Consider the following 56,314-nt stretch of genomic DNA (forward strand, 5'->3'; position numbering starts at 1 on the left):
CCCCGCACCCCGAGGGCTAGCCCTCCCCGCGAGATACCACTTGTGCACGCCTTTCCCGGCGTGTCGCGTGCACAAGTGGCATCTCGCGGCGGGGATCAGGACGCGAAGTGGGCGCGGACCTCGGCCTGCCAGCGGGTGCGGTCCTCGTCGGAGATGAAGGCGGCGTCGAAGGAGTTGAGGGCGAGGCGCTCCAGTTGCGCGTCGTCCATCCCGAGCTCCTCGACCAGCGCGCGGTAGTTCGCGTCGACGTAGCCGCCGAAGTAGGGCGGGTCGTCGCTCGAGACGGTGACGATCAGCCCCGCGTCGAGCATCGCCGGCAGCGGGTGGTCCTTCATCGTGTCGACGGCGCGCAGCGCCACGTTCGAGAGCGGGCAGACCGTGATCGGCACGCCCTGCACGCGGAGCATCGCGACGACCGCCGGGTCCTCCATCGCGCGGATGCCGTGGTCGATCCGCTCCACCTTCAGCATCTCGAGGGTCTCGGCGACCGTCTCCGGACCGCCCTCCTCGCCCGCGTGCGCGACCAGGTGCAGGCCCTCCGCCGCGGCCCGCGCATAGACGTCGATGAAGAGCTCCGGCCCGAAGCCGACCTCGTTCGAGTCGAGCCCGACCCCGATGATGTGCTCGCGGTAGGGGAGGATCGCGGTCAGCATCTCGTCCGCCGCGTCGGCGCCGAGGTCGCGCAGGAAGCACATGATCAGGTCGGTCGAGATGCCGTGCGTCTCCTCGCTCCGCCCCAGCGCGCGGGTGAACCCGGCCATCACGACGTCGAGCGGCACGCCGTTGCCGAGGTGCGTCTGCGGATCGAAGAAGATCTCGGCGCGGCGGACGTTCGCGAGCTTCGCGCGATCGAGATAGCCGGTGGCCAGCTCGAAGAAGTCGCGCTCCGTCTTCAGGACCGTGAGGTTCGAGTAGTGCAGCTCGAGGAACGAGGCGAGGTCCTGGAAGGCATAGCGCGCGCGCAGGGCGTCGAGGTCCTCGGTCGGCAGTGCGATGCCGTTGCGGCGCGCCATCTCGACGATGTGCTCGGGCTCGATCGTCCCCTCGATGTGGATGTGCAGCTCGGCGCTCGGCGGCGCTCCGCGATCGAGGGCGGTGCCGGTGGCGGGAGGCGTGAGGGTCACGGTGGCGTTCCTGTTCCGGGCCGCGGTCGCGCCCCGCGGTCACCGTAGTCGGCGCGTGTTACGCGCCGATGACCGGCGGATGTGCGGCCCGCGACGACGCCCGCCCGCCCGGCTCCGCGGGTCACGCCACGGACCCGGATGCGAGGATGGCCCGGTGACCGCGCATCCCCGGCTCGACGAGCTCATCCGCACCGTCCACGTCCTCCGCGCCCCGGGCGGCTGCCCGTGGGACGCCGAGCAGACCCACGAGTCGCTCGTGCGCTACCTGATCGAGGAGTCGCACGAGCTGGTCGACGCGATCGAGGCCGGCGACCGGGCCGACCTGATCGAGGAGCTCGGCGACGTGCTCTACCAGGTGCTCTTCCACTCCGACCTGGCCGCCGACGGCCCGGAGCCGTTCACGATCGAGGACGTCGCGGCGCACATGAACGCGAAGATGATCGGCCGCCACCCGCACGTCTTCGGCGACGCGACCGCGGAGACCGCCGATGACGTCATCGCCGTCTGGGACGAGCTGAAGAAGACCGAGAAGCCGCACCGGACGAGCGTGCTCGACGGGATCCCGCAGGGCATGCCGGCTCTCGCGCTGGCCGACAAGGTGATCGGCAAGGCCACCACGCTCGGCATCGTCGACGCGGGGGAGGGGCCGCTGCCGATCGAGTCGGAGGAGGACCTCGGCCCGCTGCTGCTCGCGATCGTCGCGTCGGCCCGGGCGCAGGGGCTCGACGCCGAGCGCGCGCTGCGGACGGCGACGCGCGACCTGCAGGACGAGATCCGCGCGGTGGAGCGGGAGCGCCGGGAGGGGTAGCTGTCGCCTCGAGTGCTGATCACGGGGATCTCGATAGGCCCGCTCCGCGGGCTACTCGATCAGCAGAGGTGGTGGGCTCTGCGCAGTGCGGCGAGATCCATGCTGGTCGAGTAGCCGCGGAGCGGCGTATCGAGACCTCACGTCTCCAGAGCGGTGGATCTCGATACGCCCGCTGCGCGGGCTACTCGATCAGCATGGCTGGCCCGCTGCGCGGGCCGCTCGATCAGCAGGAAGGCCGACCGTCAGGCGACGCGGCGCCCGCGGGGCAGGCGTGCCGCCGGCGTCGCCGTGCGGCGGATCGCGCCGAGCAGCAGGCCGACCGCGAGCACCAGCTGCAGCGTCAGACCGACGAACCAGGACGGGACGGTCGCGTCGAAGACCTCCTCCGGAGTACTCGGCCGCGTCGAGCCGGTGTAGCCGGAGCAGGAGAGCTCGACGACCGGCTCCGGCGCGATCTGCGCCTGCCGCACCAGCAGCGAGAGCCCGGTGAACAGGTCCTCCGGCGAGCCGTACTCGTCGAGCTGCGGTGGGACGGCGTCGGCCAGCACCACGAACGGGTTCAGCGCGAGCAGCCCCCAGTAGTAGTCGGCCCGCGCCACCTGCGTCTCGTAGTCCGGTCCGCAGATCCCCTCGTCGTCGTCGACGAAGACGGTCTGCTGCTCCGTGGTCGTGACGGCCGTCAGCAGCCCGAACGCGATCAGCGACCCGACGCTCATCGCCGCGACCACCAGGTAGGTGGTGACGACCGACATCAGCGGCCGGTCGAGGATCCCGCTGAGACCCACTCCGATCGCCGCGACGACGCCCAGCTGCACCGCGAGCACGAGCACCGAGACCGACGCGGAGGCGAGCGACACCCCGCCGACCCCGACGGCGACGAGCAGGAACGGCACGGTGCTCGCGAGGAACGCCAGCGCGACCAGCCAGGCCGAGACGAACTTGCCGAGCACGAGCTGCGCCGTGGTCACGAGGGTGACCTGCGTCGTCGCGAGGGTCCCCGCGTCGCGGTCGCCGTTCACGGCCGTGCCGGAGAGCGCGGGCGTCACCAGGCTGCCCAGCAGCAGCACGAAGTAGACGAGGGTCGAGTAGAGGAAGCCGCCTACGACGGCGCCGCTGCCCGAGAAGACGCCGGTCGCGACGACCAGCAGTCCGGTGACCGCGCCGACCAGCAGGAAGAACAGCCCGAGCAGGACGAAGGACGAGGTCCCGCGCACCCGCTGGGCGAGCTCGAGGCGGAGGACGATGCCGACGCCCTGCAGGAACGGCAGCGGCCGGGCGGTGGTCTCGGTGATCATCGGGCCTCCTCCTCGTTCTCGGTGCTCGGTTCCGCGGGCCGGCCAGGCCCCGTGGCACTCCCCGGCTCCCCGGCCGAGCGGGTCAGGTCCGAGAAGGTGTGCTCCAGCTCGCCCACCGCCGGCGCGAAGCGGCTGACCGCGACCCCGGCCGACACCAGCCGCGAGAGCAGCTCGGCCGCCGCCGCATCGTCGACGACCGGCACGAGGGCCGCGTCGCGCTCCACTCGGACCGGCACGCCCGTCAGCCGCTCGACGACCTCGGCGAGCTCCGCCCCGCGCGGCCGCACCGCGTCGATCCGCCAGGCCCGCAGTGCCCGCGACGCGCGCGCGACCGCCTCCTGCGAGGCCGTCACCCCGCCGTCGAGGTAGACCGCCGCGGTCGCCATCTCGTCGAGCTCGGAGAGCACGTGACTCGAGACCATCACCGTGCGCCCCTCGCCGGCGAGCCGCAGCACGAGGTCGCGCAGCGCGATCCGCGCGCCGGGATCGAGCCCCGAGGCAGGCTCGTCGAGCACCAGCACCGACGGGTCGTGCACGAGCGCGCGCGCAAGGCTCAGCCGCTGCTTCTGCCCGCGCGAGAGCACACGGGTGGGCCGGTCGCCGAACTCGATCAGGTCGACGAGCCCGAGGAGCTCGTCGGCGCGGGCCTCGGCGTCCGGGCGCGGCAGCCCGTACAGCTGCCCGGTCGTCCGGAGGGTCTCCCGGCAGGTCAGGCTCGCCCAGGAGCCGAGGACGTCGGGCATCCAGCCGAGCGCGGCCCGCACCGCGGCGGGCTCCTCGACCGGGTCGTGCCCGGCGACGCGGAGCCGCCCCGCGTCGGGGCGCAGCAGCGTCGCGAGCAGCAGCATCAGCGTCGTCTTGCCCGCGCCGTTGGGACCGATCAGCGCGGTGACCTCCCCGGGCCGGGCCTCGAAGCTGGCGTCGCGCACGGCGTGCACCGGCCCGAACGCCCGCGACACCCCCTCCGCGACGATGCCGGCATCAGCGTGCGTGTCCATCGAGTCCCCCTCGTCGGTCCGCGGCGATCCCCCTGACCGCGCGAGCGCCGCGAGCCTAGCCGACACCCCCGACCGGCCGGACGCCGGCGGCGCGGAGGGCCGGAGAACACCGGTCGACGGTCTGGGAGAATCGCCGCATGGCTTCTGCGATCACCCCGCCCCGCGGCATGCGCGACTTCCTCCCGGCCGACAAGGCGAAGCGCGAGCACGCGCTCGGAGTGATCCGCCGGGTCTACGCGGCGCACGGCTTCGACGAGATCGAGACCCCGGTGGTCGAGGACTTCGAGCGCCTGCACTCCGGCCTCGGCGGCGACAACGAGAAGCTCGCCTTCAGCGTGCTGCGCCGCGGGCTCTCGCACGACGACCTCGCGGCGGCGGCCGCGGCGGACGACGCCTCGGGCCTCGCCGACCTCGGCCTCCGCTTCGACCTCACCGTGCCGCTCGCCCGCTTCTACGCCAGCCACCGCGCCGAGCTGCCGACCGTCTTCCGCTCGGTCCAGATCGCACCGGTCTGGCGCGCGGAGCGCCCGCAGAAGGGCCGCTACCGCCAGTTCGTCCAGTGCGACATCGACATCATCGGCGAGCCGGGGCAGCTGGCCGAGGTCGAGCTGATCACCGCGACGGCCGCCGCCCTCGACACGCTGGGCCTGCGCGACTGCACGATCCGGATCAACGACCGCCGGATCCTCACCGGCATCCTCGAGCACTGCGGCTTCGCCCCCGAGCGCTTCGGCCCCGCCCTGATCTCGATCGACAAGCTCGACAAGATCGGGGCGAGCGGAGTCGTCGCCGAGCTCGAGGCCGACGGTCCGGACGCCGCGGCCGTGCTCGGCGGCTACCTCGCCCGCATCGAGGCGGCCGTCGCGGCCGGGGGAGTGGCGCTCGAGCAGTCCGCGATCCTCGGCGTGCTGCCCGAGGGCATCGACCCGGAGGCGGTGCTCGCGCTCGAGACGCTCGCCCGGTCGCTGCGGTCGCTGCCGACCGGCGTCTCGCTCCGCTTCGACCCCACGCTCGTGCGCGGGATGGGCTACTACACCGGCACCATCTTCGAGATCGCGCACCCCTCCTCCGGCTCGTCCGTCGGCGGCGGCGGCCGCTACGACGGCATGATCGGGCGCTTCCTCGGCCAGGACGTGCCGGCCTGCGGCTTCTCCATCGGCTTCGAGCGGATCGTCGAGCTGATCGACGTGCCGCTGGACGAGCGGCCGGACGCGGTCGTCCTCGTGCACGAGCGCGACGCGGCCCCGGAGGTGCTGCTCGCGCTCAAGCAGGAGCTGATCGTCGGCGGCTCCCGCGTGCGGCTGGAGCGCCGCGCGAAGAACCTCACGCCGCTGCTCGACCGGGCCGCCGCCGCCGGATTCACGCGCTTCGCACTCGTGCCCCGCGACGCCGCAGCGGCCGCGGATCTCGCCTTCAAGCCGCTCGGCTGAGCTGAGAGGGGCCTCAGCCGATCCGCCGGGAGGGACGGGCGGAGCGGTCGGATCGTTGTCGGATCCGTGAGACCCTTAATACCCGCGAAATCTGCGGACACACCGGAGAAATCTCCCGAGGATAGCGTCGAGGCACCCCGATCGGCGCGGCTTGGCGCGCCCCGTGGGGCACCCGTCGCCAACCGCGCACCACAGCAGCTTCCACCGCCTTACCCGAGGAGTCCCCCTTGCCCCTGTCGCCCTTCCGCACCTCGCAGACCTTCGACCGCCGCAGCGTCCTGCGCATGGCCGGCGTCGCCGGTCTCGCCCTCGGCGGCGTCTCCGTCCTCGCCTCCTGCGCCTCCGACTCCTCCGGCGCCTCGGCCGAGGACGGCGGCGACCTCGGCACCCTGAAGGTCCAGCTCTCCTGGATCAAGAACGAGGAGTTCGCGGGCGAGTTCTTCGCCGACTCCAAGGGCTACTACACCGAGGCCGGCCTCTCCGGCGTCACGCTGACCGCGGGCCCCTCGACCGGCACCGCCGAGCTGCTGTCCGGCTCGGCCGACGTCGCGCTCAGCGACGCCGTCTCGGTCGGCACCGTCGTCGCCAATGAGAAGGCGCCGCTCAAGATCATCGGCGCGACCTACCAGAAGAACCCGTTCACGGTCCTCTCGATCGCGACCGCCGGCAACATCGCCACCCCCGCCGACCTCGCCGGCAAGAAGATCGGCGTCCAGGCGTCGAACACCTCGCTCTTCCAGGCGCTGCTGAAGGCGAACGGCCTCGCCGAGTCCGACGTCACCGTCGTCCCGGTCGAGTACGACCCCTCGGTCCTGATCAACGGCACCGTCGACGGCTTCATCGCCTACCTGACCAACGAGGCGATCACCGTCGCCGCCGAGGGCTACGAGGTCGTCAACCTGCCCTTCGCCGACAACGGCCTCCCGTTCGTCGCCGAGACCTTCACCGTCACCGACCAGGCCATCTCCGAGAAGCGCGAAGCGCTCAAGGCGTTCCTCGTCGCCGAGATCAAGGGCTGGACCGACGCGGTCAACGACCCGGAGGCCGGCGCGATGCTCGCCCTCGAGACCTACGGCAAGGACCTCGGCCTCGACGAGGAGTCCTCCAAGAAGGGCTCCACCATCCAGTCCGAGGAGCTCGTCGTCTCGGACGAGACCGTCGCGAACGGCCTCTTCACGATCTCGGACAGCCTCCAGGAGGAGACGCTCGCGTCGCTCTCGGGCGCCGGCATCGAGGTCGACGCCGCCGACCTCTTCGACATGAGCCTCCTCGCCGAGGTCTACGAGGAGAACCCCGACCTCGTCAAGTACGCCGCCTGACCGCGGCGACCGGAACAGCTCCACCACACATGCAGCACCACGGAGGGCACCACTCGTGACCGACACGACCGACGCCGGCACTCTGCGCGAGCAGGGTGCCGGCGGCACCGGCATCCAGATCCACGGCCTGTCGAAGACGTTCCGGATGGGCTCTCGCAGCGTCACCGCGCTGCAGGACACCGATCTGCACACCGACCAGGGCAGCTTCCTCGCGCTCCTCGGCCCCTCGGGCTGCGGCAAGTCCACCATCCTGCGGATCCTCGCGGGGCTGGAGGAGCCCACCTCGGGCTCCATCCGGGTGGACGGCCGCACGCCCAAGGAGCTGCGCCGCGACAACAAGCTCGGCATCGCCTTCCAGGACCACGCGCTCCTGCCCTGGCGCAGCGTGATGTCGAACATCCGCCTCCCGTTCGAGATCGCGGGCAAGTCGGTGGACCAGTCCTACATCGACGAGCTGATCGACCTCGTGGGCCTGCGCGGCTTCGAGAAGGCCAAGCCGGCGCAGCTCTCCGGCGGCATGCGCCAGCGCGTCTCGATCGCCCGCTGCCTCATCCTCAAGCCCGAGGTGCTGCTGCTGGACGAGCCGTTCGGTGCGCTCGACGACATGACGCGGCAGAAGCTCAACCTCGAGCTGCTGCGGATCTGGACCGAGAAGCCGGCCACGACCCTCCTCGTCACCCACGGCATCTCGGAGGCGATCTTCCTCTCGGACCAGGTCGCCGTGATGAGCCCGCGGCCCGGCCGGGTCAAGGAGATCATCGAGATCGACCTGCCCCGCCCGCGCACGCCGGAGATGCAGCGCACCCCCGAGTTCCACGCCTACGTCGACCAGGCGTCCGAGCTGCTGTTCGGCGACGGCGGCGCGGCCGCCGACGACCACTGAGGCGCCCCGTGGCCACCCTGCTCCCCGCCCCCGTCCCGCCGACCGAGCGCCGCTCGCGCTCCCTCCCACCCTGGGCCTCCGGGCTGATCGGCATCGTCGGCATCATCGCCGTCTGGTGGCTGATCGCCCTGGTCACCGCCCCCACCGGCGGCACGACCTACGCCCCGGTCCCCACGCCGATCCAGGTCGCGCAGACGATCGCCGAGGACGGGCCCGCGTTCTACTGGGCCAACTTCTCGGTGACGATCGGCGAGGCCGCGGTCGGCTACTTCTGGGGCAACCTCATCGCCCTGGTGCTCTCCGCGCTCGTCCTGATCGTGCCGTGGCTGGAGGGGATCGTCTCCCAGCTTGCGGTCGTCACCTACTGCGTGCCGATCGTCGCGATCGGGACGCTCGTGCTCCTCATCCTCGGCGGCTCCGACGCGCCGGGGCGGCCGAGCGACACCGCGATCTTCCTCGCCGGGCTCTCGGTCTTCTTCACCACCGTCGTCGGCAGCCTGCTCGGCCTCAAGGCGGCCGACAAGGCCTCGCTCGACGTCGTCACCGTCTACGGGGGCACGAAGTTCACCCAGCTCCGGAAGGTCCGCGCCATCGCGGCGCTGCCGAACATCCTCTCCGCGCTGCAGATCGCCGTTCCCGCGGCGTTCCTCGGCGCGATCCTGGGGGAGTACTTCGGCAAGATCGAGACCGGGGTCGGGCCGATCCTGGTCGCGGCGCAGGTCTCGCTGAACTCGCCGCGCGTCTGGGCGCTCTTCCTCCTCTGCGCGGCCGTGGCGCTGATCGGCTACGGCCTCGTCGGCCTGATCGGGCGCCTCGTCGCCCCGTGGTCCTCCGGAAAGCGGGCATGACATGACCTCCACGATCCCCGACCGCACCGAGCAGTCGAGCCCGACGCAGATCATCGCGGTCGACGAGCTCCGCCGTCAGCTGCGCAGCGCCGCCCTCGGCGCCACGCTGAAGAGCCTGCGCAAGAGCCTCCTGATCGCGCTGTCGACCGTCGCGATCGTCCTCGCGATCTGGATCGGCGTGATCCTCTTCAGCGGCGTCTCGCCGTACGTGATCAAGGGCCCGTGGGACGTCTGGGCGCACCTGGTCACCGACGAGTCGGCGGCCGAGAACCGCGCCGAGCTGGGCGGGCTCTTCGCCGTCACCATGGTCGACTCGTTCATCGGCTTCGCGGCCGGCCTGATCGTCGCGATCCTGGTCGCGATCCTCTTCCGGCTGTCCAAGGGCGTCGAGCACGCACTGATGCCGTTCGCGCTGCTGCTGCGCTCGGTCCCGCTGATCGCGATGACGCCGCTGATCATCCTGGTCTTCGGCCAGGGGACGGTCGCCTCGGTCGCCGTGGTCGGCGGCATCGTCGTGCTCTTCCCGGCGCTGGTCACGATCGCGTTCGGCCTCAACAACGCCTCGCCGCAGATGCTCGACGTCGTCTCGGTCTACGGCGGATCCACGCTCACGGCGATCCGCAAGGTCGCCATCCCCGGCGCGCTGCCCTCGCTCTTCGCGGCGATCCGCGTCTCCGTCCCCGGAGCGATCACCGGCGCGCTGCTGGCCGAGTGGCTCTCCACCGGCGACGGCATCGGCGGCGGCATCGCCGGCTGGACCGCGCAGGCCCGCTTCGACGACATCTGGTCGGCCGTCGTCCTCGTGACCGGCGTCTCGCTGATCCTCTACATGGTCGTCCAGGTCATCGAGACCTTCGTCCTGTCCCGGATGTCCCTCTCCCTCTCCTGACGCACGTCTGCTCCCCTCCGCGAGATGCCACTTGTGCACGCCCGACACGGCGTGTCGCGCGCACAAGTGGCATCTCGCGGGACGGGGAGGGACGGGTCAGACGGTCACGATCGCGTCGATGCGGCGCGGGGATAGCAGGTCGCGGCCGCCGAGGCCGTCGAGCTCCATCACGACGGCGATGCCCTCGAGGGACCAGCCTGCGCGCTCGATCAGGCGGCAGCTCGCGTCGAGGGTGCCGCCGGTGGCGAGCACGTCGTCGACGAGCAGCAGGCGCGCGCCCTTCGGCACCGCGTCCTCGTGCACTTCGAGCTGAGTGCTGCCGTACTCGAGCGTGGCCTGCTCGCTCAGCACGGTCCGCGGCAGCTTGCCGGGCTTGCGGATCGTCACGACTCCGAGGCCCGCGGAGTAGGCGGCGGCCGCGGCGAGGAGGAAGCCGCGCGCCTCGACCCCGGCGATCGCGTCGATCCGGCCGCGGTACGGCTCGATCAGCGCGTCGGCGACCGCGCGCAGCGCCTCGCCGTCGCCGAAGACCGGCGTGAGGTCGCGGAAGAGGATGCCGGGCTTCGGGAAGTCGGGGACGACCTCGGTGAGGCGCTCGACGAGGGCGGCGGCGGTGCTGGTCACGGGGTCCTCCGGTGGGGCGGGAGCGGATCGGCGGCCGTGAGGCGCGGCTGCCGTCAGGGCCCTGGGAGTCTACCGACGCCTCGCGGACGCCTCCCGTTCCGAGGCGGTCAGTAGACTCCTTCCCGACCGCTCCCGCCCTCCGGGAGCCCACCCGTCAAGAGGAGATAGTTGTGGCCCTTATCGAGGCAGTCGTCGCCCGAGAAATTCTGGACTCCCGTGGCAACCCCACGGTCGAGGTCGAGGTCCTGCTCGAGGACGGCGCGTCCTCGCGAGCGGCCGTCCCCTCCGGTGCCTCCACCGGCGCCTTCGAGGCCTACGAGCTGCGCGACGGCGACGCCGAGCGCTACCTCGGCAAGGGCGTGCAGAAGGCCGTCGACGCCGTCATCGACGAGATCGGCCCGGCCATCGAGGGCTTCGACGCCACCGACCAGCGCCTCGTCGACGCCGAGCTGATCGAGCTCGACGGCACCGAGAACAAGTCGCGCCTGGGCGCGAACGCGATCCTCGGCGTCAGCCTCGCGGTCGCCAAGGCCGCCGCGCAGTCGGCCGACCTCGACCTCTTCCGCTACGTCGGCGGCCCCAACGCGCACACCCTGCCCGTCCCGCTGATGAACATCATCAACGGCGGCGCGCACGCCGACACCGGCGTCGACATCCAGGAGTTCATGGCCGTCCCGCTGGGCGCCGAGTCCTTCTCCGAGGGCCTGCGCTGGGGCGTCGAGATCTACCACGCGCTCAAGGCGCAGCTGAAGAAGGCCGGCTTCGCCACGGGCCTGGGCGACGAGGGCGGCTTCGCCCCCGACCTGCCCACCAACCGCGAGGCGCTCGACTTCATCCTCAAGGCCGTCGAGGCCGCCGGCTTCACCCCCGGCAAGGACATCGGCCTCGCGCTCGACGTCGCCTCCTCCGAGTTCTACGAGGACGGCAAGTACACCTTCGAGGGCAAGAAGCTCTCGGCCGAGGAGCTCTCCGCGTACTACGCCGACCTCGTCGCCAACTACCCGCTGGTCTCCATCGAGGACCCGCTGGACGAGGACGACTGGGCCGGCTGGACCCACCTCACCGCCGAGATCGGCGACAAGGTGCAGCTCGTCGGCGACGACCTCTACGTCACCAACCCGGTGCGCCTGGCCCGCGGCATCGCCGAGAAGGCCGGCAACTCGATCCTGGTCAAGGTGAACCAGATCGGCACGCTCACCGAGACGCTCGACGCGGTGGCCCTCGCCCAGCGCAGCGGCATGACCGCGATCCTCTCGCACCGCTCCGGCGAGACCGAGGACACCACCATCGCCGACCTGGCGGTCGCGGTGGACGGCGGCCAGATCAAGACCGGCGCCCCGGCGCGCTCGGACCGCGTCGCGAAGTACAACCAGCTGCTGCGCATCGAGGAGATCCTGGGAGGCGCCGCGACGTACGCGGGTCGCTCCGCCTTCCCGCGCTTCACCGCGTAGTCTCTCCCCGCCGGAGCGGCCCCGGAGCCCAGCACCTCGGTGCGGGCACCGGGGCCGCTCCTGTTCCGCCCTCATCCGTTCCACCACTCGAGGAGGCACCCGCCCATGGCCCGACCGCCCCGCCGGCCCTCCGCACCCGGGAGCGCGCCCCGCCGCCCGGCCGCTGCCGAGACTCCGGACTCGCCCGCCTCGAAGCCCGCCGCCTCGAAGCCCGCCGCGTCGAAGCCCGCCGCCGCGACGCCGAGCGCCTCGAAGCGGGGCGCCTCGAAGCCGTCCGCCTCGAAGAAGCCGGCGTCCAAGCCCGCCGGCGCGACGTCCGCCGCGTCGAAGCGCCCCGGCGCGAAGCCCGCCGCGTCGGCCCCGAAGGCCTCGCGCACCCCGCGCGCGAAGCAGCCTCCTGTCACACCGTCCTCCGCCTGGGTCGCGGGCGTCCGCGGCTCCGGCTTCACGCTGCTCGTGATGGGCATAATGATCCTGGCCGTCGTCGTCCTCGCGCCCAGCGTGAAGAACTTCGTCGAGCAGCGCGCCGAGATCGCCGAGCTGCAGCGCTCCGTCGACGCGGCGAAGACCCAGTCGCAGAACCTCGACGAGCAGCGCGTGCGCTGGTCCGACCCCGCCTTCATCCGCGCCCAGGCCCGCGAGCGCCTGTACTTCGTGATGCCGGGGGAGGTCAGCTACCTCGTCCTCGACGACATCGCCGTCGCGCAGCAGGCCGCGCAGCCCGCGTCGAACTCGGTGCAGAAGACCCCGAGCGACTGGGCGGGCTCGCTGCTCTCCTCGATCGCGGTCTCCGGCCTCGGCGACCCGACGACGGCGGAGCTCACCCCCACTCCCTGACCCCGGCCCCTCGCCCGGCCGCCGCCTACACTGGAGAGTTCCCTCCGGTCCCCGCGCCCCCTGGAGTCCTCCGTGACCACGCCCCCGTTCGACCCGCCCACCGAGCACGACATCGCCGTCGTCTCCGCCCAGCTGGGCCGCCCCGCCCGCGACGTGGTCGGCATCAGCGCGCGCTGCGTCTGCGGCAACCCGACGGTGGTCTCCACCAGCCCGCGGCTGAGCGACGGGACGCCGTTCCCCACCTTCTACTACCTGACCCACCCCGCCGCGACCGCCGCGATCTCGCAGCTCGAGGCGACCCAGGTCATGGTCGAGTACAACGCGCTCCTGGCCGAGGACGAGGCGCTGCGCGACGCGCACGCGGCGGCCCACCGCGCCTTCCTCGCCGACCGCGAGAGCATCGCCGTCGTGCCCGAGATCGCCGGCATCTCCTCCGGCGGAATGCCGACCCGCGTGAAGTGCCTGCACGCCCTCGCCGGCCACGCGCTCGCCGCGGGTCCCGGAGTGAACCCGATCGGCGACCTCGCGCTCGCCCGCGCCGACTGGTCGCCCGAGCGCTGCGAGTGCCGGCCGCTCGAGGTCTGACAGACTCCGCGGACCGGCGGGTCGACGCGATTCGACGCGCGGTTCGCTAGGCTGATTCCCAGTCGGGGTCAGTGCTGCCACCCGCATCGAGAGCGGGCACTTCGCGAGTAGCAGGGTGTTCGCATTGTCCATCCCTCTGGAGTGTTCACCGTGCCCAAAATCCTGATCGTCGGAGGCGGCTACGCCGGCTTCTACACCGCGTGGAAGCTGGAGAAGTACCTCCGCGCCAACGAGGCCGAGGTCACGATCGTCGACCCGCTGCCCTACATGGCGTACCTGCCCTTCCTCCCCGAGGTCGCCGCGGGCTCCATCGAGCCGCGCCACGCGATCGTCTCGCTGCGCCGCCACCTCAAGAAGACCGCGATCCTCGCCGCGAAGGTCACCAAGATCGACCACGCGTCCAAGACCGCGACGATCACCCCCACGGTCGGCGAGCCCTACGAGTTCGTCTACGACCAGATCGTCGTCACCGCGGGCTCCGTCTCGCGCACCTTCCCGATCCCGGGCGTCGCCGACAACGCGATCGGCCTCAAGACGATCGAGGAGGCGACCGCGATCCGCGACCGCATCCTCACCAACTTCGACAAGGCCGCGACCCTGCCGGCCGGCCCCGAGCGCTCGCGCCTGCTGACGGTCACGGTCGTCGGCGGCGGCTTCGCCGGCATCGAGGTCTTCGCCGAGCTGCGCTCGTTCGCGAGCGCGCTGCTCAAGCGCTACCCCGAGATCGACTTCGAGGAGACCAAGTTCCACCTCGTCGAGGCGATGGGGCGGATCATGCCCGAGGTCGCGCTCGAGACGAGCCACTGGGTCCTCAAGAACCTCGACCAGCGCGGCGCCACCGTGCACCTCGACACGCAGCTGAAGTCCGCCGAGGGCGGCGTCATCGAGCTGTCGACGGGCGAGACCTTCGAGTCCGACCTGATCATCTGGACCGCGGGCGTCATGGCGAACCCGTCGATCAAGAACTCCGACCTCCCGATCGAGGAGCGCGGCCGTCTGCGCGTGCGCGCCGACCTCCGCGTGGGCCACGACGACGTCATCGTCGAGGGCGCCTGGGGCGCCGGCGACGTGTCGGCCGTCCCCGACCTCACCGGCGGCGGCGTCGGCGGCTTCTGCGTGCCGAACGCCCAGCACGCCGTCCGCCAGGGCAAGCTCATGGCGACCAACATCATCGCGGTCCTCCGCGGCGAGGCGCCCAAGGACTACTTCCACAAGAACGCGGGAGCGGTCGCCGGTCTCGGCATCGGCATCGGCGTCTTCCAGTCCGGCAAGATCGCGATCAAGGGCTTCCCGGCCTGGGTCATGCACCGCGGCTACCACGGGCTCGCCATGCCCTCGTGGGAGCGCAAGTTCCGCGTGGTCTGGGGCTGGTGGAACAACCTCTGGCTCGGCCGCGATATCGCCTCGATCGAGGCCCGCGAGTACCCGCGCGGCTCCTTCGAGACCTACGCGTCGCGCCCCCGTCCGGCCGCTCCGGCCGCCGAGTCGGCTCCGGCCGGCACCCCCGGCCCGGCCGGCGCGCCGGTGACCGTGGGCGGCGAGCCCGCCAAGGCCTGACAGCACCGTCGGGTGGTGCGCGAGAGCGCGCCGCCCGGTGGTCGCCCCCATAGCCCAATCGGCAGAGGCAGACGACTTAAAATCGTCTCAGTCTGGGTTCGAGTCCCAGTGGGGGCACTCGTTCGGCGCCAGCGCGCTGGTCTTCTTCGCAACCGGATGTAGCATCGAAGGACAACGGGCCGGCCGCCGGAACGTTGCCAGCCTGAAGCCCCGCTCTGCGGGGCTTCAGTCGTTTCGCGTGGAGATCTCGTCACGGCGTCCAGACTCGTGCGTGGGCGGTGGACCCGTCGATCAGCGCGCCCAGTCGCGCCACTGTCCTCGCTGACGCGGGATGCCGCTCGGTCACGGTGAATCTCCGTCGGTGCAGATACACCGCCAGGTCGACGGCTTGCAGCCCGGCCGTCACTCTCGACGACGCGAAGCGAATGGGCGCCGATATCCGATCCAGTCTGCTCGAGCGGTAGCCGGGCGTTCCGAGCAACTGGTAGCTCTCGAACTCCCGTCGGTGATCGTCCTGGGTCGCGATCTCATCGGCGACCACCCGGACCTTCTCCCAGTCGGAGCAGAGGGATCTGTGGCAGTACTCGTCGATCCGCTCGAGGAGATGCTGCAGCACGACGGGGTGAGGCTTCTGCTCGAGCTGGTAGCGAGCGTTCAGGCGCCGCACGTCGACCCCGCGGAAGAGGTACTGAACTCCGGCGTGCTGAGCGATCTTGAGTGCCGCACCGTAGACGTCCGCCGCTTCGCGATGCTTCCCCCGCAGGGGCTTCCAGTCTCCGGATCCGCCCATCAGTTCGTGTCCGTGCAGTTCCGCGTCGGGCGCGATGCCGTGTTCGGTCGTCGCTCTCTCTCTGAGACGTTCGTAATCCCGTTCGAGCCGATCCCAGTTCTCCTTCGAGGTCACGGCGGCACCGATGAAGTAGTAGCTCTGGTCGTACGACTCGTCGACGTAGGCGATCAGCATCCGGCCCTCGACTCGGCTATCCCGTGGAAGTGGGGACGGGGGAGGGGAGCTTTCGGGCGGCGAGGCCGTCCGCGGCCCTGCTCGATCCGCACCTCGGGGCGCACCGTTCTCAACGCTTGATCACTCTGGCGATCAGCGTCGCGATCGGGGGCAGGGCGGCGGCAATGGCCGCCGCACCTCCTGCTACAGGACTGCCGACGAACTCACCGATCTTGCCGACCGCGGGTGCGAGCTGGTCGCCGATTTCGAGGCTGAGAACGAAGAAGGCATAGGTGTAGAAGACGATCGTTGCCCAGGCTGTCCTCAACCCGGCTTCCCGCTTCGGTGGGACGTGAGGCGGAAGGGCTGCTCCAGCACTCCGACACCCGAGGAGCGAGATCCGACTCTGCGAACGGGAGAGAGCCAGCTCGGTGCATCGCTCGAGCCATGGCTCGGCCTCGGGGAGAACTGAGTCGGCGGTATCGAGCCTCGGCCGTCCGGCGCAGACGCGCAGAACGGCTCTCGTCCAGCGCTGTGCGCGTGTCCGCTGCGACGGGAGAGCGGTGGGTGTGCGACTGAATCGCTCGACGAGGCATGTCTCGATTGGGTCGAGAAGAGTGTCGCGTCGGTCCGAGTCGTCGAAGCGTCCCGAGTCGAGCGCCTTTCGGACATGGACCATCCGCTCGAAGAACTGCCACTCGAACACCTGTCGATTCCGCCAGTGGCGGTCCCTGAGGGTCATGGTGACGAGCACCTGCGCGAAGCCGAGCGGAACGAGCGCGAGAGAGATCAGAATCGAGGACAAGTCGTGAGGCAGCAGGCAGACGAGGGTCAATCCCAGCTGAAGGAGGCCAGCCGCGAGTGCTACGTAAGCGAGGAGACTCGGAACCGCGAGCCGCGCACAGTTCGCTCCCTGGGCCGAACGAGCGTCGGTCTCGTGAAGCGCTTGAAACCTTCGCCAGGCAGGGCCGCCTCCACTCGCCTCTGGGATCCCGGGACCGCTGATGATGCGGATTCGCCCGAGGATTCGGAGCCAGTGCCGTTCACTCGGCATGACGGTGTCGGGCGCCCGGCCGGTGTCGAGCGCGGGCATGACCACCAGCAGCCACATCGCCCAGAGGAGGGCTCCCGCGATGTTGAGGGTCTCGATGCGTGGCCACCACGCTTGCCAGAACTGGTCCACCTGCGCTCCCCGCCGAGGACTAGCCCCCATTTAGCGAGAATAACTCATGGTAGATCGGTGGCGACCCATGACGCGACACGTCGCCCTTATGGCGTGCGTGTGAGCACCGCCGTCATCGACGACTCGGACGTTGAGATCGAAGTGCGGCTGAGCGGCGCGCAGTTCGCCGACAATGTCACTCGTCTCATCCATTCGCCGACACGGGACCCTCGGGTGCATCGGCGAGCGGGCTCTGCGCGGTCGTGCTCGCCGGGCTAGGCCGCGCGGGCGTGCGCGCTCTTGGCGAGCGGCACCGCGTCGATGCCGTTCGCCCCCTCCAGGAGCACTGCCTCGAGCAGCGCAGTGATCTCGTCGGGGGCGCACTCGGCGCAGAGGACGACGAGCTCCTCAGAGCTCACACCCTCGGAGTCCTCGCCGCCGGAGCGGTCCAGGACGACGGCATCGGTTCCGCAGCTTCCGCATTCGATCATGCGGGTACCGTACGTCCGACCTCCGACATCGCCGCGATGCGCGGACGGTGAGTCGCGCGGGAGTGCGAGAGTTCCGATCCGGGCCATCCGGCCGTGTCCGTTCCTGTCAATCGCTACGCCGGCGCCCGCCCTCGCATAGAGTCGTCGCCGGGCGGTCCTCGCCCGGACGGAGCGCTCGCGCCGCCGTCCCGGGGGGCGGGCGGCCCGGTGGCGCCTCGTGGCGTCTCCTTCTTCTCGTGCCCTCGGGCACTGTCATGCATCACCCGGCGACGGGTGGTCGGGAGGCCTCCATGGGGAAGCTGCTCTACGGAGCCTCGGGTGTCGAGATCGAGTTCGACGACCGCACGCTCACGCACGTCCAGATCGTCATCGCCAACAAGCTGCGCCGCCGCGAGAGCTTCTTCTTCTCCTGGCGCGACGACCCGGCGGTCGGCGACGGCCGCTCCAGCATCTGGCTCGACCCGTCGGTCCCGCTCTACTTCAAGTACTTCGGCGGCCGGGTGCCGTCGATCAACCGCACCTGGATCGACCTGCTGACGGTCTCCGCGAACTCCTCCGGCGGGCTGCAGCTCGTGCAGGAGCCGGACGCCGCTCCCACCCCGCCGCCGAAGGGCGAGCAGGGCGCGTGAAGCGCGACGTCTCCGCCCGGCTGACCCTCGACGTCGCGCGACCCGCGACGCTCGTCTTCTCGATCGCGGTCGCGGGGGCCTACGGGGCTCCGGAGCGGCTGTCCCTCGAGCTGGACGGGCGCGAGGTCGCCGCCCGCGAGGTGCTCGACCAGCACGGCACCCGCCTGCACGTCCTCGAGGCGGGCGTCGGACGCCTCGTCGTCGACTACGCCGCGAGCGTCGACGGCGTGCTGGAGCCGCTGCCCGGCGAGGAGGTCGACCGCCTGCGCTACCTGCGGCCGAGCCGCTACGCCGAGTCGGACATCCTCTGGGCGACCGCGCGCGCCGAGTTCGCGGGCCTCGAGGGCGCCGCGCTGCTCGCGTCGGTCAGCTCCTGGGTCGGCACCCGGCTCGCCTACGTGACCGGCTCGAGCCTCCCCACCGACGGTGCGGAGCGGACGCTGCTCGCCCGCCGCGGGGTCTGCCGCGACTTCGCCCACCTCGTGGTGGCGCTGCTGCGTGCGCTCGACGTGCCGGCCCGGCTGGTCGCGGTCTACGCGCCGGGACTCGCGCCGATGGACTTCCACGCGGTCGCCGAGGCCTGGATCGAGGGCTCCTGGCGGGTGGTCGACGCGACCACGCTGGCGCCGCGCTCGAGCCTGGTGCGGATCGCCACCGGCCGCGACGCGGCGGACACGGCGTTCCTCAGCGTCTACGACGGCATCGCGACGCTCACCGACATGACCGTCGGCGCCGTGGTCGACGTGCTGCCGGACGACGACGTGCGCGAGCTCGCCGCGATCGGCTGAGCCCGCACCCGGGCCGCCGGGCTTGGTACCGCCCCGGCGCTACTCGCCGACGTCGACGAAGCGCCGCCAGGCCCAGATCGACGTGCAGACGGCCGTGAAGGCGATCACGGCGAAGAGCGCCGGCCCGCCGTCGCCGTCGGTCGCCCAGGCGGCGATCGTCGGCGTGAGGAGCAGGAAGAGCACGGTGCTCGCCAGCAGCGACAGCCCGAGCCAGAGCACGGGCGACCAGCGCAGGATGCTCTGCCCCGCGGGCCGGCCGACCGGGAAGAGCAGCACGACGCTCGAGCCGACCGAGATCAGCGTCGTCGCACTGAGGATCTCGGCGGTCAGGACGGCGGCGAAGGAGCCGTCGGCGGGGACGGCTGCGGAGGCTCCCCAGGCGACGGCGGCGAGGCCGAGCAGGGAGACGACCCGCACGGTCGCGAGCTTGGCGCGCGCCACGGCCGAGGCGCCCTCGGGCAGGACGAGCCCGATCACCACTCCGAAGAGGAAGGCCGGGTCGAGGCCCGCGAACCGCGAGAGCAGTGCGGCGCCGGCCACCAGCAGCAGTGCGCGGGGCGAGGCGACGATGCGGATGCCCGGCAGGCCGATCCGGCGCCCGACCAGGGCGGGGACCCCTGCGGCGACGGCGTTCACCACGGCGACCGCGACGATCACCGCGATCAGCAGACGGAGGTACGCGGGCTGCCCGTCGACCCGGCCGGAGAGCAGCACGAGGCCGGCGGCGCAGCCGATCATGCCGACCATCATCGTCCGCGCCGAGACGGGCGCGGGGTCCGGCCGGTCGTCGTACTCCACGCTCGCGCGGTTGCGGCCGGTCAGGCGCCAGGTGCGCGGCTCGCGCGGCACCCGGCCGGCGACGGCCAGGCGGGCGGGGACGACGAGCAGGGCGAGGGAGGCGACCGCCAGCGCGAGCGAGCGCATCCAGTCGGCCATCGTGCCGATCGGAGCGCCGGAGGAGAGCGCCGTGGTCATCCCGGTGGCCGCGCTCCAGCCACCGGGCGCGGAGCCGCCGTCGGCGGGCGCGGGAGCGGGAGCGGTGGGGGGCGGGTCGCTCGGAGCGGCTCCCGGCGCCGGTGCAGCGGTGGCGCCGTCGGACGGGGCCGCCTCGGGCGCGGGCGCCGTCTGGCCCGGGCGCGCCGGGGAGGGCGTCGCGGTGCTCCCGGGCGTCGTCGGCCGAGCGGTCGGCGAGCCGGGCGCGGTGGTCGGCGTGCCGCCGCCGGGGGTCGCCGTGCTCGTGCCGGGAGCTGTCGCCGAGGGAGTGGCGGAGGGCGTCGTGGTCGCCGCCGAGAAGGTGGCGTCGATCCACGGGCTGCGCGAGCTGTAGTTGCCGGCCGCGTCGCCGGCGATCGCCGACACGCGGTGCGCTCCGGCCGTCACCGTGCCGCCGGTGCAGCTCCAGGCGCCGCCGGTGATCGGCGCGTCGCAGGTGTTGACGAGGTCGACGTAGACGTAGACCCGCGTGCCCTCGGTGGCGGTTCCCGAGTAGACGGCGCCGGTGAGCGGCAGCGCGGCGCCCGGGCCGGGGGAGGCGAGGACCGGCGCGACCGGAGCCGCGGTGTCCACGACGAGCGAGACCGCCGCGCTGGCGGGCGAGACGGTGCTCCCGGCGAAGGACGCGGACTGGGTCGCGGTCACCCGGTAGCTGCCGGGGGCGGGGGTGGGCGCGAGCTGGCAGAACCAGCGGCCCGCGCCGTCGGCGGTGGCGAGGCAGGAGGCGCCGCCGTCGGAGGTGACCGCGACGCTCGCTCCCGGGTAGGCGGTGCCGCTCACCGATCCGGCGGACGTCGCGGAGCCGTCGACCGACTCGATGACGGGAGCGCTGAGCACGGCGACCTCGGTGCGGGCCGAGGTGGTGCCGCCGGCGGCGAGGAGCTCGACGGCGGTCAGGCGGATCCGGCCGTCGTCGAGGTCGAGTGCGCAGCTCCAGGTGTCGTCGGCGCCGACGGTGGTGATGCAGAGCGGCTCGCTGCTGCCGGTGAGGCCGATCTGGATCTGATCGCCGGCCGTGCCGGTGCCGGTCGCGGTGACCGCGCCGCTCGGCAGCACGGTGCCGGAGGCCGGGGAGGTGATCGTGAGGGGCGCGGCGGCCAGCGCGCTCGGGGCGGTCAGGCCGGCGGCGGCGCCCAGCGCGACGAGCAGCACGAGCAGGAGGGCGGCCGGACGGCGGCGCGACGAACGGGGGGAGCGGCGGAGGCGACCCGTCGGCACGGCCGACGGACCCCTCGTCGCGGAACCCCCCGGAACAGACGCGGCGACACTCGGAATCACGGTGCGTCCATTGCACGGGGGCGCACGGGTGGTGTCAAGCGCGGCGCGCGCCCGTTGCCGGATGTACACCGAAGGGCGGATCGGCCTCTTCCGCCCGGGGGAGCGGCTGGTCGGAGCGGGAGAGCGCTTCCGCGACAATATACCCATCGACGAGTCGGAGGAAAGATGAGCGAGGACGCAGCACGCGGACGCGATCGGCAGCAGGTGCGCGCCGAGACCGCGCGCTTCGACGACCCGCGGGAGCTCGGGCGGCTGCTGCCTCCGGGACTGCGGATCGGACTCGCGCAGAGCGCCTTCCAGACGGAGGGCTCGCTCGAGGCCGGCGGTCGCGGCCGCTCCGTCTGGGACGATTTCGCCCTGCGGCGCGGCACGATCGCCGAGGAGGCGACGCCCGAGTTCGCCACCGACTTCGTCCTGCGCTGGCGCGAGGACCTCGCCCTGCTCGTCGACCTCGGCGTCGACGAGCTGCGGCTCTCGATCTCCTGGACCCGGCTGCAGCCGGACGGGCGCGGACCGATCGACCGCGGCGGCCTCGGCTTCTACGACCGCCTCCTCGACGAGCTCGCCGGGGCCGGGCTGCGGATCGCGCTCACCCTGCAGCACCGAGACACCCCTTCCGCGCTCAGCGGGGGCTGGATGAATCGCGACACGGCCTTCCGCTTCGGCGACGTCGCCTTCGAGATCGGCTCGCGGCTCGGCGACCGGGTGGCGGACTGGATCACCCTGGATCAGCCGTCGACCGTGTTCCTCGAGGGCTACGCGCTGAAGAACCAGGCGCCGGGGGCCGGGCGGCTGTTCAGCGCGCTGCCCGCGCTGCACCACCAGCTGCTCGGGCACGCGGTCGCGGTCGAGGCGCTCCGCTCCGCCGACCTCGCCGGGCGCATCGGGCTCGTCGACGCGCAGGCCGTGGTCGAGCCGGCGAGCGAGTCGGAGCGGGACGGCGCGTGGGCGGCGCTCGCCGACGTCCTGCAGAACCGGCTCGTCGCCGACGCCGTGCTCACCGGCGTCTATCCGTCGGGGCCGGAGGAGCTGCCGCCGTTCCTCGCGCCGCTCGCGGGGGTCGATCCGGTGGATCTCGCCCGCATCAGTGCCCCGCTCGACTTCTACGGAGTCGCGCCGCTGGCCCCGCAGCGGATCGCCGCCGGACGCGACCCGGCGCTGCCGACCGGGCCGGGTGCTCCGCCCGCTCTGCCGTTCCACGCCCGGCCGTGGCCGGAGCTCGACCGGACCGGTGACGGCTCGCCGTTCGCGCCGTGGGCGCCGGTGGCGGTGCTGCGGAGCCTCGTCGAGCGCTACGGCGACGCGCTGCCGCCGCTGGTGCTGACGGAGCTCGGCGCGAGCTATCCGGATCTGCCGGACCGGCAGGGCGCGATCGTCGACACGGAGCGGATCCGCTGGCTCGGCGCGCACCTCGGGGCGCTCGCCGAGGCCGTGCACGAGGGCCTGCCGCTGGAGGCCGTCCAGCTGTGGACGCTGGTGGACGCCTTCGAGTGGCAGCACGGCTACACCCGGCCGCACGGGCTGGTGGCGCTGGACTCCCGCAGCCGCGACCGCGTGCCGAAGGCCTCGTTCGACTGGCTGCGGCGCGTGCTCGACGAGCGCTCCTGACGGCGACTGCCTGCGGGTCTCGATACGCCCCTGCGGGGCTGCTCGACCAGCATGGGCCGCATGCTGATCGAGTAGCCCGCGGAGCGGGCGTATCGAGATCCACCACCGTCCGAAGCTGAGTCTGCAGACCCGCCCTGCTGGGGACGGTGGGTCTCGATACGCCCCTGCGGGGCTACTCGACCAGCATGAGTCGGGGCTGCTCGACCAGCAGGGGCCGGGGCCGCTCGAGCAGCAGGGGGGCCGGTCCGGCGTGGGAGACTGCCGCGATGCGCAGCCTTCTCGCCCTCGCCTCGATCCTGCACGCGGAGCCCGCCGTGGTGCTCGCCGCGCTCGCCGACGTTCTCGCCGCCGACGACGGGCCGGCGTTCGAGCGCTCGGCGGACGGGCTCGAGCGGCGGCTGCCGGTCGTCGGCCTCGAGCAGTGGCGGGTGCTGGCGGACGAGGAAGGCTCGCGGGTCGAGTGCGAGCTGGTCGCGTCGGGAGCCTCGTCCGCACTCGCGGGGGTGCTGGCCCGACGCCGGATCCGGGACGCGCCGGAGCGGTTCCGCACCGTGGTCACCGCCGTCGCGGACGTCGTCGAGCCCCGAGCCTGAGTGCCCCCCGCACGGGGAATGCACGACCCCCGCGCGCTGTTGTCCTCGATAGCGGGGTGAGGCCCGAGTGCCTCGCCCATCGGATCGCTCGGAGGAGCTCGAGGCAGATGGCAGGAACAGGAATGAGCAAGGGACGGGGAGTGCGCGGCGCCGACGAGGAGATCGTCTACCGCCGTCACGCGAACGGACGCGGCATGGTCGCTCCGGGATCGCGCGTCTCCGCGTCGGCGTACGTCGAGACCGGCGCCTACGTCGAACCCGGCGCCACCGTCGGGGAGCGCGCGTGGATCGGCGCCGGCAGCTGGGTCGACCGCGACGCGATGATCGGGCACAGCGCCTTCATCGGCGCGAACGTCCACGTCGGCCCGGAGGCCATCATCGGCCCCGGTGCCCGCATCGGCAGCTACTCGCGGATCGGCGGCTCGGCCGTCGTCGCGACCGGCGCGCGGGTCGACCGCGACACGGTCATCACCCCGGGCAGCCGGTTCGGCACCGACGACGGCGTCCGCGAGATCGGCCGCCGCGCCGCGTAGGCCCGCACGACCCCACGACCCTGTTCCGCCCGACCTCGACGCTCCCAGAGCGGCACCGAGGCGGCGGAATAGGGTCGTTCCATGTTCGAACTCCATCACCTCAGCGCCCAGGAGCAGTGGGACTGGCTGCAGCGCGGCGAGATCACCCCGCTCGAGCTGACCGAGCACTACCTCGCCCGGATCGAGCGCTGGAACGGGGAGCTCGGCGCCTTCACCACCGTGACCGCGGACGCGGCGCGGGCCCGGGTGGCCGCGATCGACTCCGTGCCGCGCACCGCGCTGCTCTGGGGGCTGCCGAGCGGCGACAAGGACCTCTGGCGCCGGGCCGGCGTCCGGACCACCTTCGGCTCGCGGCTGCGCGAGTCGTTCGTCCCCGACGCCTCCGACGAGATCGTCCAGGTGCTCGACACGTCGGGGGCGATCAGCCTCGGCAAGACGGCTGCGCCCGAGTTCGGCATGCCCTCCTACACCGAGAACCTCGTCGGACCGCCGACGGTCACGCCCTGGGACACCTCGCGCGGCGCGGGCGGGTCCAGCGGCGGCGCGGCGAGCGCGGTCGCGGCGGGACTGCTCCCGTTCGCACCCGGCTCCGACGGCGGCGGCTCGATCCGCATCCCCGCCGCCGCCTGCGGTCTGGTCGGTCTCAAGCCCTCCCGCGGCCGGGTGCCGGCGCTGTCCGGAGTGGGGGGAGTGGGCGGCCTCGTCGTCGCCGGTCCGCTGACGCGCTCGGTGGCGGACGCCGGGATGCTGCTGGAGGGGATGCTCGAGCGTCGCAACGGCGTCGTCCCGCAACGCACGGCGCTGACCGCGCCGGGGGACGGCGACGGCTCCTTCCTCGGTGCCGCTGTGCGCGGCGAGGGCCGGTTCCAGATCGGCGTGCTGACGGCCTCGCCCTGGGACGAGGAGTACGACATCGGGCTCGCTCCGGAGGCGCGCGCCGCTCTGGACGAGGGCATCGCCGCGCTCTCGGCGCTCGGCCACGGGCTCGACGACGCGGTCCTGCCGCCGTCCGCCGCCTACCCGGATGCGTTCCGTACGCTCTGGCAGAGCGGGGCGTCGACGCTCCCCGTCGAGGGCGACGAGCTCGAACTGCTGGAGCCGCTCACCCAGTGGCTGGTGCGGGAGGGACGGAAGCGCTCGGCCCGCGAGATCGTGGAGGCGGCGGGCGTGCTGTCGGCCTACGAGCGCGTGGTCATCGCCGCCTTCTCGCCGTTCGACGCGATCCTCACCCCGTCGATGACGATGACGCCGCGGCCGGTCGGCTGGTACGACGCCGAGGATCCGGAGCGCAACTTCGAGCAGCAGGTGCGCTACACGCCGTACACCTCGTTCGTGAACGTGAGCGGCCTGCCCGCGATCGCGCTGCCGCTGAGCGTCACGGCGGACGGCCTGCCGATGGGGATCCAGCTGATCGGGCGCCCCGGCGGCGAGGCGGTGCTGCTGTCGATCGGCGCGCAGCTGGAGCGCCGGGCGCGCTGGCAGCGGCGGCACCCGCCGCAGTGGTGACCGGCCTCCGGGGGACCGCCGCCGACACCCGGCGAACGGACAGCTCCGCACCCTTGGCCGGCCAGGTTAGGCATGCCTATACTTACTTCCGATGTGCATGTTCGAGGGACGAGACGGCTCGGAGCCGGTCGACGTCAAGCAGTTCCTGATCGCGGGTGACGAGACCGTCGTGCCCTGGATCCAGAGCATGCTCGACGCGCTCCCCGCGAACGCCCGGGGCCAGGTCTTCGTCGAGGTCGACGACGCCCGCGGCCTGCCGCCGCTCTCGGCGCCCGGCCGCGTCTGCGTCACCTGGCTCGGCTGCTCGCAGCGCTCCGGCGCTCCCGGCACCGGTCTCGCCTGCGCGCGCGGCGTCGCGCTCGACCGCGCAGTGCGCGCCTGGATGGGCGAGATGTCCGTCGTCGACGGCGACTACCCGTGGGCGGACGACCGGCACGACTTCTGCGCCTGGATCGGCGGAGAGGGCGCCGTCGTCGCGGAGCTCGCCGCCGACGTCGACGCCCGCCTGCGGGTCTCCGCGGAGCACGCCGCTCGCTGAGAGCCACTCAGGATTAGGTAAGGCTTACCTTCTCTGCGAGACTGGACAGGTGCCTCCGCTGACCGAAGCCCCCGCCCGCCCGGCCTACCGGCCGTATCTCGCGACCGTCGCCCGCGCGACCCGGATCGCGCCGCACTTCATCCGGATCACGCTGACCGGTGACGATCTCGGCTCGGTCGGCTGCACCGGCCCGGACCAGCGGATCAAGCTGGTCGTGCCGACGCCGACCTCGAGCGCGCACGACTTCATGGGCTCGGTCGCGGACGAGAGCGGACCGGACGGCCTCGCTCCCGACTGGTACACCCGCTGGCGGGAGCTGCCGGACGCGCTGCGGAACCCGCTGCGCACCTACACGATCCGTGCGACCCGCCCCGAGCTGGCCGAGGTCGACGTCGACTTCGTCGCGCACGGCGACACCGGCCCCGCCTCCGCGTGGGTCGAGTCGGCCCGCGTCGGCGCGCAGGTCGTCATCATCGCGCCCGATACCCGCTCGGAGCTGGCCGGCGGCGGCGTCGAGTGGCACCCGGGTGCCGCGACGACGCTGCTGATGGCCGGCGACGAGACCGCGGTCCCCGCGATCAGCGCGATCCTCGAGAGCCTCCCCGCCTCGGCGACGGGGGCCGCCTTCCTCGAGGTGCCGAGCGCGGCGGACGTCCTGTCGCTCCAGCACCCCGCCGGTGTCCGCGTGCACTGGCTCGTGCGCACCGGAACCACGCCGGGAGCGCAGCTCGGCGACTCCGTCCGCGGCTGGGCGACCCGCTTCCTCACGGCGCATCACCGCGGGGTCGAGGTGTCCGACGTCGACGTCGACAGCGAGATCCTCTGGGAGGTGCCCGCGGAGCGCACCGACCCCGGCCTCTACGCCTGGATCGCCGGCGAGGCGGGCGCGATCAAGCTCATCCGCCGCTGCCTCGTCACCGAGCTCGGCGTCGACCGGACGCGCGTCGCCTTCATGGGCTACTGGCGGACGGGCCGCTCCGAGGCCAACTAGCCTCGCGCCGCGTCCCCTCCGCCGTCAGAGTGCGGCGGGGACGCCGACCAGGCGGCTGGAGAGTGTCCAGAGATCGCGGCCGAGCTGACGGTCGCGGGCCTGCGCCGCCACGGAGCCGCCGGGGCGGAGTCCGTCGAAGTAGCTGCCGCTCGCCGCGCCGACGTCGGGCTCGGACGCCAGCGTGATCAGCGGGACGGCGCCCGCCTCGGCGGAGATGCCCGGCGACCCGCTCAGCGACAGCAGCGACATCAGCCGCGAATCGGCGCCGAAGCCGGTCGCGACGACGCCCGGGTGGAACGAGTAGGCGTCGACGGCGGTCGGCAGCAGGCGCTCGGCCAGCTCGCGGACGAAGAGGATCGTGGCGAGCTTCGAGGTGCCGTAGGCGCGCCAGCCGCCCAGCCACGGCCCGCGCCGGCGGTCGAGGTCGTCGAGCGAGAGCCTCCCGATCCGATTGGCGGCGCTCGCGGTGGAGACCACGCGGGCACCGGGGCGCTCGCGCCCGGTCTCGATCAGGCGGGGGAGCAGGAGCCGCGTCAGCAGGAACGGGGCCAGGTGGTTGCTCTGGACCGTCCGCTCGTGCCCGTCGACCGTCTCGCCGCGGTGCGAGACGAGCCCGCCGGCGTTGTTCGCGAGCACGTCGATGCCGTCATAGAGGGCGAGCAGCGCCGCGGCGAGGTCGCGGACGTCGTCGAGACGGTCGAAGTCGGCGAGGAACGGATCGCCGCCGATCTCCGCCGCGACCGCGCGGGTCCGCTCCGGGTTCCTGCCGACGACGGCCACCCGGGCGCCGGCCGAGGCCAGCGCGCCGGCGGCGACCCGTCCGATGCCGGAGCTCGCCCCGGTGAGGACGACGACGCGCCCCGTCTGATCAGCGACCACGGACGTAGCCGCCCTTCTCGAGGCCGGCCTCGATCTCGAAGCGGTTCCGCAGCGGGTCGCGGCCGGCGACGAAGTACATCAGCGGGAACCACATGCCGAAGGTGCGCCACTGCTCCTTATGCACGGCCTCGTGCTCGAGCACGCGGTCGGAGACGTTGCTGTCCGTCAGGTAGCTCGTGCCGACGCAGGAGCCGCCGCGGCCGAAAGCCCAGGAGGGCAGGCCGGTGAAGACGACGAGCCCGTTGCGGCGCTCGATCGGGCCCGTGCTCCAGAGCGCGCCCCAGGCCAGCCCGACCGCGCAGGCGAAGAGGTAGCCGGGCCGGGTGATCGCCGGGTCGAGGGCGACGACCGCGACCGCGCGCCGCAGGGCGCTCACGCGCTGTCGCGCCCGTAGGTCTCGAGCAGGCGCAGCCAGACCTCGCTGATCGTCGGGTAGGAGGGGACCGCGTGCCAGAGGCGGGACAGCGGGACCTCGCCGACGACGGCGATCGTCGCGGAGTGCACGAGCTCGCCGACCTCCTTGCCGACGAAGGTGACGCCGAGCAGCACCTTGCGGTCCTCGTCGACGACCATCCGGGCTGTTCCCTTGTAGCCCACGGCGGCGAGCGAGGCGCCGGCGACGGAGCCGATCTCGTAGTCGACGACCCGGGTGCGGTAGCCCGCCTTCTCGGCCGCGGCGGCGGTGAGGCCGACGGAGGCGACCTCCGGATCGGTGAAGACGACCTGCGGCACGGCCTCGTGGTCCGCCGTGGCGACGTGGGCGCCCCAGGGTGCGTCCTTCACCTCGCCGCCGGTGCTGCGGGCGACGATCACGTCGCCGGCGGCGCGGGCCTGGTACTTGCCCTGGTGGGTGAGGAGCGCGCGGTGGTTGACGTCGCCGACTCCGTACAGCCAGGGCGTGCCGGAGCCGACCGGGGAGCCGTCCTCGCCGAGCACGAGCATCGTGTCGTCGACCTTCAGAGAGTCGCCCGCCTCGAGGCCGACGACCTCGAGGCCGATGTCGCGGGTCTGCGGGGCGCGGCCGGTGGCGGCGAGGATCTCGTCGGCCTCGACGACGTCGCCGCCCTCCAGGGTCACGGCGACGGTGCCGTCGGCGCGGCGCTCGACGGACGCAGGGGAGCCGCCGATCCGCACGTCGACGCCCAGCTCGCGGAGGGCGTCGCCGACCAGCTCGCCGGCGAACGGCTCGAACGGGGCGAGCAGCCCGCTCCGGGCGAGCAGCGTCACGGTGGCGCCCATGCCGGCGTAGGCCGTCGCCATCTCGCAGGCGACGACGCCGCCGCCGATGACGACGAGGCGGTCGGGGACGATCTCGGCGCTGGTCGCCTCGCGGCTGGTCCACGGCGAGGCGGCGCGCAGCCCCGGGATGTCGGGGACGACGGCACTGGTGCCGGTCGCCACGGCGACGGCGCTCCGGGCGTGCAGGACGCGGACGGAGCCGTCAGGGGCGGTGACGCTCACCTCGCGCACGCCGCTGAGGCGGCCGTGGCCGCGGACGAGCTCGATGCCGGCGCCCTCGAGCCACTGGACCTGGCCGTGATCGTCGAAGCCGCTGGTGACGGAGTCGCGGTGCGCCAGGAGCGCGGCGATGTCGACGCCGCCCGTGACGGCCTGCGCCGCTCCCGGGAGGTCACGGGCGGCCCGCAGCGCCATCGGCGCGCGCAGCAGCGCCTTGGACGGCATGCAGGCCCAGTAGGAGCACTCGCCGCCCACCAGCTCGCTCTCGACGATGGCGGCGGTGAGCCCGCCCTGCACGGCGCGGTCGGCGATGTTCTCGCCGACCGGCCCCGCGCCGATGACGATCAGATCGAAGGTGTCGGTCGCTGCGGTCTCGGTCGCGGCGTCGGTGCTCGGCGTGGTCATGGTCTCTCCGGATCGTTCTCGGGGGCGGATCGCCCGTTCTGTCCTGGACTCCGGCGCCGTACAGCCCGGAGGACGTTCTCAGTGCGCGGGCACGATCTCGGCCCGCCAGCCGTCGTAGCGCCCGCCCTCACGCTCGACGACCTCGATCACCTGGCGGAGGAAGGCGGTCGTCGCCTCCTCGTCCACCGCGGCGTGGTGGCTCGCGACCAGCACGAGGCGCAGCCGCAGGCGCGAGATCGCGATCTCGAAGCCGGAGGCGACGAGCGCCCGCCCGGCCCGGCGCGCCCTCGAGCGGCGGGAGAAGACGGCGAAATGGTCGACCTCGCGCAGCTCCCAGACCTGGTCGCCGTAGCGCAGGCGGACCTCGAGCTGCTGGGCCGCGCGCTCGCGCTGGGTGTCGAGGACGGACCGCTGCCGGGCCGCGGGATCGGCGGTGCCGGTGGTGGTCGGGACGGACGTGGTCACGGGTGCCTGCTCGCTCATCGGCCGGTGAACTCCGCTCGGGTGCGGGAGAGGAAGGCCTGCATGCCGATCCGCGCGTCGTCGGAGGCGGCGAGGCGCGCCAGCTCGGCGGGCAGCGCGGCGGCGGCCTCGGCGTCGGAGGAGGCGACGGCGAGCCGGGCGCTCGCGAGCGCCGCCTGGACGGCCAGCGGGGCCTGTGCGGCGATCCGCTCGGCGAGCGTCCGCGCCGCCTCGGCGACGGTGCCGTCGGGCACCACCTCCTGGACCAGGCCGATCCGGTGCGCCTCGCGGGCGTCGAACTCGTCGCCGGTGAGGATCCAGCGCATCGCGTCGCCCCAGCCGGCCGCGCGCGGGAAGCGCAGCGTGGCGCCGCCGAAGGGGAGGATGCCGCGCGCGACCTCGATCTGCCCGAAGCGGGCCGACTCCTCGGCGACGACGACGTCGCTCGCGAGCGCCAGCTCGATGCCGAGGGTGAGGCAGGTGCCCTGCAGGCCGATCACGACGGGCTTGGCCACCGGGCGGGTGCGGATCGCCCACGGGTCCAAGCCGCCCTCGGGCACGAAGTCCAGGCCGTCGCCGCCGAGCCGCGGCCCGATGTCGGCCAGGTCGAGCCCGGCCGTGAAGTGGGCGCCCTCGGCGAGGACGACGCCCGCGCGCAGCTCCGGATCGCGGTCCAGCTCGCCGTAGGCGGCGGCCAGCTCGCTCAGCAGCCGGAAGTCGGCGGCGTTCCGCTTCTCGGGCCGGTCGAGGACGATCTCGAGCACGTGCCCGCGCCGTTCGGTGCGCACACGTCGCCGGTCGTCGCTCATCGGTCCTCCGCTCGGGTCGCGTCCGTCCATCTTGCCCGGTGCCGCCGACACCGGGTCGCGGCGGGGCGCCGATTCGGAGTCGCCGCTCAGGCCGACGGCGTGCGGGCCGGTGCTCGGACGCCGCGGAGTGCTCAGACGCCGCGGGTCGTGGCGCCGACCAGGCGGAGGATCGTCGGCAGGTCGTCGACCGCGGCGGTCGGCGAGGAGGGCGCGAACGAGGTGAGGCCCGCGCCCGCGAGCGGGAACCGGGCCCGCAGCGCGGCGAGGCACTCGACCAGCCGCGAGGCGGGGACGCCGAACGGCACGGGGTCGAAGAGACCGGCGACCTCGGCCGGGTCGAGGACGTCGAGGTCGATGTGCACGTAGATCGAGCCGGCACCGGTCGCCTCGACGGCGGCGACGAGCGCCTCCGGATCGAGCGCATCGACGCCGAGGTGGGTGGCGTCGCGCTCGAGCAGTCCCTCGAGCTCGCCCGGGTCCGAGGCGCGGACGCCGGCGAGCACGACATGCTCGTCCGCGATCCGGTCCGCGACGGACGCGCTGAGCAGTCCGACGCCGCGGCCGAGGACGGCCGACAGCACCATGCCGCAGAACGCGCCGCTCGGCGAGGTCTCCGGCGTGTTCGCATCGGGGTGCGCGTCGAGCCAGACCAGGGCGACCGGACCGGGGGAGGAGCGGACCGCGTGCCCGATCGCCGCGAACTCCACGCCGCAGTCGCCGCCGATCGTCACGATCGGCCCGGGACGGCCGGCCAGCGCCTCGCGGACCCGCTCGGCGGTCACGGCGACGGACGCGTAGCGACGGACTCCGGTGTCCTGCGCGTCGCCCGCCTCCGGAGGGACGTCGACGACGACCGTGGCGGAGGAGGGCAGATCGCCGCGGATCGCCTCGGCTCCGTCGACGAGGCGCATGGCCCGCGTCGAGGCGGACCCCTGCCACTGGGGGACGACGAGGAAGGAGACCATGGCTCTCACTATGGCACGCGGCTCGCGGGGCCCGAGGCTCCGCCCGATCAGGCCGCGGGGAGCTCGCCTGGCGCGCCCGCGAGCGGATCCGCGGACGGCGCCTCGGGGCCGTCGAGGTCGAGCAGCGCCTCGTCCAGCGCGGAGCGGGCGCGGTCGTCGGCCGCCCTCGCCTGCTCGAGCGCTGCGGCGGGATCGGCCGCCGCGAGGTGCAGGGCGGCGTCCAGCTGGGCGCGGGTCTCCTCGGCGAGGATCCGCGGCGCGGCGGTGATCCGCTCGCCGTGCACGGCCGCCAGCAGGGCGACCGCGTCGGCCCCGAGCAGGGCGACCGTGCGCGCGCCCTCGACCAGGAGCAGCTGCCGCTCGGCCTGCGCCCGCGGCTCGCGGTAGCCCGCCACCACGGCGTCCAGCGCGGCGTCGGCCTCCAGCAGCAGGGCGAGCACGGCGGAGGGGTCGTGGCGGACGTCCGAGGCGCGCGCGTCGTCGGCGCTGAGCAGCAGGCCGGTCGCGGCGGCGCAGGCGGTCGCGACGTCGGCGGCGGAGGCGAGCTGCGCGGCGGTCCGGACGCCGGTCAGGGTGGCTGCGCGGTCGAGGTCGTCCCGCACCGAGCGCTCCAGCGCGCTCAGCTGGGTCTCGGCGCGCTCGAGCAGCGCCGTCTGCGCCTCGACGGCGTCGAGCATCGCAGCCGCGGCGGCGTCGTCGCGCTCGCCGGCCGCCTCGATCGCCTCGCGGAGCGGGCGCACCTGGCGCTCCGAGGTGGTGCCGGCGAGGACGGAGACATCGGCCCGGGAGCGGTGCAGCCGCTCGGGGAGGGACGGGGGCGGCGAGGTCACTCCGTGATCGTACGGGCCCTGTGTTACCGACCGTGTCGTCGCGGCTCGACCCGCCGCGCGACCCCGCCCAGGATGGAGGCATGCCAGGAACGCTCGCCATCGTCGAAGTCGCCTCGGCACGCCCCGGACGCGACGAGTACCACGCCTACGTGCAGATGCTCAACGGCCGCATCCTGGGCCTCGCCCGCGAGCTCGGCTGGGAGGCGGAGCGCTTCGCGGCGGAGGACCTCGGCACCGCGCGGCTGCTCGAGCGCACGCTCGGCGCCGACGCGATCGTGCTGGCCGGCGGCGAGGACATCGCCCCCGAGCGCTACGGCGTCGCCCGCGGCTACGCCGGCGAGGGCCCGCACGCGGAGCAGGCCGACGCCGCCCAGATCGCGCTGGTGCGCCGGGCGCTGACCCGCCGCACCCCGCTGCTCGGCATCTGCCGCGGACTCCAGATCGTCAACGTCGCCCTCGGCGGCACGCTCGTCCCGGACCTCGGCCCGGAGGCCGCGCACCTCAACGCCGATGCACCGGTGCACGAGCGCATGCACCGCCACGACGTGGTGCTCGCCGCGGACTCGACCCTCGGCGGCCTCTTCGGCGCGGAGGCGCTCGCCGTGCAGAGCGCGCACCACCAGGCGGTCGACGCGCTCGCTCCCGGCCTCCGGGTCGTCGCCCGGGCGGAGGACGGCGTCGTCGAGGCGCTGGAGCACCGGGACGCGCCGATCGTCGGCGTGCAGTGGCACCCCGAGGATCCGGCGGCCCCCGCCGGGCAGCTCGCCGTCCTGCTCGAGGGGCTCGCGCGCGCCGTTGCCCGGCAGAACCCGGTCGAGGCCGTCGCCGCCTGAGCGACGCCGACGCCGACCCGGATCCGTCCGGGTAGGGCCTCAGCCGGCCAGCCGCGCCATCCACGCCTCGATGTCGTCGGCGGAGCGGGGGATGCCGGCCGACAGGTTCTCGGCGCCGTCGGCGGTCACGAGGACGTCGTCCTCGATCCGGACGCCGATGCCGCGCAGCTCGGCGGGCACGGTGAGGTCGTCGGGCTGGAAGTAGAGCCCCGGCTCGATCGTGAAGACCATGCCGGCCTCGACGATCCCGTCCAGGTACATCTCGCGGCGGGCCTTCGCGCAGTCGTGCACGTCGAGGCCCAGGTGGTGGCTGGTGCCGTGCACCATGTAGCGGCGGTGCTGCTGGTTGTCGGCCTCGAGCGCCTCCTCGGCGCTCACCGGCAGCAGGCCCCACTCGGCGGTGCGCCGGGCGATGACGGCCATCGCGGCGGCGTGCACCTCGCGGAAGCGGATACCGGGCCGGACGATCGCGAACGCGGCGTCGGCCGCCTCCCGCACCGTCTCGTGCACGCGGCGCTGCGCCTCCGTGTAGCGGCCGTCGACGGGGAAGGTGCGGGTGATATCGGCGGTGTAGTAGCTCTCCTGCTCCACGCCGGCGTCGAGGAGCACCAGGTCGCCGGGGCGCACCGGCCCGTCGTTGCGGGTCCAGTGCAGGATGCAGGCGTGCGCGCCGGCGGCGGCGATGGTGTCGTAGCCGACCGCGTTGCCGTCGGCGCGGGCACGGCCGTTGAAGACGCCCTCGATCAGGCGCTCGCCGCGCTCGTGCCGGACGATGCGGGGCAGGTCGGCGAGGACGTCCTCGAAGCCGCGGGCGGTGGCGTCGACGGCGGCGCGCAGCTCGGCGATCTCGTACTCGTCCTTGACCAGGCGCAGCTCGGAGAGGTCGCGCTCGAGGGCGGTGTCGCGCTCGTCGGCCCGGGTCTCCGCGCCGGGCGACTGCGCGGTCACGCGCGCGGTGACCACGGGGTCCGCCTCGCGGAGGACCGCGACCGGCGCATCGCCGGCGTCCAGGACGGCGTCGAGCTCCGCGATGCCCCGGGTCTCGAGTCCGAGGTCGGCCGCGACCTGCGCGAGCGAGGGGCGCGGGCCGATCCAGAACTCGCCGATCTCGGAGTTGGCGTAGAACTCGTCGGAGTCGCGGCCGGCGCGCTCGCGGAAGTAGAGCGTCGCGGTGTGGCCCTCGCCCGCGGGCTCGAGCACGAGCACGGCGCCGGGCTCCGAGTCCGAGCCCCAGCCGGTCAGCCAGGTGAAGGCGGAGTGCGCGCGGAAGGGGTAGTCGGTGTCGTTGGCGCGCTGTTTCAGCCGCCCGGCCGGCACGATCAGCCGGACGCCGGTGTGCAGGGCCGAGAGGCGCTCGCGGCGGCGCGCGGCGAAGGCGGCCTGCTCGCGCGGCTCGGGGAGAGCGTCCTCGCGCTCGGCCCAGCCGGACGCGATGAAGTCGCGGAACCGGTCGGAGCCGGGGGTCGTGGAGCGGTTCGTGGTCGCGCGCGGCGCGGGGGCGGCGGCGACGGTCTCCGGTGCGGCGGTGGTGGTCTGCTCGTCCGTGTTCGTCATGCCGCCATTCTCCTCCCTGCGCCTGACACGGCGACCGGGGGCGGGGTCAGGCGGCCGGGGCAGCGGTCAGGACGACTCCTTGACCATCCCGCGGACCGAGAGCTGTGCGATCACCGGGCGGTGGTCGCTGCCGGCGTCGTCCTGGTCGTTGAGCACGTCGAAGCCGGAGACGTCCCAGCGACCGGAGAACAGCACGTGGTCGATCGGGGCGGCGAGGGCCGGCGGGAGGCTCGTCGGCCAGCTGCCGACCGCCGCGGCGTTCGCGAGCCGGCCGGCGTCCGCGCAGCCGCCGAGGTCGGAGTCGCCGGGGAGAGCGGACCAGTGGTCGAGCGTGGAGTTGAGGTCGCCCAGGACGACGAGGTCCTCCTCGGCGGTGCAGAGGTCGGCGAGCCTGGCCAGGTCGCTGCGCCACTCGGTCGCCTGAGCGGGCAGCGGAGCGGTGGTGTGCACGGCGGCTATCACCGGGCGGTCCGGGGTGTCGGGGCGGGCCACGAGGGACGCGCTGGTCGCGGTCGGCGTGCTCGCGGCGTCGACCGAGTAGCCGCCGAGGGTGGGAGAGAGGAGGAGGGCGGTGCCGTCGCTGGGACCGGAGCCCGCGACGAGGTGGAGGGTCATCGGCCGGCCGGCGGCGGCGAGCACGTCGACCACCTGCTGGGCGCGCTCCTGGGACACCTCGAGCAGCGCGACCGCGTCGGCGGCGTTCGCGTTCGCGAGCGCGGCGACGGTTTCCGCGGGGACGCCGTCGTGCAGGAGGTTCCAGCTCAGGACGCGCAGATCGCCGAGGCGGTGCGCGCGGGGCGGGGCGGAGTCGTTGCCGCGGACCGCCTGCAGGCCGCCGAGCACGAGCGCGAGGGCGACCCCGAGGGCGCCGAGGACGAGGGCGAGCCGGCGCACGGGCTCGACGAGCACCGCGACGACGACGAGGACGACGGCTCCGGCGACCGCGGCCAGGGCGGTGGCGGCGCGGAACGAGACCAGCTGCGCGAAGGGCGTCTGACCGGCGAGGCCGAAGAAGCCGGGTGCCGCGACCACCAGCAGTACGATCGCCACTGCGAGCGCCACCGCGAACTTGACCAGTCGTGTCCCCATCCCGGCCCAGGCTAGGGCATCGGTCCCGGGGAGTCCGCAGGACGCGCGTCTACGATGGCCGGATGCATGTCCCCGGAGGCGGGTACGACCTCCACACCCATTCGCTCGTCTCCGACGGCACCGAGCCGCCCGAGGTTCTCGTCCGCGCGGCCGCTGCGGCAGGTCTCGGCGGCGTCGCGCTGACCGATCACGACACCACCCGCGGCTGGGCGGCGGCGATCACCGCGGCCGAGGAGGCGGGCATCGATCTGCTCCCCGGGATGGAGCTCTCCTCGAGGGTCGGCTGGGCGAGCGTGCACGTGCTCGCGTACCTCCCCGATCCGGAGGACCCCGGCCTCGTGGCCGAGACCTCGCGGATCCGCTCGGAGCGCTCGCATCGCGCGCAGGCCATCGTCGCGGCGATCGCGGCCGACTACGACCTCACCTGGGACGACGTGCTGGCGCAGACCAGCCCCGGCACCACGATCGGGCGGCCGCACATCGCCGACGCCCTGGTCGCCCGCGGGCTCGCGACCGACCGCTCGGCGGCGTTCGCGGGGATCCTCGACTGGCGCGGGGGCTACTTCCAGCCGCACTACGCCCCGGATCCGGTCGAGGCGGTGCGGCTCGTGCGGGCCGCGGGCGGCGTGCCCGTGATCGCGCACCCCGCCACGAGTACCCGCGGCATCGCGATCGAGTCGATGCTGCCGGAGCTGGTCGACGCGGGGCTCTTCGGCCTCGAGGTCGAGCACCGGGAGAACACCGCCGCGGGCAAGCGGCGGCTGCGCGAGCTGGCCGCGCGGTACTCCCTCGTCACGACCGGGTCGAGCGACTACCACGGCACCGGCAAGCCGAACCGGCTCGGCGAGAACACGACGGAGCGCGCGACCGTCGACGCGATCCGCCGGGCGGCGCGGGCGGGCTGAGCCGAGACGACGGCGCGGCGGGGCGGGTCTCGATACGCCGCTGCGCGGCTACTCGACCAGCATGCTTCTCACGCCGGTCGATCAGCCCGCGGAGCGGTCCTCCATGCTGATCGAGTAGCCCGCGGAGCGGGCGTATCGAGATCCACCGGCGTCAGAAGCTTGCGCTGCTCGAGGCCGGGTCTCGATACGCTCCTGCGGAGCTACTCGACCACCATGAAGCGGCTGCTACGCCGAGCCGTCCGGGCGGGGGCTGCGGCGGCGCTGGCGGGTGCGGCGGCGGGGCTCGCTGTTGCCGTCGTGGTGCTCCTTGCTCTCGCTCGAGGGGGCCTGGCCGGTCTGCACCGGCTCGCCCTCGGTCGCGGCGGGAGCGGTCTCGGCGGCATCACCGCGGCTGCGGCGGCGCGGCTCGCGGCCGCCCTCGCGCGGCTCCCGCGGCTCGCGCTGACGGGGAGCACGGTCGGGGCGGGCGTCCGCCTTCGCCTCGGCGGGGATCGGGGTCGGCTTCAGCCGGCCCTTCGTCCCGACGGGGATCGCGAGGTCCTCGTAGAGGTGCGGCGACGAGGAGTAGGTCTCGACCGGGTCGGGCTGGCCGAACTCGAGCGCGCGGTTGATGAGGGCCCACTTGTGCAGGTCCTCCCAGTCGACGAAGGTGACGGCGATGCCGGTCTTGCCGGCGCGGCCGGTGCGGCCGACGCGGTGCAGGTAGGTCTGGTCGTCGTCCGGGATCGTGTGGTTGATCACGTGGGTGACGTCGTTGACGTCGATGCCGCGGGCGGCGACGTCGGTCGCGATCAGGATGTCCTTCTTGCCGGCCTTGAACGCGGCCATCGCGCGCTCGCGCTGCTCCTGGTTGAGGTCGCCGTGCACGGCGGCGGCGTTGAAGCCCCGGTCGTTGAGCTCCTCGACGATGCGGGCGGCCGCGCGCTTGGTGCGGGTGAAGATGACGGTCTTGCCGCGGCCCTCGGCCTGCAGGATGCGGGCGATGACCTCGTCCTTGTCGAGCGAGTGCGCCCGGTAGACGATGTGCTTGATGTTCGCCTGCGTGATGCCCTCGTCGGGGTCCGTCGCCCGGATGTGGATCGGCTTGTTCATGAAGCGGCGGGCGAGGGCGACGATCGCGCCGGGCATCGTCGCCGAGAAGAGCATGGTGTGGCGGGTGGCCGGGGTCTGCGCGAAGAGCTTCTCGATGTCCGAGAGGAAGCCGAGGTCGAGCATCTTGTCGGCCTCGTCGAGGACCATCGTCTGCACGCTCGCGAGCGAGAGCAGGCGCTGACCGGCGAGGTCGAGCAGGCGGCCCGGGGTGCCGACGACGATCTGCGCGCCGGCCTTGAGCTGCTCGATCTGACCCTCGTAGGCCTTGCCGCCGTAGATCGAGACGATCTTGGTCGGCCGGTTCGAGGCGGCGAGCTCGATGTCCTCGGTGACCTGCACGGCCAGCTCGCGGGTCGGCACCACGATCAGTGCCTTGACGCCGGGCTGGGGGTCGTTGCCGAGGGCCTGGATGAGGGGGAGGCCGAAGCCGAAGGTCTTGCCGGTGCCGGTCTTGGCCTGCCCGATGATGTCCTGCTTCTGCAGGGCCAGCGGGATGGTCTGCTCCTGGATCGGGAACGGCTCGAGGATGCCCTTGGCGGCGAGTGCGGCGACGATGTCGTCGTCGATCTTGAGGTCGGAGAAAGTCACGGAGTGAAGCGCCTGTCGTGTCGAACGGTCCACGCCCCTGTACGACTCGGGCGCAGGGTCACCGATCCAGCGCCGGTGACATCCCGGCGAGTCTACCGCCACAGGGGTCCTCGGGCCCGGAACCGCGGGCGGCGCGCGCTCTACACTGATCGGATGGCAGCCTGGTTCCGACGTCGACGTCCGCTCGGCGAAGCCCCCCGACTGACCCCGCGCGGAGAGTCGACGAGCAAGCGCGATCGCGTCGATCTGGCCGACCTGAGCCCCCAGCTGCTGCCCTACCTCGGGCAGGTGGCCTATCTCCAGCTCGCCGTCTTCGAGGCGCTGGCCCGCGGGGTGGCGGGCACGGACGACCTCGCCGACAAGGAGGCGATCTCGGCCGCCGCCGGCACCGCGCTGGCGAAGCACCACGCGGTCGTCGCCGAGCTGCGCCGGCGCGACGTCGAGCCGAGCGAGGCCATGGCACCGTTCCGGCCGGCCATCGACACCTTCGAGCACCTCACCCGCGGCGCCGACCTGCACGAGACGCTGCTGTCGGCCTACATCACCGCCGGACTGCTCGACGACTTCTTCATCCGGCTCACCGGCGGGCTGCCGAACGACGTCGGCCCGCGGATGGCGCAGACGCTCGGTGCCGACACCGGCGTCGACGGCCTGGTCGCGATCCTCCGCCGCGAGATCGCCGCGGACGAGCGCCTCGGTTCCCGGCTCGCGGTCTGGGGCCGCCGCCTGGTCGGCGACACGCTCCTCGTCGCGCGCTCGGCGCTGATGGGCTCGGGCAACCCGGACTCGGACAAGTCGAGGATCGAGCCGGTCTTCACCGAGCTCATCGCCTCGCACACCCGACGGATGGACGCGCTCGGCCTGACGGCCTGAGGCCCCGGCGCGAGTGGGGGCCGGGGCTCCTACGCCTCCGGCTCGCGGGATTCGCCGGTTCCCGCGTGCCCGAGGGAGATCCGCGTGCCGGAGCTCGGCCTGTGCCGCGCCTCATGCTGGTCGAGTAGCCCCGGAGGGGCGTAGCGAGACCCTCCGTCATCAGCAGGGCGGGTCAGCAGAGTCGTCCTGCTGACGGTGGTGGATCTCGATACGCCCGCTCCGCGGGCTACTCGATCAGCATGATCTGGCTGCTGCGCGTGCACCTCCACAGCAGGGTCCGGCCGCCGCGTCAGTCGTCGATGAAGCCGGGGACGTGGGCCAGGGTGGCGACGGTGCGGGCGCGGCCCCACTCGACGTGGGCGTGGGCGACGGAGACGGCGAGCGGGGCGTCGCCGGCGGCGATCGCCTCCGCGAGCCGCACGTGCTCGTCGTGCCGGACGCCCGGCTCGGCCTGGATGTTGGCGATGTTGAGACGGTTGCTGCGCTCGTCGAGCGGCTGCATCGTGGTGATCAGGAGCCGGTTGCCCGCGATCGCCTCGATCGCGCCGTGGATGCGGCCGCTCTCGGAGTGGAAGCGCGCGAGGTCGCCGGCGGCGAGGGCGGCGCTCGCGTCGGCGACGACGGCGGTCAGGGCCGAGGCGTCGGCGCCGCGGGCCACCGCCTCCGCGGCCTTGCGGGCCACGAGCGGCTCGAGTGCCGAGCGGATGTCGTAGAGCTCCTCGACGTCGCGCCGCCGGACGATCGAGACGACGGCGGTGCTGCGCGGGCGCACCGTGACCAGGCCGGCCAGCTCGAGCCAGGGCAGCGCCTCGCGGATCGGGACGCGCGAGACGGCGAGCTCGGTGGCGAGATCGCGCTCGCGGATCGGCTCGCCCGCGGGCAGCCGGCCGTCGAGGATGCGCGCGCGCAGCTCCTCGTACACCCGCTGCGACATCGTCTGCGCGGGACTCTTCGTCGGCATCGGCGCTCCTGTCGGTCTACCCGTTCTCCGTCCTCGAAGGGTAGCGGGCGGCGTAGGAGAAGCCCGTCGGCCCTCGTAACGCCGTCTTCATCTGCCCGAAACACCCTGGCGCCGGATCGGATCTACCGTGATCGACGTGCCTCGGTATACCGAGCGCCTCCCTTGCCACTCCGCCGGAAGGACCCGCCCCATGAGCACCGTCACGAACCCGCCCCCCGCCACGACGATGGGCGACCGCATCGAGGCCGCCTACTCGCGCATCGGAGTCACGAGCGCCCACCTGGGCATCGTCGCGATGATCCTCTTCGGCGTCTTCTTCGACGCGATCGAGCAGAACACGGTCGGCGTCGCCGGCCCGATCCTCGCCGCCGACTGGGGACTCGCCGGCGCGCAGATCGGCCTGCTCAACACGGCGACCTTCACGGCGGTCGCGCTCGGCCGGGTCCTCGCCGGAGTGGTGATGGACCGGATCGGGCGGCGCACCCTCCTCGGCGCGAACCTGATGATCTTCGCCGTCGGCTCGCTGCTCTGCGCCTTCGCGCCCAGCTACGAGATCCTGGTCGCGGCGCGCTTCCTGGTCGGCCTCGGCCTCGGCGGCGAGATCGCGACGGCGGTCATCATGCTCGCCGAGTTCTTCTCCGCCAAGCACCGCGGCACCGCCGTCGGCTTGATCAACGTCGCCGCGGCCGGACTCGGCAACATGCTCGCCCCGCTCTTCGGCGTCATCGTCTTCTCGGTCTTCACCGGCGACGACCGCTGGCGCTGGCTCTTCGGGATCCTGGTGATCCCCGCCCTCGCGGTCGTGGTCTACCGGCGCGCGCTGCCGGAGACTCCCCGCTACCTCGCCGCCCGCGGTCGCGTCGCCGAGGCGAACACCGTCATCAACCGGCTCGCGCAGGGCCGGCTGCACCGGCCCGTGACCGACGAGGTCGACTACCTGGGCGGTGCCGCCGACCGACCCGTGGCCGCCGCGAGCACCCCGCGCTGGACCGAGCTCTTCGGTCGACGCCACCGCCGCACCACGATCGCCCTGGGCGTCGCGGTCTGCATGTCCTACGCCGCGCAGATCTCGATGCTCACCCTGATCCCGCTGATCCTCACCTCCCGCGGCTTCGACATCACCAGTGCGCTCTGGTATACCCTCGTGATGCAGTCGGGCTCCCTCGTCGGAGCGCTGGTCGCGGCGCTCGCCGCCCGTCGGCTGCCGCGCAAGCTCACGCTCACGGTCGCGGCCCTGCTCGGGATCGGCGCCGGTCTCGGCTTCGGCTTCCTCGGCACCACCGTGGCACTGGTGCTCGTCTTCGGCTTCCTCTTCAACTTCTCGGTGATCGTGCTCAACACCACCATCTGGCTGTTCGCTCCGGAGCAGTACCCCACGCGGATCCGCGGCCTCGGCACCTCGGTGATCCTCGCCCTCGGCTCGCTCTCCGGCGGACTGTTCCCGCTCCTCGCCGGCGCCGTGCTCGACGCCTCGGGGGTCGGCGGGATGTTCGCCCTCCTCGCCGGGCTGTTCGCGATCTGCGCGATCGCCGTGCAGTTCCCGCGCGAGACCGTCGGCCGCCCGATGGCGGAGGACTGAGCGTGCAGCGCACGGTCGTCGTCGTGAATCCGAACACCTCGGTCGCGACCACCCGGCTCCTCGTCGCGGTCGCCCGCGACGCGGTGCGCGGGGAGGACGTCCGGATCGTGGGGGAGACGGTGGCGCAGGGGCCCTCGATCATCACGACGCCCTCCGCTCTCTCCGCCGCGGCGGCGCACGTGGTGACCGCGGCTCGACGCGCGGTGCTGCTGCACGCGCCCGACGCGATCGTGGTCGCCGCGTTCGGCGATCCGGGTGCCGCCGAGGCGGCGGAGGCCACGGGGCTGCCGGTCGTGGGCATCGGAGCCGCGGCCGTGCGCGCGGCGAGCGCGGGCGGCCGGCGGTTCGCGATCGCGACGACGACCGGTCGGCTCGAGCCGGTGCTCCGGGCGCTCGTCGCGGATGCGGGGGGCCTCGGCGCCTACGCGGGCTGCTTCCTCACGGCGTCGCCGGCGGAGGAGCTCGAGGACCCGGACCGAATGCACGGCGAGCTGCACGCCGCGGTGCTGCGGGCGCAGGCAGCCGGGGCGGAGGCGGTGATCATCGGCGGCGGGCCGCTCAGCGCGGCGGCCGAGCGGCTGGCCGCGGAGTTCGCCGGGATGCTGCCGATCGTGGAGCCGATCCGCGCGGCGGTGGCGGAGGCGCTCGCCGCGACGACCCCGGTCGGGGCCCTGCCCGCCTGAGGCGGCGGACCCGGGAACGACGAAGGCGCGGGAGTCCGGGACTCCCGCGCCTTCGCGTGGTGGTGGGCGGCGCTCAGGGAGCGACGCGGTCCGGGGCGACCCGGCCGGCGAGCATCGCCTCGAGGGCGGCGTCGTCGCGGCGGGTGCGCGCCCGGCCCAGCGCGACGTCGGCCGCGAGGACCGCGACGGCCGCGAGGCCGAGCGCGAGGATCCAGATCAGTCCGCCGTCCCAGGGCAGACCGGCCCAGGTCAGCGCGACCCACACGACGGCGGCGACGACACCGCCGAGCGCGGGGATCAGCACCGACCCGTGCAGGTGCCGGTGCGGCAGCCCGTAGCGGGCGGCGAGGCCCAGGAGGATCCCGCCGAGCGTGATGAAGAGGAGCTCCACGACGTGACCGTGCGGGAGGGGCTAGGCGACGAAGCCGACGCGGCGCGACTCCTCGGAGCCGACCTCGACGAAGGCGATGGTCTCGGTGGGGACGATGTAGATCTTGCCCTTCTCGTCGCGCAGGCGGAGGACCTTGGCGCCCGCCTCGAGCGCGGTGGTCACCGTCTTCTCGACCTCGGCCACGGACAGCGAGGACTCGAAGTTGAGCTCGCGCGGGGTGTTGACGATTCCGATACGGATTTCCACCAGCAGTGCCTTTCGGGAGGGGACGTGGCTGTCAGGATACGGGACCGGGCGGCGCGGCCGACGCCGGTTTCGCGCTGAGCGGACCCGGCTCGGGAGGGGCCGCCCGAGGGCGCGCGGCAGTGTCGGCGGTCTTCGTTAGCGTGGTCGCGTGAGCGCTCCTCGAACCCCGGCACCCGCCTCCGACGAGGCTCCCGCTCGCGACGGCTCGGCCGGCGAGGGGCTCGTCCTCGACGCGTCGCAGCGCGCCGTCCTCGCCCTGCCGGACGGCCGCAGCGCCGCGGTGCTCGGCGCCCCCGGCTCGGGCAAGACCCGCACTATCGTCGAGCTCGTCGCCGAGCGCGTGCTCGAGCGCGGGTACGAGCCGGAATCGATCGCCGTGCTCGCCGCCAGCCGCACGGCCGCGACGGCACTGCGCGACGTGCTCGCGCTGCGGCTCGGCGTCCCGACGCGGGGGCCGCTGGCGCGGACCGCCACCTCGCTGGCCTTCGAGGCCGTGACCGCCGCCGCCAAGGAGCTCGGGATCGACCGGCCGACCCTCCTCACCGGCGGCGAGCAGGACGTCATCCTCTCCGAGCTGCTCGAGGGGCACCTCGAGGAGGGCACCGGGCCGCGCTGGCCCGACGAGTTCAGCCCCGAGGTGCTGCGGCTGCGCACCTTCCGCACCGAGCTGCGCGAGTTCGGGATGCGGGCCACCGAGCACGGCCTCGACACCGCCGCGATCCGCCGGCTCGCCGTGGGCGCGGACCGCGGCGAGTGGTCGGCCGCCGCCGCCGTGCTCGAGGAGTTCCGCGACGTCGTCGACTGGATGGCCCCGCAGGCGGGGACGAAGCTCGACGCCGCCGAGTTCGCGGCCTTCGCGGCCGAGACGATCCGCGACGGCGGCGGGGGCGAGCGGATCCGGGCGCTCCGCCTCGTCGTCGTCGACGACATGCAGGAGGCGAGCGAGTCGACGGTCGTGCTGCTGCGAGCCGTCGCCGCGCGCGGCGTCACCGTGCTCGCGTTCGGCGACCCGGACGTCGCGACGAGCGCCTACCGCGGCGCCGCCTCCGACACCCTGGGCCGCTTCGGCCCGGCGATCGGCGTGCGCGACGCCGAGACGCTGGTCCTCGGCCGCGTGCACCGGCACGGTGCGGCCCTGCGGGCCCTCGTCTCCGCGGCCACCCAGCGGATCGGGACCGCGGCGGCCGGGCGCCAGCGCGCGGCCGAGGCCCCCGCCGACGAGGAGGGGGCGCCCACCCCGCTGCTGGTGCTGCACGCCCCGACGGCGGCGCGCGAGGCGGCGACGGTGGCGCGACTGCTGCGCGAGCGGCGGCTCCGGGACGACGTGCCGTGGCGCCGGATGGCCGTCGTCGTCCGCTCCGGCGCGGCCGTGCAGCCGCTGCTGAAGGCGCTCGCCGTCGCCGAGGTGCCCACGCGCTCCGTGCTGGCCGGCCGTGCCCTGCGCGACGATCACGCCGCCCGGGCGCTGCTCGTGCTGATCGGCGTCGCGGTCGGCGAGCGGCCGCTGGACGCGGAGCTGGCGGCGGAGTTGCTGCTGGGCCCGTTCGGCGGGGTCGACCGGCTCGGCCTGCGGCGGCTGCGGCTCGCTCTGCGCGCGGAGGAGCTCGCGGGCGGGGGCATCCGCGCGAGCGATCCGCTGCTGGTGGAGGCTCTGGAGGCGCCGGGACGGTTCGCCACGATCGACTCCGGCCCGGCGCGCCAGGCCGAGCGCCTCGCCGTCACGATCGACCGGGTCCGCCGGCTGCACGCCGAGCAGGGCTCGATCGAGGAGCTGCTCTGGTCGGCCTGGGAGTCGAGCCGCGTCGCGTCCTCCTGGCGCGAGCTGGCGCTCGGCACCGGTCTCACCGCGGCCGAGGCGAACCGCAACCTCGACGGCGTCGTCGCGCTCTTCAGCGCGGCGCGGCGCTTCGTCGAGCGGGCGCCCGGTCACTCGGCGATCGGCTTCGTCACCGAGATCCTCGAGGCGGAGGTGCCGGAGGACACGCTCGCGCCGCGCTCGGTCGAGGACGCGGTGCTGATCGGCACGCCCTCCTCCGTCGTCGGCCTCGAGTTCGACGTGGTCGTGGTCGCGCGGCTGCAGGACGGCGTCTGGCCGAACCTGCGCCAGCGCGGCTCGCTGCTCGACCCCGACGGGCTGATCCGGCACGCGCGCGGCGAGGGCGACCTGCCGCTCGACAGCCGGAAGGCCACCCTCGACGACGAGCTGCGGATGTTCGCGCTCGCCGCCTCCCGGGCCCGCCGCCAGCTCGTGCTCAGCGCCGTCGCGGGCGAGGACGAGACGCCGTCCCTCTTCTTCCGGCTCACGCCGCCCGACGCGCCCCGGCTCGACGCGGCCTCGGCCGTGCCGCTGACCCTGCGCGGGGCGGTCGCGGGGCTCCGCCGGACCGCGACGACGCCGAACTCGGCCGAGGCACCTGGCGCGATCCGGGGGCTGCGCGCACTCACGCTGGCCGAGGTGCCGGGTGCCGACCCGGCCTCCTGGTACGGCGTCCTCGAGCCGTCCACCACCGAGCCGCTCTTCGACCTCGACGATCCCGAGCGGCCCGTCTCGGTCTCGCCCAGCCGGCTCGAGGCGTTCGAGCGCTCGCCGCTCGACTGGTTCGTCGACGCCGTGTCGGGCTCGACCACGAGCACCGCGATGGGGGTCGGCACGCTCGTGCACTGGGTGCTCGAGAACGCGGCGAGCACCGAGCCGGAGGCGCTCTGGGCCGAGCTGGAGTCGCGCTGGCCCGAGCTGGTCTTCGAGTCGCCCTGGCTCGGCGAGCGGCAGCTGCGGGTGACCCGGCGCCTGGTCGAGGGCCTCGCGGCGTACCTCGCCGACTTCGAGCGGGGCGGGGGAGCGGTGCTCGGCCGCGAGCAGCAGTTCGAGATCGACGTGCCGCCCGCCCGGATCCGCGGCTCGATCGACCGGGTCGAGCGCGCGCCGGACGGCTCGGTCGTCATCGTCGACCTCAAGACCGGCCGGAGCACTCCGCGCCAGGCCGACATCGCCGAGCACGCGCAGCTCGGCAGCTACCAGCTCGCCGTCGCGAGCGGCGCGATCGAGGCGGCCGGTGCGGACGAGGGCGGCGGCGCGAAGCTGCTCTTCGTCGCGAAGGGCGTCCGCGGGTCGCTCTACCGCGAGGTGGTCCAGCCCCGCTTCGGCGAGGAGGAGCTCGAGGCGCTGCGCGAGCGGGTCCGCGCCGCCGCGCGGGGGATGGCCTCGGCCGGCTTCTCGGGGCTGCTCGACGCTGTCCCCTTCTCCCCGGGCGACGCCCTGCGGTACCGGATCCATGCTGTGCCGGAGGTCTCGGGGGACGGCCGGCTGGCGCTCGACGAGGTCGAGACGGACGAGGAGGAGACTGCGGTGCCCGAGGACTCGTCCCTGGACGCCGCCGACCCGGATCCCGCCGCCGACTCCGATCCCGCTGCCGACCCCGCTCGGGCCGCCGACCCCGCTCCCGACTCCGCCGCGACCCCCGAGGAAGGGCCCCGCCCGTGATCGACGCCCTGACCATCGCCGAGGCCCTCGACCTCCGCCCGCCCACCGTCGAGCAGCGCGCCGTCATCGAGGCGCCGCTCGCCCCGGCCCTCGTCGTCGCGGGCGCCGGCAGCGGCAAGACCGAGACGATGGCGAACCGCGTGCTCTGGCTGCTCGCCAACGGGCTCGCCGCTCCCTCCGAGGTCCTCGGCCTCACCTTCACCCGCAAGGCCGCCGCCGAGCTCGGCGAGCGGATCGGCCGCCGCATCGACCAGCTGGGAGCCGCGGGCCTGCTGCCGCTGCGCGAGGGCCAGACCGAGCCCGACCCGTTCGAGGCCGCCACCGTCTCCACCTATAACGCCTTCGCGAACACGATCTTCCGCGACAACGCCGCGCTGATCGGGCGCGAGGGCGACGCGACCGTGCTCTCGGAGGCCTCCGCCTGGCACCTGGCGCGTGGGGTCGTCGCCGACACCGCCGACCCGCGCATCCTCGAGGTCGAGGCGAGCATCGACCGCCTGACCGACCTCACCGTCGCGCTCGCGCACGACCTCGCCGACAACCTCGCCGACCCGGCCGAGGTGGCCGGCTTCGCGGAGGACTTCCTCCGCCTCGACGAGCTGCCCCGCGGCTCCAGCGGCTCCGGTCTCTACCGCGAGCTCGAGAAGGCGCTGCAGGCCGTCGGCGCGCTGCCGGTGCTGACGGCGCTCGCCGAGCGGTTCCAGGAGGCGAAGGCCGAGCGCGGCTTCGTCGAGTTCTCGGACCAGGTGGCGCTGGCGCTGCGGATCATCGAGCGCGTGCCGCGCGTCGTCGACGAGCACCGCGCCCGCTACCGGGTCGTGCTGCTCGACGAGTACCAGGACACTTCCGTGCTGCAGACCCGCCTGCTCGCCCGGCTCTTCGCCGAGCAGGGCGTGATGGCCGTGGGCGACCCGCACCAGTCGATCTACGGCTGGCGCGGCGCGAGCGCGGAGGGCCTCGGCCGCTTCGCCCTCGACTTCGGCTCCGCGGCCCGGTTCTCGCTGTCGACCAGCTGGCGGAACGGCCACGGGGTGCTGGCCGCGGCGAACGCCGTCGTCGCGCCGCTGACCGCGGGCAGCGCCGTCCCGGTCGACCGCCTCGCCGCCGGGCCGGGCGCGTCCGACCACGCCGTCGAGCTCACCTTCCCCGAGACGATCGAGGACGAGGCCGACGACGTCGCGCGCTGGTTCGCCGGCCGCCTCGCCGAGAACGCCGAGCGCGGGGAGGCGCCGCCGTCGGCCGCGGCGCTCTTCCGCGTCCGCGCGCACATGGACCGCTTCGCCGCCGCGCTCTCCCGGCACGGCGTCCGGTACCACATCCTCGGCATCGGCGGCCTGCTGCGGCAGCCCGAGATCGCCGACCTCGTCGCCGCGCTGACCGTGGTGGAGGACCCGGCGGCGGGCAGCGAGCTGGTCCGCCTCCTGGCCGGCGCGCGCTGGCGCCTCGGCGTCCGCGACCTGCGCGCGCTCCGCGATCTCGCCTCCTGGCTCGCCTCGCGCGACCACGCGCACCGGCTGCTGCCCGAGGAGGTGCGCGAGCGGATGCGCGCCTCGGTCACCGAGGGCGAGGGCGGCTCGATCATCGAGGCCCTCGACTTCATCGCCTCGCGACGCCCCGGCGAGGACGGCCGGCTCGACCACTCCGCGCTGTCCTCGTTCAGCGAGGAGGGCCTGCGCCGCCTGCACGACGCCGGCACGCTCTTCGCGCGCCTCCGAGCCCGGGCCGGCCTGGACCTCCTCGACTTCGTCACGCTGGTCGAGCAGGAGCTCGGCCTCGACATCGAGGTGGAGGCCAACGAGTCGCGCAGCGACGGCCGCGCCAACCTCGAGGCGTTCCGCGAGGCGGTGTCCGGCTACCTGCAGACCGACGACCGCGGCGCGGGCACCGGCTCGTCGCTCCACGGCTTCCTCCGCTGGCTCGTGCTGGCGGACAAGCGCGACGGCCTCGCGCCTCGGCCCGAGGACCCGGAGCCCGGCACCGTCCAGCTGCTGACGATCCACGGCTCGAAGGGCCTGGAGTGGGACCTGGTCGCCGTGCCGCGGATGGTCGACGGCGAGCTGCCCGGCACTCCGGTCGAGGGCTTCCGCGGCTGGGTGCGCCTCGGCGCGATGCCCTACGCCTTCCGCGGCGACGCCGCCGAGCTGCCGGACCTCGCCTGGCGCGGCTGCGCGACGCAGAAGGAGGTCGTCGACGCGATCGCCGACTTCGGCGACACCCTGCGCGAGCGCAACGAGTCCGAGGAGCGCCGGCTCGCCTACGTCGCGGTCACCCGGGCCCGGCACCACCTGCTGCTGAGCGGCTCCTGGTGGGCCGGGCAGGCGAAGCCGCGCGGACCCGGCGTCTTCCTCCGCGACCTCGCCGAGGCACGCACCCTCCCGGAGCTGCCGGTCGAGCCGTCGAACCTCGAGAACCCGCTCGAGCAGGCGCCGCGCACCTTCCACTGGCCGCACGACCCGCTCGGCGCCCGCGGCGACCGGGTGCGCGCGGCGGCCGAGCGTGTGCGGGTCGCCGAGCCGGCGCTGCTCGGCGCCCGCGGAGCGGACATCCGGCTGCTGCTCGCCGAGCGCGCCGTGCGCCTCGCGGGCGGCGAGCGCGTCGGCCTGCCGACCCGCATCCCGGCCTCGCGGTTCAAGGACATCGTCAGCACGCCCGCCGAGGTCGTCGCGCAGCTGCGCCGGCCGATGCCCGAGCGGCCGTACCGGCAGACCCGGCTCGGCACCACGTTCCACTCCTGGGTGGAGAACCGCTTCGGCATCCAGGGCGAGGCGGAGTCGGTGGACACCTTCCCGGACGAGCTCGACGACGGCGGGGCGACCGCGGCCGGAGCGGAGGGCGAGCAGCTCGCCCGTCTGATCGAGACGTTCGAGCGCTCGGAGTGGGCCGACCGCCGTCCCGAGGCGGTCGAGATCGAGATCCACCTCCAGCTGGCCGGGCACGTCGTCGTCTGCAAGCTCGACGCGGTCTACCGGACGGAGGACGGCTTCCAGATCGTGGACTGGAAGACCGGCCGCGCCCCGAAGGACGCGGCCGACCTCGAGCTCAAGCAGTTCCAGCTCGCGCTGTACCGCCTCGCCTACTCGCGCTGGAAGGGCGTGCCGCTCGAGAGCGTCGACGCGGTGTTCTACTTCGTCGCCGACGACCTCGTGCTGCGGCCCGAGCGCTTCTACTCGGAGCGCGAGCTCTCGGAGTCGCTCTCCTCGGCGACGGGGGCGAGCCCGCGGCCGTGAGCGGAGGAGCCGGTCCGCGCGCCGGGCGTGCGGTTCAGCAGCTCCTCGACCTCGGAGACCTCGAGCACCGGTCCGGTGTCGGTGGACAGCGGCGCGGACAGATCGCCGAGGACGCTGTCGACCAGGAGGTCGAGCATCCCGACCGCGTCGTCGACGATCGCCGAGTCCTCGGTCTCGGTACCGTGCAGCAGCCAGCGGGCCAGCTCGAGCTCGGCGTAGAGCTGAGCGCGCCGGCGGAGGGTGCGGTCGACCGCGCCGGCGCGCATCCGCGAGTACGCGGCGAACGCCGTGCCGGCCCCCGGGGCGCTGAGCAGCCAGTGCAGATCGCGGGCCGGGTCGCCCACCCGCAGCGCCGCCCAGCCGAGCACGGCGCTGACGGAGTCGCCCGAGCGGAGGAAGGAGTCGGAGGTCATCGAGCCGTTCACGACCGTGGGGTCGAACTGCCAGAGCGCCTCGTCGGAGGAGGCCGACTCCCAGCGCGCGACGAGCGCGGCGGGCACGTGGCCGGTGTCGGCGGCGCGCTCGATGACGGCGACCGTCTCGTTGACGCTGTCGCGAGCCGAGGCGACGGGCAGCCCCGCCTCCTGCACGAACGACGCCGGCAGCGAGTGGATCGCGCCGATCGCGCGCCCGACCGAGTCCGCGAGACCGCTGGAGGCCTCGACGTCGTCGATCAGCACGCGGTCGCCCTCGAGGTACCCGTAGACGACGCCGCGGGTGCCGTCGAACGGCGTCTGCCCGATGCTCTCCTGCAGATCGAACGGCAGGCGGCTGCGGATGCCGGCGGTGAGCGCGCGCAGGGCGACGAGGTCGCCGAGCTGCTCCTGCTCGGCCAGCGGCGAGGTCGGCACGCGCACCACCAGGCGGGCGCCGTCGCGCGTGGTCAGCAGAGCGGAGTCGAAGTCCCCGTGCGTCGAGTGCGTGAATTCGCGCGCGGTCCGGACGTCGAGGCCCTCGACGGCCGAAGTGGCCAGCGCGGCTAGAGTGAGATGGGATCTGGCCATGCTCACCAGGGTAGGTCGCCGGGCACCCGACCGGCCGGTCGCCACGCGCTGACCAGCCGATGCCGTCGAGGAGCCGCGCTCCTCCCGGCCGCCCGGCCCGCCACCTCCTCGGCCCCGCACCGGCCGTCCCCCCGGCACCGCTTCGAAATGAGCCCGCATGATCCCGTCCTTCTCCGACCGCCTCCCGCTCGCCCGTCAGGCGGTCGACCGGGACTACCTCGCCCGCGCGCGTCCCGAGCTCTTCGACGAGCTCGACGCCGACGCGGCCACCCGGGTCGTGCTGCTCCGCGGCGACCGCGCCCTGGTCGACGGCGAGCGCCTCGCCCTGCGCCCCGCGGCCGATGTGCCGGCCGGCGCCCTCCGCCTCTACCTCGGTCGCACCACCGTCGACGCCGAGGGCGAGCCCGCCGGCACTCCCGTCGTCGCCGCCGTGCTCACGGACGAGCAGGCGAGCGCCCTCGAGCCCGACGACGCCGCCTGGGGCGCCCTGCGCACCTTGGCCGAGCACCTCAGCGACCGCGACGCCGGCCTGTTCACCGAGGCGCTCGCGATGGTCAACTGGCACGCTTCGCACGGCTTCTCGCCGCGCAACGGCGAGGCCACCGTGATCGAGCAGGGCGGCTGGGTCCGCCGCTCGCCCGCCGACGGCAGCCAGGTCTTCCCGCGCACCGACCCGGCGATCATCGTCTGCGTCCTCGACGCCGACGACCGCCTGCTGCTCGGCTCGAACGCGATGTGGGGCACCGGCCGCTTCTCGCTGCTGGCCGGCTTCGTCGAGCCGGGGGAGTCGCTCGAGGCGGCGGTCGTCCGCGAGATCTTCGAGGAGTCCGGGATGCGCGTCGTCGACCCGCAGTACCTCGGCTCGCAGCCCTGGCCGTTCCCCGCCTCGCTGATGATCGGCTTCACCGCCCGCCTCGCCGAGGACCAGGCCCCCGCCGACCTGCTCCCGGACGGCGAGGAGATCGTCGCGCTGCGCTGGTTCACCCGCCAGCAGCTGCACGACTCGCTCGAGTCGGTGCTGCTGCCCGGCCGCTCGTCGATCGCCCGCGCGATGATCGAGGACTGGTACGGGGGAGCGCTCGAGAACGGCCCCATCGTCGCGTGACCCTGCTCGACGGACTCGACGAGGGGCAGCGCGAGGCGGCGGAGGCGCTGCTCGGCCCGGTCTGCGTCCTGGCCGGCGCGGGCACCGGCAAGACGCGGACCATCACCCATCGGATCGCGCACGGCGTCGCGACCGGCGTCTACACGCCGGCCCGCGTGATGGCGCTGACCTTCACCAGCCGCTCCGCCGCCGAGCTGCGCTCCCGGCTCCGCGTCCTGGGGGCGGGCGGCGTCATGGCCCGGACGTTCCACGCCGCCGCGCTCTCGCAGCTCGGCTTCTTCTGGCCGCAGCTGGTAGGCGGCACGATGCCGCAGCTGCTCGACGGCAAGGCGCGGCTGCTCGGCCACGCGGCGGAGCGGCTCCGGCTGAAGCTGGACACCGCGACCCTGCGCGACCTCTCCGCCGAGATCGAGTGGCGGAAGGTGTCCGCCCTCTCGCTCGAGCAGTACGCGGTGGCCGCGCGGACCCGTGCGCTGCCCGGACGGCTCACCCTCGAGCAGACCGTCGCGATGGTCGACGAGTACGAGGGGCTGAAGGACCAGCGCCGGCAGATCGACTTCGAGGACGTCCTCCTGGTCACCGCGGGGATGCTCGAGTCCGAGCCGGCGATGGCGATGCAGGTCCGGGAGCAGTACCGCTTCTTCGTCGTCGACGAGTACCAGGACGTGAACCCGCTCCAGCAGCGGCTGCTCGAGCTCTGGCTCGGTGACCGCAGCGACCTCTGCGTGGTCGGCGACGCGAGCCAGACCATCTACTCCTTCGCCGGCGCCCGCGCCGACTACCTGCTCGACTTCGGCTCGCGCTGGCCGGCCGCGACGGTCGTCCGCCTCGAGGAGAACTACCGCTCGGCACCGCCGATCGTGCAGACCGCGAACCGGCTGATGCGCGGCCGGCCCGGCGCCCTCGTGCTGCACTCGGTCGCGAGCGCCCCCGCCGCCGCCGCGGAGGCCCCGGAGCCGGCGATCGACGCCTACCCCGACGACGTCGCGGAGGCCAGGGGAGTGGCGGCCCGCGTCGCCGCCGACATCGAGGCGGGCGTGCGCCCCTCCGCCATCGCGATCCTCTTCCGCACCAACTCGCAGTCGGCGATCCTCGAGCGCGCGCTGCACGAGCGCGGCGTCGCGGCGCACCTGCGCGGCGGCAAGCGCTTCTTCGACCTGCCGGAGGTGAAGCAGGCGGTGATGCAGCTGCGCGCGGCCTCGGTCTCCATCTCGGGCGAGCCGCTGTTCAAGTCGGTCAGCGACGTCCTCCGCTCGCTCGGGTGGAGCGCCGAGCCGCCGTCGGCACCGGGCGCCGTGCGCGAGCGCTGGGAGTCGCTGGACACCCTCGCCCGGCTGGTCGACGAGGCGCCCGCCGGCTGGACGTTCAAGCAGTTCACCGACGACCTCCTCGCCCGCCAGCAGGTGCATCACGAGCCGGACCGCGCGGCCGTCACGCTCGCGACCTTCCACTCCGCCAAGGGACTCGAGTGGGAGTCGGTGCACCTGATGGGCCTGACCGAGGGCCTGCTGCCGATCTCCTACGCGAGCGGCCTCGAGGCGATCGACGAGGAGCGCCGGCTGCTCTACGTCGGCATCACCCGCGCGCGTCAGCGGCTGCGGCTCTCCTGGTCGCAGTCCACCGTGGGCCGGGTCACGCGGCGGGAGCCGTCGCGCTTCCTTGCAGAGATCGGCACGCGCACCCGCGGTGCGGCTCCAGCCGCCGCTCGCTGAACGCACCGGAGGCGTCGGAGTAGGTGCGCTCGACACTGCGCAGCCCGGTCCAGCCGGCGTGCAGCCGCCGGAGCGCCGCGTCGGCCGCCGCGACCGCGATCGCGGCACTGGAGAGGGCGGTGCGCGTCGATGCGGTGGTGCCGAGGACCTGGATCACCAGCCGCGGCCACTCCGGGTCGAGGTCGATCCGGTCGCGGTAGGCGCAGTGCAGGCAGGGCCCGCCGCCCGGCTCGACGAGGGGGCCGATGCGGACCGCCTCGTCGCCGAAGACCACGGCCAGATGCGGCACGTCGCTCGAGAGCCAGTGCGCGGCGCGCGCCGGAGCGACGGCGTAGTCGGCGACGAGCACCGCGAGAGCGGGCACCGCATCCTCGCCGACCAGCTCGCAGCCCTCGCCGCGGAGCAGGCTGCGCAGGGCGTCGGCCGCCGAGCCGACGCCCTCGACGACCACCCGCGGCGGCGCGGGCGGATCCGGGTCGATGCTCCGCAGCAGCACCGGGCGCAGCGTGGCGAGCAGCTCGTCGACGCGCGCGTCCGAGGCGCCGGCGCGCGTCGCGATCAGCCGCGCCGTGCCCGCGCTGGTGCCCACCCGCAGCGCGTGCACCAGCAGCTCCTCGGCGTAGCCGACGCCCTCCAGCACGACCCGCGGGTGGTCGAGTCCGACCTGCATCGCGGTCGCGGAGCGCCAGACGAGGGGGAAGCGGGGATCGAGCCGGAGGACCATCGGGAGATCATGGCCGAGAGCGGCCGGGCGGCGCGGGAGTTGTCCACAGGTCGTGGACCCCTCCCGCGCGAGGATCAGACCGGTCGGTCGCCGGTGGGAGCGGTGCCGTCGTCGTCCGGACGGCCGCCGTCGGTGCCGGCCTCGGGCTGCTCGCCCGCCGGCGCCGCGGGCGTCGTCCCGTTCAGCAGCTCCTCGAGCGCGCGGTCCATCTCGTCGGGCTCCGGGGTCTCGCCGCGGGCCTCGGCGCTCAGTCGCGCGACGAGGGCTGTCGGGTCGTCGAGGTCGTCCGAGCCGGGCAGCACGTCGGGGTGCGACCAGAGCGCGTCGCGCGCCTCAGGACCGACCGCGTCGGTGACGGCCTGCCACATCGCGGCGGCCTCGCGGAGGCGGCGCGGCCGCAGCTCCAGGCCGACGAGCGTGGCGAAGGCCGACTCGGCGGGCCCGCCGGACGCGCGACGGCGGCGGACGGTCTCGGCGATCGCACCGGCGCTGGGCAGGCGGGTGGTCGCCGCGGCGGTGACCACGTCCACCCAGCCCTCGATCAGGGCGAGCATCGTCTCGAGGCGGCCGTGCGCCGCGAGCTGCTCCTCGGTCTTCGGCGGGATCAGCGCGCCGGAGGTCATCGCGTCGCGCAGCTCCTCGGGGTTGGACGGGTCGAAGTTCTCGGCCAGCTCCTCGAGGCGGGTGGTGTCGATCGTGATGCCCCGGGCGAAGTCGGTGATCTGCGAGATCAGGGCGAGCCGGACCCACTTGCCGTGCCGGAAGAGCCGCGCGTGGGCGAGCTCGCGCACCGCGAGGTAGATCTGCACCTGGTCGATCGGGATGTCGAGGCCCTCGCCGAACACGGCGACGTTCTGCGGCAGGATCGCCGCGTCGTTCTCCTCGAGCAGCGGGATGCCGATGTCGCCGCCGGAGACGACCTCGGCGGCCAGCTGGCCGACCACCTGGCCGAGCTGGAGGGCGAAGAGAGTGCCGCCGATGCCGCGCATCATGTCCTCGGCGCCGGCGATCATCGCCTTCATCTCCTCGGGCGCCTGGTCGCGCATGACGCCGGTGAGCGCGTCGGAGATGCTGAGGGCGACCGGCTCGGCGAGCTGCGTCCAGACCGGCATCGTGAGCGAGATCCACTCGAGCCGGCTGATGGTGCGCGGCGGACGGCTCAGTTCGGAGACGTACGCGACCTCGTCGAGCCAGAGCGCCGCGACGCCGAAGGCGCCGTCGAGCGGGGCACGCACGGCGTCGGTCACCGGGACCGACTCGGCGCGCGCCAGCTGCTTCGCCTGCTCGAGCGCGAGCGACCAGTTGATCCCGCCGCCCGACTGCTGCATCGCGCTCTGCAGCTGCGAGAGCAGGTTCTGCAGAGCGACCGGATCGTTCGGCAGACCGGCGGCGCCCGCGAGCTGGCTCGGGTCGATCGGGCCGTTCCCCGAGAGGAACTGCCGGAGCATGTCGCGGAACTCGTCCTCCGAGCCGCCGCCCGGTCGGTCCGCGTTGTCGCCTTCGGCCATTCGGGGAGCCCTCTCTCATCGCACGGAGCCGGCCTCTGCACACCCGGTTCGGGCGACGGATCGTGACACGACTCCCAGTCGTGCAAGCTACGTTAGCCCGAGCGTCCGGAGCCACGACGTGAAGTCGACCGCCCGGCCCCGACCCGCTTCCGCCCGCCGCGAACACGCCGGCGCCGCCGCCCCGCACGTCCCCAGAGAGGCCCCCGTTTGCTGTTCTCCGTCGACCCGCGCCCCTCCTCCCCGCGCGGCC

53 protein-coding genes and 1 tRNA gene (1 of these 54 cut by a window edge) are annotated in these 56,314 nt (G+C 73.7%); 29 read left to right on the forward strand and 25 right to left on the reverse strand.

The features are described from left to right. Positions 1-95 precede the first annotated feature (95 nt). Positions 96-1,124 carry an adenosine deaminase gene (locus MT353_RS17905; protein ID WP_243625499.1) on the reverse strand — a complete coding sequence of 343 codons (1,029 nt, stop codon included), beginning with the start codon at positions 1,122-1,124 and terminating at the stop codon, positions 96-98. Between the two features lie 154 nt (positions 1,125-1,278). Between MT353_RS17905 and MT353_RS17910 the strand changes: the two genes are divergently transcribed. Beyond that, positions 1,279-1,932, forward strand: coding sequence for a MazG family protein (locus MT353_RS17910; protein ID WP_243625500.1), 654 nt, complete (start codon positions 1,279-1,281; stop codon positions 1,930-1,932). Positions 1,933-2,174: 242 nt separating this feature from the next. On the opposite strand, the gene MT353_RS17915 is transcribed toward MT353_RS17910, so the two are convergent. Together MT353_RS17915 and MT353_RS17920 are read right to left on the reverse strand one after the other, a co-directional pair. Then, positions 2,175-3,227 (reverse strand): ABC transporter permease, encoded by a 1,053-nt coding sequence (locus tag MT353_RS17915; RefSeq protein ID WP_243625501.1) that lies wholly within the window; start codon positions 3,225-3,227, stop codon positions 2,175-2,177. Further along, the gene (locus MT353_RS17920; RefSeq protein ID WP_243625502.1) at positions 3,224-4,225 is read right to left on the reverse strand and encodes an ABC transporter ATP-binding protein; all 1,002 of its coding nucleotides are present in this window, start codon (positions 4,223-4,225) and stop codon (positions 3,224-3,226) included. The genes MT353_RS17915 and MT353_RS17920 overlap by 4 nt, the downstream gene beginning before the upstream one ends. A gap of 137 nt (positions 4,226-4,362) precedes the next feature. Here MT353_RS17920 and hisS point away from each other — a divergent pair, with 137 nt between their 5' ends. From hisS to MT353_RS17945, 5 genes are all read left to right on the forward strand, one after another. Further along, positions 4,363-5,655 carry a histidine--tRNA ligase gene (gene hisS / locus MT353_RS17925; protein WP_243616398.1) on the forward strand — a complete coding sequence of 431 codons (1,293 nt, stop codon included), beginning with the start codon at positions 4,363-4,365 and terminating at the stop codon, positions 5,653-5,655. A 227-nt stretch (positions 5,656-5,882) separates the two neighbouring features. Next, a complete protein-coding gene (locus tag MT353_RS17930; protein ID WP_243598509.1) occupies positions 5,883-6,974 on the forward strand; it encodes an ABC transporter substrate-binding protein in 1,092 nt (363 codons plus the stop codon). 145 nt (positions 6,975-7,119) lie between these two features. Further along, entirely contained in the window at positions 7,120-7,857 is a 738-nt protein-coding gene (locus MT353_RS17935) for an ABC transporter ATP-binding protein (RefSeq protein ID WP_123705595.1), read from the forward strand. Positions 7,858-7,865: 8 nt separating this feature from the next. Then, a complete protein-coding gene (locus MT353_RS17940) occupies positions 7,866-8,705 on the forward strand; it encodes an ABC transporter permease (protein WP_243582213.1) in 840 nt (279 codons plus the stop codon). A 1-nt stretch (position 8,706) separates the two neighbouring features. Beyond that, positions 8,707-9,594: an ABC transporter permease gene (locus MT353_RS17945; protein WP_208110631.1), complete on the forward strand. Its 888-nt coding sequence runs from the start codon at positions 8,707-8,709 to the stop codon at positions 9,592-9,594. A 96-nt stretch (positions 9,595-9,690) separates the two neighbouring features. Here MT353_RS17945 and MT353_RS17950 read toward each other — a convergent pair whose 3' ends face one another. Next, the gene (locus tag MT353_RS17950) at positions 9,691-10,218 is read right to left on the reverse strand and encodes an adenine phosphoribosyltransferase (protein ID WP_132437731.1); all 528 of its coding nucleotides are present in this window, start codon (positions 10,216-10,218) and stop codon (positions 9,691-9,693) included. Between the two features lie 170 nt (positions 10,219-10,388). On the opposite strand from MT353_RS17950, the gene eno reads away from it, so the two are divergent. Further along, positions 10,389-11,669: a phosphopyruvate hydratase gene (gene eno / locus MT353_RS17955; RefSeq protein ID WP_123447613.1), complete on the forward strand. Its 1,281-nt coding sequence runs from the start codon at positions 10,389-10,391 to the stop codon at positions 11,667-11,669. Between the two features lie 71 nt (positions 11,670-11,740). Here the strand turns inward: eno and MT353_RS17960 are convergent, their stop codons facing one another. Further along, entirely contained in the window at positions 11,741-12,136 is a 396-nt protein-coding gene (locus tag MT353_RS17960; RefSeq protein WP_243616397.1) for a hypothetical protein, read from the reverse strand. On the opposite strand from MT353_RS17960, the gene MT353_RS17965 reads away from it, so the two are divergent. The 4 genes from MT353_RS17965 (at position 12,129) to MT353_RS17980 (ending at position 14,765) form a co-directional block, all read left to right on the forward strand. Further along, complete coding sequence (locus MT353_RS17965) at positions 12,129-12,506, forward strand: septum formation initiator family protein (protein ID WP_123447611.1); 378 nt, start codon at positions 12,129-12,131, stop codon at positions 12,504-12,506. The two genes, MT353_RS17960 and MT353_RS17965, sit on opposite strands and share 8 nt — an antisense overlap. 72 nt (positions 12,507-12,578) lie before the next feature. Next, the gene (locus MT353_RS17970) at positions 12,579-13,091 is read left to right on the forward strand and encodes a DUF501 domain-containing protein (RefSeq protein ID WP_123734084.1); all 513 of its coding nucleotides are present in this window, start codon (positions 12,579-12,581) and stop codon (positions 13,089-13,091) included. Positions 13,092-13,241: 150 nt separating this feature from the next. Next, complete coding sequence (locus MT353_RS17975; protein WP_123705592.1) at positions 13,242-14,648, forward strand: NAD(P)/FAD-dependent oxidoreductase; 1,407 nt, start codon at positions 13,242-13,244, stop codon at positions 14,646-14,648. 43 nt (positions 14,649-14,691) lie between these two features. Further along, positions 14,692-14,765 (forward strand) — tRNA-Leu (locus tag MT353_RS17980). A 133-nt stretch (positions 14,766-14,898) separates the two neighbouring features. On the opposite strand, the gene MT353_RS17985 is transcribed toward MT353_RS17980, so the two are convergent. The 3 genes from MT353_RS17985 to MT353_RS17995 all read right to left on the reverse strand — a co-directional run bounded on the left by MT353_RS17985 (position 14,899) and on the right by MT353_RS17995 (position 17,244). Then, positions 14,899-15,612, reverse strand: coding sequence for a DUF3800 domain-containing protein (locus MT353_RS17985; protein WP_243616395.1), 714 nt, complete (start codon positions 15,610-15,612; stop codon positions 14,899-14,901). Positions 15,613-15,721: 109 nt separating this feature from the next. Continuing rightward, a complete protein-coding gene (locus MT353_RS17990) occupies positions 15,722-16,774 on the reverse strand; it encodes a hypothetical protein (RefSeq protein WP_243616394.1) in 1,053 nt (350 codons plus the stop codon). A 254-nt stretch (positions 16,775-17,028) separates the two neighbouring features. Beyond that, on the reverse strand, positions 17,029-17,244 hold the full coding sequence (locus MT353_RS17995) for a hypothetical protein (protein WP_243616393.1): 216 nt from the start codon (positions 17,242-17,244) through the stop codon (positions 17,029-17,031). 290 nt (positions 17,245-17,534) lie between these two features. On the opposite strand from MT353_RS17995, the gene MT353_RS18000 reads away from it, so the two are divergent. Further along, positions 17,535-17,873, forward strand: a complete 339-nt coding sequence (locus tag MT353_RS18000; protein WP_068211888.1) for an ATP-dependent DNA ligase — start codon at positions 17,535-17,537, stop codon at positions 17,871-17,873. Then, positions 17,870-18,661, forward strand: coding sequence for a transglutaminase family protein (locus MT353_RS18005; RefSeq protein WP_243616392.1), 792 nt, complete (start codon positions 17,870-17,872; stop codon positions 18,659-18,661). The genes MT353_RS18000 and MT353_RS18005 overlap by 4 nt, the downstream gene beginning before the upstream one ends. A gap of 39 nt (positions 18,662-18,700) precedes the next feature. On the opposite strand, the gene MT353_RS18010 is transcribed toward MT353_RS18005, so the two are convergent. Then, complete coding sequence (locus MT353_RS18010; RefSeq protein ID WP_243625503.1) at positions 18,701-20,872, reverse strand: hypothetical protein; 2,172 nt, start codon at positions 20,870-20,872, stop codon at positions 18,701-18,703. A gap of 225 nt (positions 20,873-21,097) precedes the next feature. On the opposite strand from MT353_RS18010, the gene MT353_RS18015 reads away from it, so the two are divergent. The 6 genes from MT353_RS18015 (at position 21,098) to MT353_RS18040 (ending at position 26,701) form a co-directional block, all read left to right on the forward strand. After that, positions 21,098-22,540: a glycoside hydrolase family 1 protein gene (locus tag MT353_RS18015; protein ID WP_132437736.1), complete on the forward strand. Its 1,443-nt coding sequence runs from the start codon at positions 21,098-21,100 to the stop codon at positions 22,538-22,540. 266 nt (positions 22,541-22,806) lie between these two features. Continuing rightward, on the forward strand, positions 22,807-23,133 hold the full coding sequence (locus MT353_RS18020) for a hypothetical protein (protein ID WP_243598517.1): 327 nt from the start codon (positions 22,807-22,809) through the stop codon (positions 23,131-23,133). 122 nt (positions 23,134-23,255) lie between these two features. Further along, positions 23,256-23,666, forward strand: a complete 411-nt coding sequence (locus tag MT353_RS18025) for a transferase (protein WP_133963110.1) — start codon at positions 23,256-23,258, stop codon at positions 23,664-23,666. An 81-nt stretch (positions 23,667-23,747) separates the two neighbouring features. Continuing rightward, positions 23,748-25,172, forward strand: a complete 1,425-nt coding sequence (locus MT353_RS18030) for an amidase (protein ID WP_243625504.1) — start codon at positions 23,748-23,750, stop codon at positions 25,170-25,172. Positions 25,173-25,269: 97 nt separating this feature from the next. Next, entirely contained in the window at positions 25,270-25,710 is a 441-nt protein-coding gene (locus MT353_RS18035; protein WP_243625505.1) for an SIP domain-containing protein, read from the forward strand. Between the two features lie 49 nt (positions 25,711-25,759). After that, positions 25,760-26,701, forward strand: a complete 942-nt coding sequence (locus MT353_RS18040) for a siderophore-interacting protein (RefSeq protein ID WP_243616388.1) — start codon at positions 25,760-25,762, stop codon at positions 26,699-26,701. A gap of 24 nt (positions 26,702-26,725) precedes the next feature. On the opposite strand, the gene MT353_RS18045 is transcribed toward MT353_RS18040, so the two are convergent. The 7 genes from MT353_RS18045 to MT353_RS18075 all read right to left on the reverse strand — a co-directional run bounded on the left by MT353_RS18045 (position 26,726) and on the right by MT353_RS18075 (position 32,509). Next, complete coding sequence (locus MT353_RS18045; protein ID WP_243616387.1) at positions 26,726-27,580, reverse strand: SDR family NAD(P)-dependent oxidoreductase; 855 nt, start codon at positions 27,578-27,580, stop codon at positions 26,726-26,728. Continuing rightward, complete coding sequence (locus MT353_RS18050) at positions 27,570-27,956, reverse strand: Fe-S oxidoreductase (protein ID WP_123705115.1); 387 nt, start codon at positions 27,954-27,956, stop codon at positions 27,570-27,572. The genes MT353_RS18045 and MT353_RS18050 overlap by 11 nt, the downstream gene beginning before the upstream one ends. Continuing rightward, positions 27,953-29,443, reverse strand: coding sequence for an NAD(P)/FAD-dependent oxidoreductase (locus tag MT353_RS18055; protein ID WP_243625506.1), 1,491 nt, complete (start codon positions 29,441-29,443; stop codon positions 27,953-27,955). The genes MT353_RS18050 and MT353_RS18055 overlap by 4 nt, the downstream gene beginning before the upstream one ends. Positions 29,444-29,521: 78 nt before the next feature. Then, positions 29,522-29,908, reverse strand: coding sequence for a ribonuclease E inhibitor RraB (locus tag MT353_RS18060; protein WP_165909157.1), 387 nt, complete (start codon positions 29,906-29,908; stop codon positions 29,522-29,524). Positions 29,909-29,922: 14 nt separating this feature from the next. Then, positions 29,923-30,714: a crotonase/enoyl-CoA hydratase family protein gene (locus tag MT353_RS18065; protein ID WP_243616385.1), complete on the reverse strand. Its 792-nt coding sequence runs from the start codon at positions 30,712-30,714 to the stop codon at positions 29,923-29,925. Between the two features lie 131 nt (positions 30,715-30,845). After that, on the reverse strand, positions 30,846-31,679 hold the full coding sequence (locus MT353_RS18070) for an arginase family protein (protein ID WP_243625507.1): 834 nt from the start codon (positions 31,677-31,679) through the stop codon (positions 30,846-30,848). Between the two features lie 47 nt (positions 31,680-31,726). Beyond that, positions 31,727-32,509 (reverse strand): hypothetical protein, encoded by a 783-nt coding sequence (locus tag MT353_RS18075; protein ID WP_243616384.1) that lies wholly within the window; start codon positions 32,507-32,509, stop codon positions 31,727-31,729. 80 nt (positions 32,510-32,589) lie between these two features. Here MT353_RS18075 and MT353_RS18080 point away from each other — a divergent pair, with 80 nt between their 5' ends. Beyond that, complete coding sequence (locus MT353_RS18080) at positions 32,590-33,342, forward strand: gamma-glutamyl-gamma-aminobutyrate hydrolase family protein (RefSeq protein WP_243616383.1); 753 nt, start codon at positions 32,590-32,592, stop codon at positions 33,340-33,342. A 39-nt stretch (positions 33,343-33,381) separates the two neighbouring features. Here the strand turns inward: MT353_RS18080 and MT353_RS18085 are convergent, their stop codons facing one another. Both MT353_RS18085 and MT353_RS18090 read right to left on the reverse strand, forming a co-directional pair. Next, positions 33,382-34,896, reverse strand: a complete 1,515-nt coding sequence (locus MT353_RS18085; RefSeq protein ID WP_243625508.1) for an aminopeptidase P family protein — start codon at positions 34,894-34,896, stop codon at positions 33,382-33,384. Positions 34,897-34,962: 66 nt separating this feature from the next. Further along, the gene (locus tag MT353_RS18090; protein WP_243582203.1) at positions 34,963-35,985 is read right to left on the reverse strand and encodes an endonuclease/exonuclease/phosphatase family protein; all 1,023 of its coding nucleotides are present in this window, start codon (positions 35,983-35,985) and stop codon (positions 34,963-34,965) included. Positions 35,986-36,047: 62 nt separating this feature from the next. Here MT353_RS18090 and MT353_RS18095 point away from each other — a divergent pair, with 62 nt between their 5' ends. Further along, a complete protein-coding gene (locus MT353_RS18095; protein ID WP_243625509.1) occupies positions 36,048-36,890 on the forward strand; it encodes a PHP domain-containing protein in 843 nt (280 codons plus the stop codon). Between the two features lie 225 nt (positions 36,891-37,115). Here MT353_RS18095 and MT353_RS18100 read toward each other — a convergent pair whose 3' ends face one another. Continuing rightward, complete coding sequence (locus tag MT353_RS18100) at positions 37,116-38,570, reverse strand: DEAD/DEAH box helicase (protein ID WP_243625510.1); 1,455 nt, start codon at positions 38,568-38,570, stop codon at positions 37,116-37,118. Between the two features lie 153 nt (positions 38,571-38,723). Between MT353_RS18100 and MT353_RS18105 the strand changes: the two genes are divergently transcribed. Beyond that, positions 38,724-39,443 (forward strand): ferritin-like fold-containing protein, encoded by a 720-nt coding sequence (locus tag MT353_RS18105; RefSeq protein ID WP_243625511.1) that lies wholly within the window; start codon positions 38,724-38,726, stop codon positions 39,441-39,443. 289 nt (positions 39,444-39,732) lie between these two features. Here MT353_RS18105 and MT353_RS18110 read toward each other — a convergent pair whose 3' ends face one another. After that, positions 39,733-40,404 (reverse strand): GntR family transcriptional regulator, encoded by a 672-nt coding sequence (locus MT353_RS18110; protein ID WP_133963120.1) that lies wholly within the window; start codon positions 40,402-40,404, stop codon positions 39,733-39,735. 190 nt (positions 40,405-40,594) lie between these two features. Between MT353_RS18110 and MT353_RS18115 the strand changes: the two genes are divergently transcribed. Both MT353_RS18115 and MT353_RS18120 read left to right on the forward strand, forming a co-directional pair. Then, a complete protein-coding gene (locus tag MT353_RS18115) occupies positions 40,595-41,983 on the forward strand; it encodes an MFS transporter (RefSeq protein WP_243625512.1) in 1,389 nt (462 codons plus the stop codon). Positions 41,984-41,985: 2 nt separating this feature from the next. Next, positions 41,986-42,666: an aspartate/glutamate racemase family protein gene (locus MT353_RS18120; protein WP_243625513.1), complete on the forward strand. Its 681-nt coding sequence runs from the start codon at positions 41,986-41,988 to the stop codon at positions 42,664-42,666. A 73-nt stretch (positions 42,667-42,739) separates the two neighbouring features. Here the strand turns inward: MT353_RS18120 and MT353_RS18125 are convergent, their stop codons facing one another. Next, positions 42,740-43,057 (reverse strand): hypothetical protein, encoded by a 318-nt coding sequence (locus tag MT353_RS18125; RefSeq protein ID WP_243625514.1) that lies wholly within the window; start codon positions 43,055-43,057, stop codon positions 42,740-42,742. 21 nt (positions 43,058-43,078) lie between these two features. Beyond that, on the reverse strand, positions 43,079-43,303 hold the full coding sequence (locus MT353_RS18130; protein ID WP_123447586.1) for a DUF3107 domain-containing protein: 225 nt from the start codon (positions 43,301-43,303) through the stop codon (positions 43,079-43,081). Positions 43,304-43,451: 148 nt separating this feature from the next. Here MT353_RS18130 and MT353_RS22055 point away from each other — a divergent pair, with 148 nt between their 5' ends. Both MT353_RS22055 and MT353_RS18140 read left to right on the forward strand, forming a co-directional pair. Next, positions 43,452-46,784: an ATP-dependent DNA helicase gene (locus MT353_RS22055; protein WP_243625515.1), complete on the forward strand. Its 3,333-nt coding sequence runs from the start codon at positions 43,452-43,454 to the stop codon at positions 46,782-46,784. After that, positions 46,781-50,011, forward strand: coding sequence for a UvrD-helicase domain-containing protein (locus MT353_RS18140; protein WP_243625516.1), 3,231 nt, complete (start codon positions 46,781-46,783; stop codon positions 50,009-50,011). The genes MT353_RS22055 and MT353_RS18140 overlap by 4 nt, the downstream gene beginning before the upstream one ends. Here the strand turns inward: MT353_RS18140 and MT353_RS18145 are convergent. Beyond that, positions 49,948-51,015: a phosphotransferase gene (locus tag MT353_RS18145; RefSeq protein WP_243625517.1), complete on the reverse strand. Its 1,068-nt coding sequence runs from the start codon at positions 51,013-51,015 to the stop codon at positions 49,948-49,950. The genes MT353_RS18140 and MT353_RS18145 overlap by 64 nt on opposite strands. A gap of 157 nt (positions 51,016-51,172) precedes the next feature. Here MT353_RS18145 and nudC point away from each other — a divergent pair, with 157 nt between their 5' ends. Both nudC and MT353_RS18155 read left to right on the forward strand, forming a co-directional pair. Then, a complete protein-coding gene (gene nudC / locus MT353_RS18150) occupies positions 51,173-52,120 on the forward strand; it encodes an NAD(+) diphosphatase (protein ID WP_123705101.1) in 948 nt (315 codons plus the stop codon). Continuing rightward, complete coding sequence (locus MT353_RS18155) at positions 52,117-53,832, forward strand: ATP-dependent helicase (RefSeq protein WP_243616374.1); 1,716 nt, start codon at positions 52,117-52,119, stop codon at positions 53,830-53,832. Before nudC ends, MT353_RS18155 begins: the two co-directional genes overlap by 4 nt. Here the strand turns inward: MT353_RS18155 and MT353_RS18160 are convergent. Further along, positions 53,753-54,556: a hypothetical protein gene (locus MT353_RS18160; protein ID WP_243598538.1), complete on the reverse strand. Its 804-nt coding sequence runs from the start codon at positions 54,554-54,556 to the stop codon at positions 53,753-53,755. The genes MT353_RS18155 and MT353_RS18160 overlap by 80 nt on opposite strands. A 74-nt stretch (positions 54,557-54,630) precedes the next feature. Continuing rightward, positions 54,631-56,064 (reverse strand): zinc-dependent metalloprotease, encoded by a 1,434-nt coding sequence (locus tag MT353_RS18165; RefSeq protein WP_243625518.1) that lies wholly within the window; start codon positions 56,062-56,064, stop codon positions 54,631-54,633. 207 nt (positions 56,065-56,271) lie between these two features. Between MT353_RS18165 and MT353_RS18170 the strand changes: the two genes are divergently transcribed. After that, a protein-coding gene (locus MT353_RS18170; protein WP_243625519.1) for a PDZ domain-containing protein crosses the window boundary here: on the forward strand, positions 56,272-56,314 show its 5' end (the start). The gene runs 1,055 nt beyond the window's last position; the window shows 43 of its 1,098 coding nt (coding positions 1-43); its start codon is at positions 56,272-56,274; its stop codon lies beyond the right edge, outside the window.

The sequence above is a fragment of the Rathayibacter sp. VKM Ac-2927 genome, from assembly GCF_022815525.1.
Classification (GTDB): Bacteria; Actinomycetota; Actinomycetes; order Actinomycetales; family Microbacteriaceae; genus Rathayibacter; species Rathayibacter festucae.

What these genes read in the sequence shown, in the direction of transcription:
- MT353_RS17985 (WP_243616395.1), bottom strand. Translation starts at nt 15,612, where the DNA reads ATGCTGATCGCCTACGTCGACGAGTCGTACGACCAGAGCTACTACTTC.
- hisS (WP_243616398.1), top strand. Translation starts at nt 4,363, where the DNA reads ATGGCTTCTGCGATCACCCCGCCCCGCGGCATGCGCGACTTCCTCCCG.
- MT353_RS18145 (WP_243625517.1), bottom strand. Translation starts at nt 51,015, where the DNA reads ATGGCCAGATCCCATCTCACTCTAGCCGCGCTGGCCACTTCGGCCGTC.
- MT353_RS18160 (WP_243598538.1), bottom strand. Translation starts at nt 54,556, where the DNA reads ATGGTCCTCCGGCTCGATCCCCGCTTCCCCCTCGTCTGGCGCTCCGCG.
- MT353_RS17920 (WP_243625502.1), bottom strand. Translation starts at nt 4,225, where the DNA reads ATGGACACGCACGCTGATGCCGGCATCGTCGCGGAGGGGGTGTCGCGG.
- MT353_RS18070 (WP_243625507.1), bottom strand. Translation starts at nt 31,679, where the DNA reads ATGGTCTCCTTCCTCGTCGTCCCCCAGTGGCAGGGGTCCGCCTCGACG.
- nudC (WP_123705101.1), top strand. Translation starts at nt 51,173, where the DNA reads ATGATCCCGTCCTTCTCCGACCGCCTCCCGCTCGCCCGTCAGGCGGTC.
- MT353_RS17960 (WP_243616397.1), bottom strand. Translation starts at nt 12,136, where the DNA reads ATGCCCATCACGAGCAGCGTGAAGCCGGAGCCGCGGACGCCCGCGACC.
- MT353_RS18095 (WP_243625509.1), top strand. Translation starts at nt 36,048, where the DNA reads ATGCATGTCCCCGGAGGCGGGTACGACCTCCACACCCATTCGCTCGTC.
- MT353_RS17995 (WP_243616393.1), bottom strand. Translation starts at nt 17,244, where the DNA reads ATGATCGAATGCGGAAGCTGCGGAACCGATGCCGTCGTCCTGGACCGC.
- MT353_RS18110 (WP_133963120.1), bottom strand. Translation starts at nt 40,404, where the DNA reads ATGCCGACGAAGAGTCCCGCGCAGACGATGTCGCAGCGGGTGTACGAG.
- MT353_RS18000 (WP_068211888.1), top strand. Translation starts at nt 17,535, where the DNA reads ATGGGGAAGCTGCTCTACGGAGCCTCGGGTGTCGAGATCGAGTTCGAC.
- MT353_RS18030 (WP_243625504.1), top strand. Translation starts at nt 23,748, where the DNA reads ATGTTCGAACTCCATCACCTCAGCGCCCAGGAGCAGTGGGACTGGCTG.
- MT353_RS18165 (WP_243625518.1), bottom strand. Translation starts at nt 56,064, where the DNA reads ATGGCCGAAGGCGACAACGCGGACCGACCGGGCGGCGGCTCGGAGGAC.
- MT353_RS18115 (WP_243625512.1), top strand. Translation starts at nt 40,595, where the DNA reads ATGAGCACCGTCACGAACCCGCCCCCCGCCACGACGATGGGCGACCGC.
- MT353_RS18035 (WP_243625505.1), top strand. Translation starts at nt 25,270, where the DNA reads ATGTTCGAGGGACGAGACGGCTCGGAGCCGGTCGACGTCAAGCAGTTC.
- MT353_RS18055 (WP_243625506.1), bottom strand. Translation starts at nt 29,443, where the DNA reads ATGACCACGCCGAGCACCGACGCCGCGACCGAGACCGCAGCGACCGAC.
- MT353_RS18065 (WP_243616385.1), bottom strand. Translation starts at nt 30,714, where the DNA reads ATGAGCGACGACCGGCGACGTGTGCGCACCGAACGGCGCGGGCACGTG.
- MT353_RS18025 (WP_133963110.1), top strand. Translation starts at nt 23,256, where the DNA reads ATGAGCAAGGGACGGGGAGTGCGCGGCGCCGACGAGGAGATCGTCTAC.
- MT353_RS17945 (WP_208110631.1), top strand. Translation starts at nt 8,707, where the DNA reads ATGACCTCCACGATCCCCGACCGCACCGAGCAGTCGAGCCCGACGCAG.
- MT353_RS17965 (WP_123447611.1), top strand. Translation starts at nt 12,129, where the DNA reads ATGGGCATAATGATCCTGGCCGTCGTCGTCCTCGCGCCCAGCGTGAAG.
- MT353_RS18015 (WP_132437736.1), top strand. Translation starts at nt 21,098, where the DNA reads ATGAGCGAGGACGCAGCACGCGGACGCGATCGGCAGCAGGTGCGCGCC.
- MT353_RS17935 (WP_123705595.1), top strand. Translation starts at nt 7,120, where the DNA reads ATGGGCTCTCGCAGCGTCACCGCGCTGCAGGACACCGATCTGCACACC.
- MT353_RS17915 (WP_243625501.1), bottom strand. Translation starts at nt 3,227, where the DNA reads ATGATCACCGAGACCACCGCCCGGCCGCTGCCGTTCCTGCAGGGCGTC.
- MT353_RS18090 (WP_243582203.1), bottom strand. Translation starts at nt 35,985, where the DNA reads ATGGGGACACGACTGGTCAAGTTCGCGGTGGCGCTCGCAGTGGCGATC.
- MT353_RS18085 (WP_243625508.1), bottom strand. Translation starts at nt 34,896, where the DNA reads ATGACGAACACGGACGAGCAGACCACCACCGCCGCACCGGAGACCGTC.
- MT353_RS18105 (WP_243625511.1), top strand. Translation starts at nt 38,724, where the DNA reads ATGGCAGCCTGGTTCCGACGTCGACGTCCGCTCGGCGAAGCCCCCCGA.
- MT353_RS18020 (WP_243598517.1), top strand. Translation starts at nt 22,807, where the DNA reads ATGCGCAGCCTTCTCGCCCTCGCCTCGATCCTGCACGCGGAGCCCGCC.
- MT353_RS18080 (WP_243616383.1), top strand. Translation starts at nt 32,590, where the DNA reads ATGCCAGGAACGCTCGCCATCGTCGAAGTCGCCTCGGCACGCCCCGGA.